The sequence below is a fragment of the Corallococcus sp. 4LFB genome, assembly GCF_046520365.1.
Classification (GTDB): Bacteria; Myxococcota; Myxococcia; order Myxococcales; family Myxococcaceae; genus Corallococcus; species Corallococcus caeni.
In genome coordinates this window covers 1-41,529 of record NZ_JBKGHJ010000015.1, presented here as the reverse complement: position 1 = coordinate 41,529, position 41,529 = coordinate 1, and the positions used below count along the sequence as shown (strand labels likewise).

General features: G+C 70.6%; 36 protein-coding genes. 15 read left to right on the top strand and 21 right to left on the bottom strand.

Annotation, left to right across the window (positions count from 1 at the left end; translation table 11 throughout):
• Nucleotides 1-509: FHA domain-containing protein (locus ACLEQD_RS03285; RefSeq protein WP_410381721.1), on the bottom strand; the 509-nt coding region annotated here is incomplete at its 3' end.
• Between the two features lie 108 nt (nt 510-617).
• Between ACLEQD_RS03285 and ACLEQD_RS03280 the strand changes: the two genes are divergently transcribed.
• Both ACLEQD_RS03280 and ACLEQD_RS03275 read left to right on the top strand, forming a co-directional pair.
• Nucleotides 618-1,112: a peroxiredoxin gene (locus ACLEQD_RS03280; protein ID WP_410381719.1), complete on the top strand. Its 495-nt coding sequence runs from the start codon at nt 618-620 to the stop codon at nt 1,110-1,112.
• 123 nt (nt 1,113-1,235) lie between these two features.
• Nucleotides 1,236-2,711: a hypothetical protein gene (locus ACLEQD_RS03275; RefSeq protein ID WP_410381717.1), complete on the top strand. Its 1,476-nt coding sequence runs from the start codon at nt 1,236-1,238 to the stop codon at nt 2,709-2,711.
• Here the strand turns inward: ACLEQD_RS03275 and ACLEQD_RS03270 are convergent, their stop codons facing one another.
• Nucleotides 2,712-3,056 (bottom strand): hypothetical protein, encoded by a 345-nt coding sequence (locus tag ACLEQD_RS03270; protein WP_410381715.1) that lies wholly within the window; start codon nt 3,054-3,056, stop codon nt 2,712-2,714.
• A 494-nt stretch (nt 3,057-3,550) separates the two neighbouring features.
• Between ACLEQD_RS03270 and ACLEQD_RS03265 the strand changes: the two genes are divergently transcribed.
• Nucleotides 3,551-3,892, top strand: a complete 342-nt coding sequence (locus ACLEQD_RS03265; protein WP_253895283.1) for a hypothetical protein — start codon at nt 3,551-3,553, stop codon at nt 3,890-3,892.
• Nucleotides 3,893-3,897: 5 nt separating this feature from the next.
• Nucleotides 3,898-4,374 carry an SMI1/KNR4 family protein gene (locus tag ACLEQD_RS03260; protein ID WP_410381713.1) on the top strand — a complete coding sequence of 159 codons (477 nt, stop codon included), beginning with the start codon at nt 3,898-3,900 and terminating at the stop codon, nt 4,372-4,374.
• A gap of 93 nt (nt 4,375-4,467) precedes the next feature.
• Here ACLEQD_RS03260 and ACLEQD_RS03255 read toward each other — a convergent pair whose 3' ends face one another.
• Entirely contained in the window at nt 4,468-6,768 is a 2,301-nt protein-coding gene (locus tag ACLEQD_RS03255; protein WP_410381711.1) for a S8 family serine peptidase, read from the bottom strand.
• Between the two features lie 336 nt (nt 6,769-7,104).
• Here ACLEQD_RS03255 and ACLEQD_RS03250 point away from each other — a divergent pair, with 336 nt between their 5' ends.
• Genes ACLEQD_RS03250 through ACLEQD_RS03240 form a run of 3 tightly spaced genes read left to right on the top strand, consistent with a single transcriptional unit; the run spans nt 7,105 to nt 10,123 of the window.
• A complete protein-coding gene (locus ACLEQD_RS03250; protein WP_410381709.1) occupies nt 7,105-7,917 on the top strand; it encodes an STM4013/SEN3800 family hydrolase in 813 nt (270 codons plus the stop codon).
• The gene (locus ACLEQD_RS03245) at nt 7,914-9,227 is read left to right on the top strand and encodes an STM4012 family radical SAM protein (RefSeq protein ID WP_410381707.1); all 1,314 of its coding nucleotides are present in this window, start codon (nt 7,914-7,916) and stop codon (nt 9,225-9,227) included. The genes ACLEQD_RS03250 and ACLEQD_RS03245 overlap by 4 nt, the downstream gene beginning before the upstream one ends.
• Nucleotides 9,224-10,123 (top strand): STM4011 family radical SAM protein, encoded by a 900-nt coding sequence (locus ACLEQD_RS03240; RefSeq protein WP_410381705.1) that lies wholly within the window; start codon nt 9,224-9,226, stop codon nt 10,121-10,123. Before ACLEQD_RS03245 ends, ACLEQD_RS03240 begins: the two co-directional genes overlap by 4 nt.
• Here the strand turns inward: ACLEQD_RS03240 and ACLEQD_RS03235 are convergent.
• From ACLEQD_RS03235 to ACLEQD_RS03225, 3 genes are read right to left on the bottom strand one after another with little or no spacing between them, the layout of a single operon-like run.
• Complete coding sequence (locus tag ACLEQD_RS03235; protein ID WP_410381703.1) at nt 10,090-11,235, bottom strand: STM4014 family protein; 1,146 nt, start codon at nt 11,233-11,235, stop codon at nt 10,090-10,092. The two genes, ACLEQD_RS03240 and ACLEQD_RS03235, sit on opposite strands and share 34 nt — an antisense overlap.
• Before the next feature lie 9 nt (nt 11,236-11,244).
• A complete protein-coding gene (locus tag ACLEQD_RS03230) occupies nt 11,245-12,600 on the bottom strand; it encodes a WGR domain-containing protein (protein ID WP_410381701.1) in 1,356 nt (451 codons plus the stop codon).
• The gene (locus ACLEQD_RS03225) at nt 12,528-14,012 is read right to left on the bottom strand and encodes an OmpA family protein (protein ID WP_410381723.1); all 1,485 of its coding nucleotides are present in this window, start codon (nt 14,010-14,012) and stop codon (nt 12,528-12,530) included. Before ACLEQD_RS03225 ends, ACLEQD_RS03230 begins: the two co-directional genes overlap by 73 nt.
• A 262-nt stretch (nt 14,013-14,274) precedes the next feature.
• On the opposite strand from ACLEQD_RS03225, the gene ACLEQD_RS03220 reads away from it, so the two are divergent.
• Nucleotides 14,275-14,937 carry a biotin/lipoyl-containing protein gene (locus ACLEQD_RS03220; protein ID WP_410381699.1) on the top strand — a complete coding sequence of 221 codons (663 nt, stop codon included), beginning with the start codon at nt 14,275-14,277 and terminating at the stop codon, nt 14,935-14,937.
• Between the two features lie 17 nt (nt 14,938-14,954).
• Here the strand turns inward: ACLEQD_RS03220 and ACLEQD_RS03215 are convergent, their stop codons facing one another.
• The gene (locus tag ACLEQD_RS03215) at nt 14,955-15,431 is read right to left on the bottom strand and encodes a hypothetical protein (protein WP_410381697.1); all 477 of its coding nucleotides are present in this window, start codon (nt 15,429-15,431) and stop codon (nt 14,955-14,957) included.
• A gap of 238 nt (nt 15,432-15,669) precedes the next feature.
• Here ACLEQD_RS03215 and ACLEQD_RS03210 point away from each other — a divergent pair, with 238 nt between their 5' ends.
• Both ACLEQD_RS03210 and ACLEQD_RS03205 read left to right on the top strand, forming a co-directional pair.
• Nucleotides 15,670-16,662, top strand: a complete 993-nt coding sequence (locus ACLEQD_RS03210) for a hypothetical protein (RefSeq protein WP_410381695.1) — start codon at nt 15,670-15,672, stop codon at nt 16,660-16,662.
• Entirely contained in the window at nt 16,659-17,063 is a 405-nt protein-coding gene (locus ACLEQD_RS03205) for a hypothetical protein (protein WP_410381693.1), read from the top strand. Before ACLEQD_RS03210 ends, ACLEQD_RS03205 begins: the two co-directional genes overlap by 4 nt.
• Here the strand turns inward: ACLEQD_RS03205 and ACLEQD_RS03200 are convergent, their stop codons facing one another.
• Together ACLEQD_RS03200 and ACLEQD_RS03195 are read right to left on the bottom strand one after the other, a co-directional pair.
• Nucleotides 17,064-18,668, bottom strand: a complete 1,605-nt coding sequence (locus tag ACLEQD_RS03200; RefSeq protein WP_410381691.1) for a ribonuclease H-like domain-containing protein — start codon at nt 18,666-18,668, stop codon at nt 17,064-17,066.
• A 16-nt stretch (nt 18,669-18,684) separates the two neighbouring features.
• Nucleotides 18,685-21,105: a DEAD/DEAH box helicase gene (locus ACLEQD_RS03195; RefSeq protein ID WP_410381689.1), complete on the bottom strand. Its 2,421-nt coding sequence runs from the start codon at nt 21,103-21,105 to the stop codon at nt 18,685-18,687.
• Between the two features lie 183 nt (nt 21,106-21,288).
• Between ACLEQD_RS03195 and ACLEQD_RS03190 the strand changes: the two genes are divergently transcribed.
• A complete protein-coding gene (locus tag ACLEQD_RS03190) occupies nt 21,289-22,536 on the top strand; it encodes an SLC13 family permease (protein ID WP_410381687.1) in 1,248 nt (415 codons plus the stop codon).
• 12 nt (nt 22,537-22,548) lie between these two features.
• Here the strand turns inward: ACLEQD_RS03190 and ACLEQD_RS03185 are convergent, their stop codons facing one another.
• Nucleotides 22,549-23,376: a hypothetical protein gene (locus ACLEQD_RS03185; RefSeq protein WP_410381685.1), complete on the bottom strand. Its 828-nt coding sequence runs from the start codon at nt 23,374-23,376 to the stop codon at nt 22,549-22,551.
• A gap of 91 nt (nt 23,377-23,467) precedes the next feature.
• Between ACLEQD_RS03185 and ACLEQD_RS03180 the strand changes: the two genes are divergently transcribed.
• The 4 genes from ACLEQD_RS03180 to ACLEQD_RS03165 are packed head-to-tail and all read left to right on the top strand — an operon-like array spanning nt 23,468 to nt 28,275.
• Entirely contained in the window at nt 23,468-24,223 is a 756-nt protein-coding gene (locus ACLEQD_RS03180; RefSeq protein WP_410381683.1) for a hypothetical protein, read from the top strand.
• Nucleotides 24,224-24,230: 7 nt separating this feature from the next.
• Nucleotides 24,231-26,156 (top strand): hypothetical protein, encoded by a 1,926-nt coding sequence (locus ACLEQD_RS03175; RefSeq protein ID WP_410381681.1) that lies wholly within the window; start codon nt 24,231-24,233, stop codon nt 26,154-26,156.
• A complete protein-coding gene (locus ACLEQD_RS03170) occupies nt 26,153-26,338 on the top strand; it encodes a hypothetical protein (protein ID WP_410381679.1) in 186 nt (61 codons plus the stop codon). The genes ACLEQD_RS03175 and ACLEQD_RS03170 overlap by 4 nt, the downstream gene beginning before the upstream one ends.
• Nucleotides 26,335-28,275 carry a hypothetical protein gene (locus tag ACLEQD_RS03165; RefSeq protein ID WP_410381677.1) on the top strand — a complete coding sequence of 647 codons (1,941 nt, stop codon included), beginning with the start codon at nt 26,335-26,337 and terminating at the stop codon, nt 28,273-28,275. Before ACLEQD_RS03170 ends, ACLEQD_RS03165 begins: the two co-directional genes overlap by 4 nt.
• A gap of 1 nt (nt 28,276) precedes the next feature.
• Here ACLEQD_RS03165 and ACLEQD_RS03160 read toward each other — a convergent pair whose 3' ends face one another.
• The 11 genes from ACLEQD_RS03160 to tssC form a co-directional block, all read right to left on the bottom strand.
• Nucleotides 28,277-28,792, bottom strand: coding sequence for a hypothetical protein (locus ACLEQD_RS03160; protein WP_410381676.1), 516 nt, complete (start codon nt 28,790-28,792; stop codon nt 28,277-28,279).
• On the bottom strand, nt 28,789-32,607 hold the full coding sequence (locus tag ACLEQD_RS03155) for a type VI secretion IcmF C-terminal domain-containing protein (RefSeq protein ID WP_410381674.1): 3,819 nt from the start codon (nt 32,605-32,607) through the stop codon (nt 28,789-28,791). Before ACLEQD_RS03155 ends, ACLEQD_RS03160 begins: the two co-directional genes overlap by 4 nt.
• A gap of 2 nt (nt 32,608-32,609) precedes the next feature.
• Nucleotides 32,610-32,927, bottom strand: coding sequence for a hypothetical protein (locus tag ACLEQD_RS03150; protein WP_410381672.1), 318 nt, complete (start codon nt 32,925-32,927; stop codon nt 32,610-32,612).
• Nucleotides 32,924-33,565: a DotU family type IV/VI secretion system protein gene (locus ACLEQD_RS03145; RefSeq protein ID WP_410381670.1), complete on the bottom strand. Its 642-nt coding sequence runs from the start codon at nt 33,563-33,565 to the stop codon at nt 32,924-32,926. The genes ACLEQD_RS03150 and ACLEQD_RS03145 overlap by 4 nt, the downstream gene beginning before the upstream one ends.
• A gap of 12 nt (nt 33,566-33,577) precedes the next feature.
• Complete coding sequence (locus ACLEQD_RS03140) at nt 33,578-34,951, bottom strand: type VI secretion system baseplate subunit TssF (protein WP_410381668.1); 1,374 nt, start codon at nt 34,949-34,951, stop codon at nt 33,578-33,580.
• 314 nt (nt 34,952-35,265) lie between these two features.
• Nucleotides 35,266-35,868, bottom strand: coding sequence for a hypothetical protein (locus ACLEQD_RS03135; RefSeq protein ID WP_410381666.1), 603 nt, complete (start codon nt 35,866-35,868; stop codon nt 35,266-35,268).
• Between the two features lie 16 nt (nt 35,869-35,884).
• Nucleotides 35,885-37,558, bottom strand: a complete 1,674-nt coding sequence (locus ACLEQD_RS03130; protein ID WP_410381664.1) for a hypothetical protein — start codon at nt 37,556-37,558, stop codon at nt 35,885-35,887.
• Complete coding sequence (locus ACLEQD_RS03125; RefSeq protein ID WP_410381662.1) at nt 37,558-37,947, bottom strand: GPW/gp25 family protein; 390 nt, start codon at nt 37,945-37,947, stop codon at nt 37,558-37,560. Before ACLEQD_RS03125 ends, ACLEQD_RS03130 begins: the two co-directional genes overlap by 1 nt.
• Nucleotides 37,948-37,952: 5 nt before the next feature.
• Nucleotides 37,953-39,203, bottom strand: a complete 1,251-nt coding sequence (gene tssK / locus ACLEQD_RS03120; RefSeq protein ID WP_410381660.1) for a type VI secretion system baseplate subunit TssK — start codon at nt 39,201-39,203, stop codon at nt 37,953-37,955.
• Nucleotides 39,204-39,289: 86 nt separating this feature from the next.
• Complete coding sequence (locus tag ACLEQD_RS03115; protein WP_410381658.1) at nt 39,290-39,874, bottom strand: hypothetical protein; 585 nt, start codon at nt 39,872-39,874, stop codon at nt 39,290-39,292.
• 55 nt (nt 39,875-39,929) lie between these two features.
• Entirely contained in the window at nt 39,930-41,417 is a 1,488-nt protein-coding gene (gene tssC, locus ACLEQD_RS03110; RefSeq protein WP_410381656.1) for a type VI secretion system contractile sheath large subunit, read from the bottom strand.
• Nucleotides 41,418-41,529 lie beyond the last annotated feature (112 nt).

Sequence of the window (41,529 nt, the reverse complement as noted above, 5' to 3'; positions counted from 1 at the left end):
ACCAGCTCCAGCGGCGGCACCCGCGCGGACTCCACCTCCAGCGCCAGCACGCTCACCGCCAGGCCGGAGCCGCGCACCCGGTCCAGCTCCTCGGAGAGCCGCGCCCGCAGCCCTTCGGCCTCCAGCGCCCGCCGCTCCGGCAGGGGCCGCTCGCCCCGGTGGAACACCAGCGTCACGTTGCCCAGCGTCACCACGTCGCCGCCGTCCAGCGGCCGGCTGCCCTGCACCCGCTCGCCGTTGACCCGCACGCCGTTGTGGCTGCCCAGGTCCGCGATGAACGCCTCGCCCTCCGCCACCCCCACCCGCGCGTGCTGGCGGCTCACCGACGCGTCCTCCACCAGGAGGTCCGACTCCGCCGCGCGGCCAATCACCACCGCCCCCTCCCGGGGCAGCGGCACCAGCGTGGAGGTGTTGCCCAGCAACAGCAGCAGGTACAGCCGGTCCGCCGGGGCGGCGCGGGAGGCCCCCTTGCGGGAGTCCTCGGTGTCCATCAGGTCGCGTGACGGCATTCCCTGAAAGAATGCCCAGGCCCATGAATTCCGGGCAACCCGGAAGCCCGATTGATTTGCGGGTCAGGCAGCGCGCGGTCCATGCTCCCCCGGGAGGAGAGGGACTTCATGGCCAAGATGCTGAAAGAAGGGGATTCGGTTCCGGACGTCACGCTGCGGGGGCCGGGCGACGTGCCGGTGCGCCTGCGCGACCTGCTGGGGGACAAGGCGATGGTCATCTACTTCTACCCTCGGGACGACTCTCCGGGATGTACCGTCCAGGCCTGCAGCCTGAGGGACCAGTACCAGGACTTCACCGACGCGGGCGCGGACGTGGTGGGCATCAGCAGCGACTCCGCCGAGTCCCACGAGAAGTTCATCGCGAAGCACCGGCTCCCCTTCCGCCTCCTCAGCGACCCGGATGGCGCGGCGCGCAAGGCCTTTGGCGTGGGCACCAACTTCCTGGGGCTCTTGCCCGGGCGGGTGACGTTCGTCGCCGACAAGGGCGGCACCATCCGCTACGCGTTCGACTCGCAGGTGCAGGTGAAGAAGCACGCCGAAGTGGCGCTGGAGGTCGTCCGGTCGCTCACGGGCCAGGGAACCGCTCCCACCCGTCCTGCCTGACACACGCGTTTGCCCCGCGTTTCCCGGTAGACTGATTCACGACGTCCTGGCGGTGGGAGCCGGGACGTCGCACCCCCGTCGCGAGCAACAATGGGACACATCGGGTGGGCCGGAGGTCATGTCATGCGGTTTCACTGGTTGCTGGGACTGTCGCTGTGCGTCGGCGGCTGCGCGAGCCTGACGAAGGACCTGCATGACGAGGGCCCGGGGGACGAGGAGGTGCCCACGGAGGAGACGGTGTACCTGGTGCCGCTGGACGAGGCGCTCTTCACCATGCGGCGCGTCTTCGAGGAGCAGCGCTACGACGTCTTCGAGCGCGCGGGCCACCACGAGCTCTACACCTCCGCGCACGAGCCCGGGATGAACCTGCCCGGCAACCGCACCTTCGAGCGCTACTTCGTGAAGGGCGCGGCGGTGGGCCCGCGCCAGTCCGTCATCCGCGTCTTCCGCCTGCGCTACCGCGAGCAGGACACCAACATCGAGGTGAAGCCCAAGTGGCTCAACGAGCGCATCCAGGACGAGGAGAAGTACCTCTCCCGGAAGACGTTCGAGCGCTTCACCTTCGATGGCGTGCCGGACATGGAGGGCTTCAAGATGGTGCGCGGCACGCGCGACCTGTCGCTGGAGCGCAAGCTGCTGACGAAGCTGGAGATGGTGCCGTCGCTGGAGCTGGTGGGCGGCAGGACGACCGCGCCCGTGCGCTCGGTGCAGGTGGAGGGCTGGGACGACGACACGGCCCGGCCGCCGCCCGTGAAGTGCGGCGAGCCGCTGGAGGGCGTGGAGCCGCTGCTGGCCGCCGGGCACACGGTGCTGGTGGGAGACCCGCTGGGCACGCGCGAGCTGCCGGAGGTGGCCACGCGGATGCTCTGCGACGCGGTGGAGAAGAAGCTGCCGGTGGCGCTGGCGCTGTCCATGCCGTCGGAGGACCAGGGCGCGCTGGATGACTACCTGGCCAGCGAGGGCCACGGCCCGGACCTGGAGCGGCTCTTGGTGGTCAGCTCCTTCTGGCGCCGCGTGTACCAGGACGGCCGCAGCAGCGGCGCGCTCCTGCGCCTCATCGAGCAGGCGCGCCGGCTGCGTGCGCAGGGCCACTCCGTGACGGTGCTGGCGTTCGACTCCAACAACGCCTCCGGCAACGCGCGCGAGGCGGAGATGGCGAAGAACCTCATCGCCTGGCGTCAGGCGAACCCGGACACGTGGCTCCTGGCGCTCGCGGGCGACGTGCACGTGCGCACGAAGCCGGTGAGCTGGAACAAGGACTTCGAGCCGCTGGGCTCGCGGCTGACGAAGGCCCTGCCCTCCTCGCCGGTGAAGGCGCTGGAGGTGGGCTTCGCGCGAGGCTCGCAGTTCTCCTGCCGCTTCAACGTCTGGGAGCAGGTGGACTGCAACGTGTTCGCGCTGAGCCCCACGCCGGAGCTGCGCCAGGAGCCGGGCACGCCGCGCAAGGTGGCGCTGTTCGACGCGCCCAGCGACAAGGGCTTCCACGGCCGGCTCTGGGTGGGGACGCTCAACGCCTCCCCGCCAGTCATCCAGCGCGCCGTCCCGCCCGTGGCCCAGCAGCAGCAGGGCGCCGCGAAGCCCGCGGACGCGGAGCACTGATCATCCGCTGCTGACAGGCAACCCCTCGAAGGCCTCCCATCCGCCGGGAGGCACCGGGACGCCCAGCGCATCCAGGCACTCGCGGGCCTGGGCGTTCCAGCCGGAGTCCATGAGGTGGCCGGAGGGCGCGGCTACCAGGGACTCCGCGAACGATTGCACCCTGGGAGATGCGGTCCGGAAGCGCTCCGCATCCGGGCTGCCCCACGCCTTCGCGCAGAAAGCCGAGAGCGCCGCCATGCGGGACTGGAGCACGGTGCGCAGCTCCTCGGCCGGGGCCTGGGTGCACCACCGTTCGAAGAGACGAGGTGAGGCCAGGACGGTCAGGAGGTTGAGCGCCTCCGCCACAAGAACTGCGTCTTGTGCCCACGAGTCCTCAGCCACAGATGGGCCCCAGGCGAGCGTTGAAGGCAGCAAGCTGCTGAAGTTTCCGTCTGCGCATGCGATGCCTCATGGCGGACCGCGCTCCACCCAGCCGGGCACGCCGCGCCGCCCCGACTTCACTTCCATCTTTCACCGTGTTTGCATGGATTGCGATGGCAGTCGCTCTCATGCTCATGATCCGCAGCCTCGCGAGCGCAGTCGTGCTCCTCGCCCTTGTCGGGTGTGGTTCGGCCACTGTCGGCGGAGGCGGCAGTCCGGCGCGCTCGAAGTGGGTCGGGTCGGTCGTCAGGACGCCGGACGGCGGGAAGCTCCGCACGACCATCTACTACGGGCCATGGCTGTGCAGCGCCGCATTCCTGTCCCGGTGCGAATCGAAGTGCGCAGCGCAGGGCTACCCGCTCATGGGCTGCATGTGGCTGGCCGACATCAAGGGGGACTGGCAGGGGCGCTACCTTTTCATGCCTGCGGAGGCTGGCGGCCGCCTCGCCATCACCCACTGCTGCTGCGACTACCCGAAGGTGTCGGACGGGAAGTGGCGCCGGGACACATGGAAGAACTCTCGCAACGCGTTCCGCGATGAGTGGGGCCGCGAGTTCGGCGGCTGGCCATCGACGGGGGGTGTCAACTGGCAGGGGCACCACATCTTCGACCTGGGGCACGGCGGGGCGCCGGTTGCCCGCGATAACGTCCTCCCGGTGCCCGACGACGTGCACGGTGTGCTCAACCGCGAGTATCCCGCCTGCTACGCGCCGGGTGGCCAGTGGCTGAAGCCAGGCCCCGCGCGGCCCTACGTGGATTGACGGCCATGCTCATGGACCAACTCCTGGCCGAAGTCTCCCGGCTCCACTTCCCCAACACGCCCGCGACGCCCGCGCAGTTGGCTGCCTTCGAGGCGCGCGTCGGGTGGGACTTGGACGAGGATCTGCGGGCCTTTTACCTCCACTGCGACGGGTGCACGCTCTTCGCGCCACGGGCCGATGCGCTCTACCGCGTCTTGCCTCTCGCTGAGATCCGTCGCGCCCGCCTAGCCATCCGCGCCAGCGACGAGGACCGGGATGGGGCGCCGTCCGTCTTCACGCTGGTGGACATGCAGGACTCCGATTACGTCGTCATGGACAGCGCCCAGCGCGAGGCGGGCCGATATCCGCTGTTCGACGCCTTCCATGAGACCTTCCCGGAGGAGATGGAGCGCATCGCATCCAGATTCGCGGAGTTCCTGGAGCGGGCGCTGCGCAGTGGCAACCGTGCATTCTGGTTGGGCAGCGAGCCACCGGGTCGCTGACCTGAGCCTGAAGTCATCGGTCGAACGGATTGAAGCCACGCGGGCCCCGGACCTCCCGGAGCCCGCGCGGGATGCGCCGGACGGAGAAAGCGCCTACGGCAACTTCGAGGTGAGCTGCACGCCGCTCACCACCAGGGCGTAGTCGGCGTCCACCGCCGTGGTCTCCGTGCGAGCGTCCTGGACCAGCTCGTCCGCCAGGACCTCCACCTTCCACGTGCCCGCGGCGGGGTTCGCGAGGAAGACGTTCTCCACGGTGTCGACCTTGTTGGACACGCCGCCGGCCGTGGACACGTTGCCCGCAGTCAGCCCGTTGTTGCCCCAGTACACGGTGCCGTTGGGCGCCGTCACGCGCAGGGACAAGTCATTGATGCGCGCCCGGGCCGCGCCCACGGTGCCCATGGGGTCCGTGTAGGCCATCGTGACGTTGAGCTCCGGCTCACCGCTGGCCACGGTGAAGGTGTACGTCTTGGTCGCGAGCGGCGTGAGGACGTCCGTCTCGTCGACGACGAACGTCTTCGCGGCGCGGTCGTACAGGCGCTTCAGGTCGGACGTCCCCCAGCCCTGCTTGTTGCGGTCAAGGTCCGCGTTGGCGCCGCCCGCCAGCCAGTTGTACCTGGCCGCGCCGTTGATCATCAGCGCCTTCGCGGTGGCCATCTGCGGGCGGCTGGTGAAGACGTCCGCCTTGCCGCCGTGGCCGGCCCACACGCCCTGGTGCCACATCTGGTGCAAGAGGCCGAAGTGGCCGGACGTCTGGGGCGTCGCGGAGCTGGTGCCGCTGAACTCCGTGTAGCTGCTGTCGGAGGAGCCGGACGCGCCCCGGATGCTGTCGTAGTAGAAGGCCAGGTCCGGCTTGATGCGGCCGTCCGCCGCCGGGCCGATGCTCGCGCCCGAGGACCAGCGGTCATCCGTGCGCGTCTGCGTGTTGTAGTGCCGGATGCCGCCCACGGAGACGATGTTCTTCGCCCACGCCTGCGGCCGCGAGTTGCGCGTGCCGCTGTTGCTCTGCGACTGCGTGCTCAAGAGCGGCGCCTTGAAGAGGTAGTCGTCCACCTCCGCGGAGATCGTCGTGTACGACGTCGTCAGCGCGCTGCCCACGCTGGAGGTCTGGAACACCGCGCGGTAGGGGCCGCTCGGGTTGATGAGCTCCTGGTTCGCCGTGTAGCGGGACCTGGTGCCGCCAAACTGCGTGGACTCCGAGTAGAGGAAGAAGATGCCCTGCCCGCCCGGCAGCAGGCCCCTGGCCAGCGGATCCACGCCCCGGGCGAAGTTGTGGCTGTAGCAGCTCGTGCCGTGCAGCGAACCGGAGGACGTGCCCACGCTGTGGATGATGGGCGCGGTGGGCCACTCGCGGTGGGTGGTGCGCAGCTCGGTGTCGAAGATCTCACCGCGCACGCCCTGCCCGTTCCAGCCCTTGAGCGTCTCGATGTAGTTGGCGCCGCCCGTCGCGCGCACGATGTCCATGTCCACCTCGCCGGGGCCCCCCCAGCGGTCGATGAACTGCACCTCGTTGGCGCGCACGAGCTGCGCCAGCTGCTCCTGGCTGAGCGTCGCCTCCACGCGCAGGCCGCCCGGCTCCACCAGGTCCACCTTGCCGCCCAGCCGCTCCACCAGCGCCGTCACGCGGGCCTGCCGCGCGGCGCCGCGCTCCCCCAGCATGATGGAGTAGCGCTGGGGCGCGAGCGCCGCCGAGCGCCCCAGCAGCGCGTCGCGCAGCACCGGCTCCAGGCGCCATTCCGGGTGGTAGTCCCCCACCCAGCGCACGGCGGGGAGCTGGGCCACGCGCGCGCGGACCTCCGCCGGCATCTCCACCAGGTACGTGTGGTCCGACAGGAAGCGCAGCACCTTGCCGCCCGCGTTCTCGAGGGTTTCCCGGTACTCCGGCAGCGGCGTGGCGTGGAACTGCACCAGCGCCAGCGTGTTGTCCCGGTCCGCCACCAGCGCGTTGCCCAGCAGCGGCGCGGTGCGCGCCAGCGGGTCGAACGCCGCCTCCGCCAGCCGGATGAGGTACTCCTCCTGCTGCACGCGGCCCAAGAGCTCCGTGCCGCCGCGCGTGTACGCGGAGAAGGCGCGCTCCGTGCCGTCCGCCTGCCGCTCACGCCAGACGTGCAGCTGCACGCCGGTGCCCTGCACCACGTCCAGCGTACGCAGGGCGCTGACCGGCCGCACCGTCTGGTGGAACACCAGCCCCGCTGGCGTCGCCAGCGAAGTGCCCCCCGCCTGGAGCGCCGTCGCCACCGCCGCCCCCGACGCCGCCGGAGCCCGGGTGGCCGCTGAAGGGGTGCGCTCCACCGCGAACGCCCCGGCCGGAACCGCGAGGGTGCAGCCCAGCACCAGCGCCGTCACCGGCCGCCAGCCACCACGAGACGTCGAGAACCGCTTCCGCATGTTCTGCATTTCGGGCACTCCCTTCAAAAGGAGAATAAGCTGTAATACGTATCAAGGCGGCATTTCAAGTCCTTGCCACTCAGTTGCAACAGGGTGTGCTTTTTGCGGCGTGGGCGTCCTTTCCGGGTAGGCCCAGGTGGTTGGGGAGGGGTGGGAGCGCTCAGGTTTCAGGCGCGTGAGTGCATCAGTCAGAGCGGAAACGAACCGCCGGAGTGGCTGGCGAACCCAGGAGCGGCGCGGCCCCGCCCCCCGGCCGAGACCGCGCCGAGGTCGTAGTCCCGCCGTCCCGGACGAGGTATGGGGACCTCCCGTCGATGAGGTCCCCTCCCCGCCCCGCCGGTCCGCATGCATGACCTGAACGCGTTGGTCGGCACGCACGACCTGCTCTTCCTCACGCTGGACACGCTCCGCTACGACGTGGCCCGCGAAGCGCTGGAGGCGGGCCGCACCCCCACCCTGGCCGCGCTCCTGCCCGGCGGCCGGTGGGAGGAGCGCCACAGCCCGGCGAGCTTCACCTACGCCGCGCACCAGGCCTTCTTCTCGGGCTTCCTCCCCACCCCCGTCACCCCGGGCCGCCACCCGCGCCCCTTCGCCCTGCGCTTCGAGGGCAGCGAGACGACCGGCCCCGGCACCTGCGTGCTGGACGCGCCGGACCTCGTCACCGGGCTGGCCGGGCGCGGCTATCACACGGTGTGCATTGGCGGGACGGGCTTCTTCAACCAGCGGAACCCCCTGGGCCGCGTGCTCCCGGGCCTCTTCTCGGAGGCGCACTGGGACCCCTCGCTGGGCGTCACCGCCCCCCGATCCACGGAAAATCAGGCATCACTCGCGGTGAAAATCCTGGGCGCCTTGCCCCGGGAGCAGCGGGTGTTCCTGTTCATCAACGTCTCCGCGCTGCACCAGCCCAACCGGCACTACGTGCCCGGGGCGACGGAGGACTCGAAGGCGACGCAGGCGGCGGCCCTGGCGTACGTGGACGGCCAGCTGGGGCCCCTGTTCCAGGCGCTGCGCCGGCGCGGCCCGGCCTTCTGCATCGTGTGTTCGGACCACGGGACGGCATACGGCGAGGACGGCTACACGGGGCACCGGCTGGGGCACCCGGTGGTGTGGACGGTGCCCTATGGCCAGTTCGTGCTGCCGGTAGACTCCGCGCCATGACGCGCCTGGAGTCGATGCTCGATGGGACGCCTTACGTGGCGTACCTCTACGGCTACCCGCACAAGACAGCCTACCGCCCGCTCACGCCCGCGCTGCCGCTGGAGGACGTCTGGGCGAAGGAGCGGCGGGACGCGCTGTTCCTCTACCTGCACGTGCCCTTCTGCGAGATGCGCTGCGGGTTCTGCAACCTCTTCACCGCCGCGGGCCCCAAGGAGGACGTCGTCGACGCGTGGCTCGCCGCGCTGAAGCGGGAGGCCCGCCGGGTGAAGGACGCGCTGGGGCCGGCCACGTTCGCGCGCGCCGCCATCGGTGGCGGCACCCCCACCCTGCTGGATGTCGCGGGGCTGGAGACGGTGTTCGACCTGGCGGCGGAGCTGGGCGTGGACCCGCGCGACGTGCCCATGTCCGTGGAGGTGTCGCCGGAGACGGTGGACGCGGACAAGGTCGCGCTCTTGAAGGCCCGGGGCGTGGACCGGGTGAGCATGGGCGTGCAGAGCTTCCTGGAGGCGGAGGTCGCCGCGGTGAAGCGGCCGCAGAAGACGGCGCAGGTGGAGGCCACGCTGGAGCTGCTGCGGAGCGCGGGCTTCCCCACGCTCAACCTGGACCTCATCTACGGCATCGAGGGCCAGACGGTGGAGACGTTCCAGCACTCGCTGGAGGCCGCGCTGCGGTACGCGCCGGAGGAGCTGTACCTCTACCCGCTCTACGTGCGGCCCCTCACCTTCCTGGGCAAGAAGTCGCGCGCGTGGGACGACCTGCGGCTGTCGCTCTACCGCACCGGCCGAGACTTCCTCCTGTCGCGCGGCTACACGCAGGTGTCCATGCGGATGTTCCGCGCGGCGCACGCCCCGGCCGCTCGCGGCGCGGTGTACCGCTGCCAGGAGGACGGCATGGTGGGCCTGGGCGTGGGGGCGCGCTCCTACGCGGGCGCGGTGCACTACTCGTCCGAGTACGCCGTGGCCTCGCGCGAGGTGCGCGGCATCATCCAGGCCTATGTCGAACGGGACGCGGCGTCGTTCGGCGAGGTGCGCTACGGCTTCGTGCTGGACGCGGCCGAGCAGCGCCACCGGCACCTGGTGCTGTCGCTGCTCGCGGAGGGCGTGGACCCGGGCGTGTACCGCCAGCGCTTCGGCACGGAGGCGAAGGCGGACTTCCCGATGCTCGCGGAGCTGGAGGCGCACGGGCTGGCGCGCGACGTGGACGGCGTGTTCCAGCTCACGGCCGCGGGCGTGGAGCGCTCGGACCTCATTGGCCCGTGGCTGGACTCCGAGGCCGTGCGTGCACGGATGCAGGAGTACGCCTGGCGATGAAGCTCACCGTGCTTTACCGGGGCCCGCTGTCCGGCTGCAACTACGGCTGCGAGTACTGCCCCTTCGGCAAGTGGAAGCAGAGCGAGGAGGAGCTCACGAAGGACCGCGCGGACCTGGAGCGGTTCCTCCAGTGGGTGGAGTCGCGCACGCAGGACACCGTGTCCGTGTTCTTCACGCCGTGGGGCGAGGCGCTCATCTGGCCCTGGTACCAGCAGGCCCTGGCGCGGCTGACGCACCTGCCCCACGTGGAGCGCGCGGCGGTGCAGACGAACCTCTCCTGCCGGCTGGACTGGCTCGCGGACTGCCGCACGGAGAAGCTGGGCATCTGGGCCACGTACCATCCGGAGTGGATGAAGCGCCCGCGCTTCCTGGCGCAGTGCGAGCGGCTGTCGGAGCACGGCGTGCGCCACAGCGCGGGCATGGTGGGCTTCCGGCGCTTCGCGGACGAGGCGGAGGCCCTGCGCCGCGAGCTGCCCGAGGACACGTACCTGTGGATCAACGCGGTGAAGGACGGCCTGGACGCGTACACGCCCGAGGACGTGGAGCGCTTCACGCGCATCGACCCGCTGTTCCCGGTGAACAACACCCGCCATCCCAGCCGGGGCCGCGCCTGCCGTGGCGGCGAGTCCGTGCTGTCCGTGGACGGTGACGGCACCGCGTACCGGTGCCACTTCATCAAGGAGCCGCTGGGCAACCTCTACGCGCCGGACTTCGACGCGGCGTTGAAGCCGCGCCCCTGCTCGAAGGACACGTGCGGCTGCCACATCGGCTACGTGCACCTGGAGTACCTGGAGCTGGATCGCGTGTTCGGCTCCGGGCTGCTGGAGCGCGTGCCGGCGACGCGGCTGTGGACGGGCGGGGCTCAGCGCAGCGCTTCGCGGAGCTCCCAGTCGTAGACGGACAGGCCGTCGCGCGTGAGGCCGGGGAGCAGGTCCCCGAAGGCGTTCGCCTCCAGCACGCGGTGGCCATGGAAGAAGTCCTCGAACATCAGGTCGATGCCCACGTGGAGGCAGTCGTGCGCGCGGGCCACGGCGCGGCAGCTCTCCATCGCGGCCTCCAGCTCGCGGGGGGGCACCGCCGCGTGGAGCGCGTCCAGGTCTCCCCGGTAGCCGCCCAGGTGCAGGTTGGTGATGGGCAGGCGGCTCTGGCGCACGACGGTGAAGGCGGGCTCGCCGCGCACGGTGAGGACGCGGCAGTCGAACACGTCCCCGCCCAGCCGCGCCTTGAGCCGGGACTCCTCCACCTGCGAGCCTTCCCGCAGGAGGAAGGCCAGCACCGCGTCCACCTCCCGCGCGTCCGTCACGCGGCGCACCTTGAGGGAGTTGAACCAGCCGGTGGCGCCCCGGTGCAGGCTGGTGAGCAGCGAGCCCGCTTCGCCTTCCCGCCGGCTCGGCCGGTACATGGCGAGGCACGACGCGGACGAACCGCAGGACAGCTTCACGAACGCCTCGCGGAAGCCGGCTTCGCGCAGGGCGTGGCGCAGGGCCTCCGGCGTGGTGCCCGGGGCCACGTCCAGGAACGGCGGCACGGGGATGCCCAGGCCCGCGTACCGGCGCGACGTGGTCCGCTTGTCGAACAGGTCCGCGATGGCGCCCGGCGCGGACAGCACGCGCCAGCGGGGACGCAGGGCGAACCGGGCGGACAGGTCCTCCAGCACGCGCAGGAAGCCCAGGTGGTGCTGCCGGGGACACAGCACGCGGCCATGTTCCTCCGGCAGCGCGTCCAGCGCCTCGGGCGTCACGGTGTCGCAGCCGGTGCCGAGCGCATCCGCGAAGCCGCGCTGGAGGAAGGCCCGCTCCACGGCCGCGTCCTCCCCCGCCGCGTCGATGCGGACGAGGCGCTCCGTGTCCGGCAGCTCCAGGAGGACGTCCGGGGCGCGGGCCACCTGCTCCCACGCCACCACGTGCGCGGCGGGAAGGCCCGCGCGGCCCAGGGCCTCCTGGAAGAGCGTGACGCGCCGGTTCCCGGGGTTGCCGATGATCAGGAACGGCGGCGCGGCGGACGGCATGGGGACGGGCTACTCCCCCACGGCGGCGTAGCGCGACTCCTCGTCGTACGGCGTGCGCTGGTTGCCGCTCGCCACGGCCTGGGCGACCTTCGCCACGGCCTTCTGCCCTTCCTTCGTGAGGAAGTTCTGGGTGACGTCCAGGGACTTGAGATGCGCGAAGGCCTTGGCGTTCTCCGCCAGCGTCTGTGCGCCCGCGTCACTCATCGTGCCCATGGACAGGTCCAGCTCCCCGAGCTGGGCCAGGAGCTTCGACTGGGGCAGCGCCGCGCACAGCTCGTCCGTGAACTCCGCGTTGCGCAGGCCCAGCTTGCGCAACGCCGGCACGCCCTCCGCGTCCAGCAGCGGCTTGAGGTCCTTCACCCCGCCGCCCGCGCCGTAGTTCTCCTGACCGAACCAGACCTCCAGCGCCTCCAGCTTCGGCCACTTCGCCTTCGCGATGTCCTTCACCGAGCCCTGATCGAGGCCCCCCGTCTCCACGGTGAAGGAGCGCAGCTCCGGCAGGTCGATCTTCCCCAGTCCGATTTCACCGCCGCGCACGCGCAGCTCCTGGAGCTGGGGATAGACCTTGTAGAGCGGCTTGAGGTCGCCCACCTGCGTCCAGGAGATCTCCGTCTCGTCCGGGAACTCGAAGTCGCCGATGAACAGCGAGCGCAGCGGCGGCGCGGGCTTCGCCTTCGCGAGCACCGCCAGCGTCTCGTCGTAATCGTTCTCGCCGTCGAAGCTGGCCATGCCGAGCGTCAAGCGGCTCAGGAAGCGCGCGGACGGATGGGCCAGCAGCTCGGCCAAGAGGTCCGGGATGTTCGCCGTGGAGTCGTAGTCCACCTGACCCAGCCGGGCCTCGCGGATGAAGCCCAGGTGCCATTCCAGCTTGAGGGTCTCGTCGGAGACCGCCTCCGCCAGCGACTCGCCCAGCAGCTCGTCCGCGTGGTCCTCGACGAACTTCGCGGCCTGCTTCCGCACGGCCGTGGCCCTGGCGGCGGGCGCGTCCAGCGCGGAGTGCTGGAGCAGGATGAGCTCGGCGCGCGGATCGCCCTCGCCCTCGAGCCACTCGGCGTATGTGAGATAGCCCTTCACGTCGTCGGGCTTCGCGAGGATGGCGGCCTCCAGGTCCGGGTTGACGGCGGACTCGGCGGTGGCCTCGCCCCCGTCGCCGTCCGCACTCCCGGCGAGCGTGTAGCCCTTGCGCTCCTTCTCGCGGACCTGCGCTTCGTATTCCTTCTTGGCCTCGGCCTTGGAGTCGAACGCCTCGACCTTCTCCTGGCCGTCGGTGCCGATGCGGCCCCAGCGCTTGGTCAGCGTGGTGCCCTCCAGGGTGATCTCCCAGAACTTGCTGGAGCTGCCTTCGGTGAACTCGTAGCGAGGCATCGCGCGGCCCTTTGGCGAAGAACGCCCGGGACGCTAGAGGAGCCCTCCAGCAACCTCAAGCCGCGCGAATCCGTATCAGGGCGCAGCAGCGTCAGCTCCACGCGGCGGTTGAGCTCACGGCCACGGGGGATGAGGTTGGGGGCCTTGGGGCTGCTGTCGCCCAGGCCCACGGCCTCCACGCGGGACGGGGCCACGCCGGCGCGGATCAGCAGGTCGGCCACGGCGCGGGCGCGGGCGTCGGAGAGGCTCTGACGCGCGGGCTCGGGGACCTCCTTCGAGTCGGTGTGGCCCCGATGCGCAGGCGGGCCTTCGGGTTGCGCACGAGCAGGTCCACCAGCAGGTCCAGGCCCGCGAGCGCGGCCTTGGTGGGCACGGGCTTCTTCTCGTCGAAGCTCAGGGGCTCGGGCAGCTCGATGCGGCCCTCCTTCACCGTGGCGGCCTTGGCGGCCTTGGGCGCGGGCACCAGCGCGAAGGCCAGCGACGCCTCGGCGCCCGCGCCCAGCTCCACCTGGCGCGTCTGCGCGAGGAACCCGTCGGCGATGAGGTCCACCGTGTACGCGCCCGCGGACAGCGGCACGTCCTGCGGCTTGCGGCCCTTCTTGGCCGCGGCGAGCGTGAGCTTCAGGGGCTCGCCCTTGCCGCGCACGAAGGCGGTGGCCTTGGTGGGCTTCCTGGACGTCACCTGGAGGCGCAGGCGGCTGGGGGCCACGGGCGTGCGCTCCACGGGCGGCGTCACGGAGACGACGGTCGTCGTGGGCTTCACGCCCGCGTCCGGCGCTGGCGTGGGCTGGGCGACCTTCACCGGGGCGCCGGCGTCCACCGGGGCCGGCTTCACGGGCGGGGGCGCGGTGGCGACGGTGGGCTCGTCCTTCAGCGGCTGGATCATCTCCGCGGTGACGGCGTGGGTGAGCTTGAGCTTGAGGCGCGGATCCGGCGCGTTGGGGACGACGGCCGGGGACGCCTTCACCACGACGCGCAGGCCGCGCTGGGTCTGGAAGCCGACGGACGCGGTGATCTTCCAGAGGAAGCCGTTGGTCTCGCTGAACAGGCTCCAGGAGCCGTTGGTGTACGTGACGCGCGAGACGAGGGTGTGCTCGCCGGGTTCGACCTTCAGGTTCGCGAGCCGGTGCACGCCGGGCGCGTTGAGCTCCTCCAGCGACGGGACGGCGAGCGGTTCGCCATCCAGGAGGAAGTCGGTCTCCACGAGCCGGTAGCCGTCCTCGGGCTTGAAGCCCGCGAAGAGCACCTGCACCTCGGAGGGGGATTCGGGGACCAGGTCGCGCAGCTGGCGCTCCAGCTCCGCGCGCGCCTGGTCCTCGCGCGTCGTTTCGGCCGCGAGCGCACCCGGGGCCAGGAGTCCGGCGAGGACCAGTGACCCGATCTTGAGGAAGGAGGAGTCCACGAGGCGCCACGCAGCATGGCACAAGGCGCCCCGGGACGATGCAGGGATACAGTCCTGTAGAGGGAGCAGGCGGGCGCGACGGACCTGTACCGGGGGGCAGGTTGAAGGCTTCGCGGTGAATTCCCTGTTCCAACCAGTCCTGGCGTGGGGAGGCGGGGATGGATCATCCTCGCTGGCGCATGGATCCGCGGCCTGCCTCCCCTCCGACGCCTGTCCCCTCCTCCCCCAAGGTGGCCTCCCGCTTTTCACGGCGGGCATGGGCCTGGAGCGCGGTGGGAGCGGTGGTGACGCTGGGGATGCTGGCGGGGATGGTGCGGGTGGAGCGCTCGGCGCGAGGGTCGGTGCTGCTCGAACTAGGCGAGTGGGTGGACGTCCCGGCGCCGGCCGCGGGGCGAGTGGTGTCGGTGGACGTGGGGCTGAGCGAGACGGTCCAGGCCGGGCAGGTGGTGGCGCGGCTGGAGACGGCGGCGGGGACTGCGGAGGCGGTGGCGCCGCTGTCGGCGATGGTGGGCCGGGTGACGGTGACGAAGGGGGCGGAAGTGGAGGCGGGGCAGCCGGTGGCGTCGTTGTTGAACCGGGAGGCCGTGCTGCCATCGCTCTATGTGGTGTTCCCGGGGGAGTACCGGCCGGAGCTGGCCCCGGGGATGACGCTGGAGTACCAGCTGCCGGGGATGCCGGTGCCATTCGAGACGGTCATCGAGAAGGTGGAGGGCCCGGAGGTATCGCTCCGGTACGCGAAGGCGCAGCTGCCGGGCCGCGACGTGTTCGGGCAAGGGGCGGTGCTGGTCCGGGCGCACGTGCCGTCCCGCAACTATGAGCGGGACGGCAAGAAGCGCGTCTACCAGGACGGCATGAAGGGCCGGGCCCGGGTGAAGCTGGGAACGCAGCGGCTCATCGTCGCGTGGTTCCCGGGCCTGCGTGATGCGCTGCCGTGAGGTGGGGCTGGTCAGTGTCACTGCTGGGGCTCGCTGCCGTCGGGTGTGCTCGCGCGTTCGTGGCGGGCAATGCCTCGGTGGAAGATGACCGCTCCATCCTCTTCCCCCAGTTCTTCGAACAGGCACCGCTTCATGTCGGTGCGGCGGACCGGCTTTTCGTCATCGATGGAGCCGTGCTCAGGGCCCTGACCCTGGCGGCCGATGACTTCCTGCCTCCGGAGCGACCCGACACGCCGTGCGCTGAACGACGCGCCTCTCATGTCTTCAGGGTCATCCAGCGCGACGACATCCTCTTCGTCCGCATCGATATGGACCCTGCGGCTTGCGGCGCAACACGGCCGGGACTCGATTCTGGGGTCCGGTACGCCATCAGCCGTGATGGCCGCATCCTCCGGCGTGTCCTGGATGGGATGGAGCCCTACGTCCCATCCTCGGATGGCGGTGTCCTGGAGAAGGCCGCTCCTGGAGTCTCGCCCTCCTTCGACCCGGAACACCCGCGCCCCCTGCCCTTCCTGGACTCCTCCCAGGATGCAGGATGCCCACTCGACGCTGGGATTCCTGACGCGTCAGCCCCCGCTCCAGGCGTGGTTCCCGGGCCTGCGTGATGCGCTGCCGTGAGGGCTGAGGCCCTGGGTAGACGGGCCCTCACCCGGACGAGGGATTGCGAGTGCTGTTCCGGACGCCGCAGCATGGCCTGAACTCGCAAGAGAGCCCCCACAGCAAGGAGCGTCGATGCCGCTTCCACTCATTCCTGTCGCGATCGGACTCGTCACCCTCCTCGGATACGGAGCGAAGAAGGGCTACGACGGTGTCGATGCCATGCGGGACGCCGAGGCGTTGGGAGAGGCCGCGGAGGCGAAGCATCGGAAGTGGATTGGCAAGCTCGACGAAGCACGGAGCGGTCTCCAGGGACAGCTCGCCGCTCTGGACGCGCAGCGGTCCCAGGTGGTGTCCACCACCTTCCGGCGCCTCTTCGACTTTCTCGAGCAGATGGAGCAGCAGGCCCGCCTCGCGGCCCTGGAGAGCCTGGGCACGTTGGGGGTGAATCGCGAGGAGGTGCGCCAGTTCGCCGTGCAGTATGTCGAAGCAGGAGGCACCGTCTCCGGCGCCGTCGCAGCGGCGATGACGGGAGCCGGAGCAAGCGCCATGACGACGGGGCTCGTCACCAGCTTCGCCACCGCTGGCACTGGTGTGGCCATGTCGGGCCTCTCAGGAGCTGCGGCGAACAGCGCGCTCCTCGCCTGGCTGGGGGGAGGCTCCCTCGCCGCGGGAGGCTTCGGCATGGCAGGGGGCGCGGTGGTCCTGGGCGGCATCGCGGTAGCGCCCGCCGTGGCGGTCGCTGGCTTCGTCATCGCTCGGGAGGGAGAAAAGGCGAAGACGAAGGCGGAGGCCTACTCCAGGAAGGTGAGACGGCAGGTGGCCAGGATCAAAGCCGCCATCGCACTGCTGGGCCGAGCGGAGCTTCGCGTTGGCGAGCTGAGCGGCGTCCTCGAGCAGCTCGACCAGCGGACAAAGGCCGCTATCGACGCGCTCTGGACGTTGTCGGGCGGCTTCGACACCGGCAATGAAGAGCACCTGTCACGTTTCGCGATGGCCATGCAGCTGGCCAAGGCAGAGAGCGAATTGATGCGTGTACCGCTGTTCACCGAAGGCGGCGACATCAACACCCAGGTCGACGCGTTGCTCGAGCAGGGGCGCCGCCTCGCGCTTCCGGAGGCGTCATGACCTCGAAAAAGATTTCCCTTCCGGCGGAGGTGTCGATCGATGGAGTCAGCAACGTCCTGCAGGGCATCCGGACCATCGCCGAGTGCGTGCGCGACATCGAAAAGTCGCGCACCGAGCAGACCCGGCTGAGAGAGAGCGCCCGGGTGGAGGTGGAGCAGATCCACGCCATGCGCGAGGTGCTCATGAACTACCTCGACCGCAGCTTCGATGAGCGCAAGGAGAACTTCCGGCGGCTCTTCGAGAGGCTCGACGGTGCCATCCAGGGCAACAACGTGCAGATGGCTTCGGCTGTCCTGGACTCCGTGGTGAAGCTCGCTGATGCCTCGCCCTTCAAAGCCCTGCGGGATGTGGCGGCAACGCGGGCCGCCCTCGGGCAGAAGGGCAAGGAGTGGCAGTTCTAGTCAGGCCCCCTGACGCGACAGCCGGCGCTCCAGGCGTTCCAGCCGGAGCTGGTGGTCGGCGGGCAGCTCCACGGGGGCGGCCAGCCTGGCGTGGTACAGGGCCCGGGGCAGGTCCTTGAGGGAGTGCTCGTAGAGCTTCGTCAGGGACAGGTGCAGCACCGCGCCCTGGCCGGGCTTCGCGAACGTGAGCGCCCGTTGCAGGTGCGCCACCGCCGTCTCGCAGTCTCCCGAGCGGCGGCAGAGGCGCGAGGCCACCACCAGCGCTTCGATTCCCACCGGGCCTCCGCTCTCCGCGGCGGCCTTCGCGAAGGTCAGCGCGCGCTCCGCGTCCCCTGCCCGCTCCGCCACCTGCGCGAAGCCGAGCAGGTCCCTCGGGTCCTGCCGCTCCGTGCCTTCCGACTGGAAGCGGCGCACCAGGTCGCCCAGCAGCGCCGCCAGGAGCAACAAGTCCTTCTGGTTGTGCTCCAGCACCGGCACCAGCTCCGAGCCGTCCGTGCCTCGCAGGAAGCGGAAGTACAGCTCCGGGATCAGTGAACCGTCCACGTCCCCCACCCGGTGATGCCCCAGCACCTTCGACTCCAGGTGCACGAGCCGCGCGCCTTCGCCCCGGTGCTTGAACACGCGCCGCGCGCAGTGCAGCAGGTCCAGGTGCGGCAGCTCCTTCGGCACCGGCACCCGGTTGAGCACGAAGCGCGTGCGCAACAACGGCCAGTCGAAGCTCTTGCCGTTGTACGTGACGAGGCAGGACGACGACGCCATGCGCTCGGCCAGCAGGCGCAGCATGGGCGCCTCTTCGCCCATGCGCCGCAGGAAGAGCTGCTGCACGCGCAGCGAGCGGTCCTCGAACCAGCCGAGGCCCACCAGGAACGGCACCGTGCCCGTGCCGCCCGCGAGCCCCGTCGTCTCCGTGTCCAGCAGCAGCATCCGCGTGAAGTCCACTGACTCCAGCTCCGGATGCAGCGCCAGCCCCGCCACCAGCCGCGACTCCACATCGAGCGCCGCCGCCACTGGAGCCGTGCCGTGCCGATGATCCGGCGGGTACACCTGCTCGGCCACGTGCACCGTGCCGTGCGGCGTCGACCGCGCCTCCACCGGCAACGCCCGGGGTTCAGGGAGCGGCTCCACCGCCTTCCGAGCAGACGCCGTGCCCTGACGCTCCGCCCAGAACGACAGCATCTGGCGCAGCGCTTCGACTCGTGGATCCGCAACACCGTCCGCCGCGCCGCCCCGCTTCGCCGCGAACCGCCGCCGCGCCTCCTCGCGCAGATCCACGAGCCCGTCCGCACGGGCCCGTGCCCCTTCTACCGCGAGCCCGGACTCGCGCGCCCGCGCATCCTGCGTCGCCTCTGCCCCGCTCTCCACGTCGAGAGAAGGCGCACCCTCCCCCTCCATCGACAGGCGCTTGCGCAGCGACTGCACCAGCACCTCCGCGAGGGTGGTCGTGCCCGCCTCTTCCACCGGAGGAACCCGCGCCACCACCTCATCCCGCGCGCGCGCCTCCACCGCCGGTGTCTCCACCACCGGAGCCACGGTGTTCACGGGCGCCCGGGCCTGACTGCCGGGGCCCGCGCTGCTGAGTCGGGACAGCTTGCGCTTCAGGTCCATGCCGAGCCCGTACTCCTCACTGCACCCCGGCGACGCCGAGCGCCGCCAGCAGGTCCAGCGCCAACCGCTTGCGCGGATGCGATCCCGACGGCGCGCTCCCCGGCTGGCCACCCGCCGCCGGTCCGATGCACGCCGGACACCCGTCCTCGCACGGACAGGACTCCAGCAGCTTGCGCCCTCGCAGCAGCAGCTCCTCGCGCTGATCGTACAGCCGCGCCGCCAGCCCCACGCCGCCGGGCACGTTGTCGTAGAGGAACAGCGTCGGCTCGAAGCCCACCCCGCCGTCCTTGCGCGGCGGACCGTCCGGCTCGTCCTTGCTGCCCAGCGTCCGGCCCAGGTCGCGCGGGTCGCTCATCAACCCCACGCACGCCACCGTGCGCAGCGCGGAACCCAGGCCCCGCAGCGCGTCGATGACCGAGGGCCTCGGGGCGTCCATCGCGCGCACCACCGCCTCCGGCACCGTCAGCCACAGCGCCGACGTGTGCATCTGCATCTCCGGCAGCCGCACGTCGCCGTAGCCCACGTTCTCATGCGTGTGGAACTTGATCTTCTTGTAGCCCACCACCTTCTCGATGACGGACACCTCGCCCAGCCCCGCGTGCAGCGACGGCCCCAGCGGCGCGCCCTGGTCCTCCTGGATGACGCTCACGCGCACGTTCGTCATCGCGTCCGTGAAGTAGTCCGGCGCCACCTTGCGCACGAAGGCCTTGTGGTTCTCCAGGTCCAGCTGCTCCACCTGGTACTGCTCGGAGTCGTGCTGGTAGATGGCCTGCTCGTGCAGCTGCGTGTGCGCGGAGCGGAAGTCCATCTCCGCCAGCGTCTTGTCCGTGCCTCGCTCGATGACCACCACGTTGTCCCAGCCCACGCTGCGCAAGGACACGTGGTGCGCCGGGTACGCGTCCGACGACCAGTGGAACATCCGCCGCCCGCCCTCCGGGGCCTGCGATGGGTGCACCACCTGGTGCTGCGTGAGGAAGTCCAGCGCCTCCGTGGTGTTCTCCACCGGCACGTCCCCGAACGAGTCCCCTTCCTCGAAGGGCAGCTCGAACGCCGCGCACTTCAGGTGCTGGACCAATATCTCCACGTTGTCCGGATCAATGCGCGCGTGCTCCACCGGAGCGCCCGTGAGCGCGCGCGGATCCGCCGCGAAGTATTGATCCAGCGGCGCGCTGGACGTCACCAGCAGCGCCAGGCTCCCCATGCCGCGCCGGCCCGCACGGCCGAAGCGCTGCGCCAGCGCCGCCACGGAGCCCGGGTAGCCCGCGCACACGACGGCATCCAGCGACCCGATGTCGATGCCCAACTCCAGCGCGTTGGTGGCCACCACGCAGCGCACCTCGCCCGCGCGCATCGCGGCCTCCGTGGCGCGCCGGGTGCCCGGCAGGTAGCCGCCGCGGTAGCCCTGGATGAGCGACGGATCCAGCTTCTCCTCCACGAACCGGTCGCGGAGGTACTTGAGCATCACCTCCACGTTGTTGCGCGACTGGCCGAACAGCAGCGTGGACACCCCCGCGCGCACCAGGTCCGAGGTGAGCCGCACCGCGCTCTTGAGATAGCTGGCGCGGATGCCCAGCTCCGCGTTCACCACGGGCGGGTTGTAGACCATCACCCGGCGCTCGCCGGACGGCGCCCCGCTCTCCGACACGAGCGCCACCTCGCGCCCCAGCATCCGCTCCGCGTGCGCCTTCGGGTTGCCGATGGTCGCCGACGCCAGGATGAACGTGGGCGAAGCGCCGTGGAACCGCGCCACCCGCTGCAACCGGCGCAGCACGTTCGCCAGGTGCGAGCCGAAGACGCCCCGGTACGTGTGCAGCTCGTCGATGACGACGTAGCGCAGATTCGCGAACAGCCGCGCCCAGTTCGCGTGGTGCGGCAGGATGCCCGTGTGCAGCATGTCCGGGTTGGTGAGCACCACGCCCGCGCGCTCCCGGGCCGCCCGGCGTGCGTCCCCCGGCGTGTCGCCGTCGAAGGTGATGGCGCCGTGGCCCAGGCCCGCCTCGCGCATGAAGGCGCGCAGGGACTCCTCCTGGTCGCGCGACAGCGCCTTCGTGGGGAACAGGTAGAGCGCGCGCGCATCCGGCTCACGCGCGAAGCGGTCCAGCAGCGGCAGGTTGTAACAGAGGCTCTTGCCGGACGCGGTCGGCGTGGCGATGACCAGGCTCTCCCCGTCGCGGGCCCGCTCGAAGGCCTCCGCCTGGTGGGAGAAGAGGTGCTCCACGCCCCGGCGCTTGAGCGCGTCCCGGACCTGGGGGGACAGGTCCTCCGGCAGCGGCGCGAACACGCCCGCGCGGGCCGGCGTCACGGCGTCGTGGACGATGTTCGGCCACACCTGCCGGTCCGTCCGCCAACCCTGGAGGACGGCATCCAGCCCGCGAGCCCCCGACCACGGCGTGCGGCGCGGGCCGGAGAAGGCCTCGGTTTCCTTCTCGGGCTTCATAGGGCCAGCCACTGTACAGACGTGTACCCGGAAGGACAACGCGCGTCAGACCCGCCACGGCGGTCGTTTGGGGGCCCATCACCCACATTCCCACCGGGCAGTAGCCGGCTCGATTCCCCGCTGGACAGGCGGCATCCGCGGACATCGACGGGCTTCCGGAGCGGCCCCTAGTGTCCCGCGCCCGTGGCGCTCGCGATCTTCCTCTTCACGTACCTCTTCATCGCCGGGGCGAGGCTGCCCTTCGTCAAGCTGGACCGTCCCGGAGGCGCGCTGCTGGGCGCCACGCTGATGGTCGTCGCCGGGGTCGTCACGCCCGCGGAGGTCTTCGGCCACAGCGCGGACCGGGGCCAGCAGGCCATCGACATGGACACGCTCGTCCTCTTGCTGGGGATGATGCTGCTGGCCGTGTACCTGTCGCAGGCGAAGTTCTTCCGCGCCACCGGGGCCAGGGCCCTCAAGGTCGCGCACACGCCCCGGCTGCTCCTGGTGGCCGTGACGTGCGTGAGCGCGTTCCTGTCCGCGTTCCTCGTGAACGACACCGTGTGCCTGTTCCTCACGCCGCTGGTGCTGGTGGTGGTGGAGGACGCGCGCCTGCCGCCCGTGCCGTACCTGCTGGCGGTGTGCATGGGCAGCAACAGCGGCTCCGTGGCCACCTTCACCGGCAACCCGCAGAACATGCTGATCCAAGGCGCGTCCGGCCTGGGCTACGCGCGGTTCGCCGCGTACATGGCCCTGCCCGCGGTGCTCTCCACCGCCATCGTCGCCGTGGCGCTGCTGTACCTCTTCCGCAAGGAGCTGCCGGCCGCGCGCTTCGACACGCACCCGCCCCCGCTGGAGGTGGACCGCCGGCTGCTCGCGCTGGGGCTGGGGAGCCTGCTGGGCGTGGTGGTGGCGTTCTTCGCGGGCCTGCCCATGAGCTGGAGCGCGCTCGCGGGCGGCGTGCTGGTGATGTCGCTGTCCGGCCACGACTCACGCGAGGCGCTGGAGCGCGTGGACTGGGTGCTGCTGCTCTTCTTCGCCAGCCTCTTCGTCGTCGTGCACGGGGTGAACAAGGCGGGCTGGGCGGAGGAGATCCGCCTGCTGTTCTCCCCGCTGATGGCCGGGCCGCCGTGGCGCGAGGCGCTGGGCTTCGCGGGGCTCACGCTCGTGGCCTCCAACCTCTTCAGCAACGTGCCCTTCGTGATGCTCGCGCGAGCGTGGGTGCCGGCCATGCAGGAGCCAGAGCTGGCGTGGCACGTGCTCGCGCTGGGCTCCACGCTGGCGGGCAACCTCACGCTGGTGGGCAGCGTGGCGAACCTCATCGTCTTCGAGGCCGCGCGCGGCAAGGTCCGGATGGGCTTCATGGACTACCTGCGCGTGGGCGTGCCCGTGACGCTGATCAGCTTCGCCGTGGGGCTGGGCGTGCTCCTGGCCGAGCACGCCCTCTTCTAGGCTTCACACCGCTCAGGCGTCCGGATCCGGCAGCTCGCCCGGGGGCAGCTGGCGCTCGGGCGGGGTGGGCTCGGGCGCGGGGGTGACGGCGGAGGGCACGGTGTCCGGCGCGGTGTTGCCCGTGGGGGCCGCGCCCTTGCGGTTCTGGGGCGTCATGTCCTTCACGAACATGTCCGCGACCTTGTCCAGGAGCTCCGTCATGGCCAGGCGGAACAGCTCCGGCTCCTTGCCGACCTTGAACGGATCCAGGTGCGGCGCCCCCTGCTCCACCGCGTCCAGGTCGAACGGGCGGCGCCACAGCTCCGAGCGCCCGTCCAGCCGGAACATGCGCCCGTAACCCTTGAGGTAGGCCCCCGCGTGGCCGTCCTCGCTGCGCATGCCGTAGTCCTGGATGACGAACTCCACGACGGTGTCCGCGCCCAGCGGGGCCATCAGGTCGTAGTCCGGCGCGTTGGCGGGCACCTCCTCCACCAGGAAGCTCTCCAGCGCGGAGGCCACGCGGGCCGGGTCCACCGTGTCCGTCCACGGGGCCTCCGCCGGCAGGCGCGACAGGGTGGTGACGCGCAGGCGCTCGGAGAGCTCGAAGCGCGTCACGGCCTGCTGCAGCTTCACGGTGAGCCGGCGGTCCGCCTCCTTGGGCTCCAGCTTCTTGAGCTTGCCCGAATAGGCGTCGTCCTCCTGGAACACCCGGCTCTTGGGTCCCGCGCCGTCCTCGATGCGGGAGATGAAGGCGGGCCGCTGGACCCGGTCCAGGTCCGCGCGGGACAGGCGCTGGGACGCGCAACCGGCGGTGAAGGCGACGAGGACTGCCGCGAAAAGGAGGCTTCGGCTTCGCACCATGGGCCCGACGCTATCCCATCCCCGCCCCCCTGGCCTGTTTGCGACCCACCGAAAGCCTGGGGGCGGCCCGGCGCTGCTATGCTGCCCGGCCGTGAATCCTCCCCCTTCTGTTCCCCCCGGCCCGGGCCCCAACCGCAAGCGGCGGCTGGGGGAGATCCTGATGGACGCCGGCCTGCTCACCGAAACCCAGCTCCGCAGCGCGCTCGCCGAGCAGCGCAAGTGGGGCGGCCGGCTGGGCCTCACGCTGGTGCAGATGGGCGTCGTGGACGAAAGCTCCATGGTGCACGCCCTGTCGCGGCAGCTGGCCATCCCCACGGTGGACCTGGACAAGCACCTCCCCGTCCCGTCCGCCCTCCAGGCGCTGCGCGTGGACATCGCCGAGCGCTACACCGTCTTCCCCGTCGCCTACGAGCCCGGCACCAAGACGCTCACCGTGGCCACGTCGGATCCCACCAACGTGGAGTCCCTCCAGGAGCTGGCCTTCCACTCCGGCCAGAAGCTCCAGGTGGTGGTGGCGACCGCGTCCTCCATCGAGCGCGCCATCCGGCACCACTACCACGGGGAGGTCACCTCCACGGCCGCCACGCCGCTGAGCTTCGGCATGGACGAGGCCACCTTCGAGCTGGCCCCGCCGCAGCCCGAGAGCGCCCCGCCCCCGCGCACCCCCACGCCGCCGCCCGTGGTGCGCGACGCGGAGCTGGCGTCGAAGGTGGAGGCGCTCACGCAGCAGGTGGCGGACCTGGAGCGCATGGTGGCGCAGCAGGCCCGCGTGATGCGCGCGATGATGGACGCGCTGGAGGCCCGGGGCGCGTTGACCCGCGAGGAGGTCCAGGCGAAGGCCCGGTAGGCACGGCATGGCGCTCCCCTTCTCCGAAAAGCTGTCGCTGGAGCTGACCGTCACCGCGGGCGAGCAGCCGTACGCCATCCCCGGCGGACAGGTGAAGGACTTCTCGCTGCGGATGACGCCCACGGGCTTCCGCTGCACGGTGACCTTCTGGACGGCGCTGGAGAAGGCGGACGCGGCGCTGTTCACCGCGTTCAGCAAGCCGGACCTGGTGCGCGTGCGGCTGGCGCTGTCCGGCGTGTACGACCCGCCGCCCGCCCCGCTGGTGGTGCAGGGCATCGTCACGGAGAAGCGCGTCAGCGGCACCGCGCACGGCCACAAGGACAACGTGGCGGTGGCCTTCCGCCAGTACACGGTGACCTTCGAGGACCCCGCGCGGGTGCTCTGGAAGCAGCACCGCCCGGTGGAGCTGCACACGGCGAAGAAGCTGTCGGAGCTGCTGGACGCGCACAAGCCCGGCGGCCTGCTGCTCACCTACGACTGGGACGCGCTGGAAGAGAAGCACGCGATGGTGTGCCTGGGCATCGGCGATGACCACGCGGCCGCCAGCTTCTACGACTTCGTCCTCTGGTTCGTGGACACGCGCGGCGGCGTGCTCACGTACGACAGCCCCAACGACACGTACACCTTCTCCGCGAAGAAGCCTGCGGTGGGCGCCGTCACCGGGCTCAGCCGCAAGCACGTGGCGCGCGTGGACGTGGAGCTGCCGCCGGTCATCCGCCACAGCGCCCGGGTGCTCAACGGCTTCGGGGCCGGCGCCACCACGGTGGCGCTGGAGCAGTCCCAGGCGGTGGCGGGCATCCAGCACGACGTGCTGGTGCGCACCCCCATCGCGGCGGAGGCGGAGCAGCGCCAGTCGCTGGAGAAGGAGCGCCTGCGCGTGCGCAAGCGGCGCCTGCGGCTGACGTTCCTCGACGTGCCGCCCATCGCGCTGCACCCGGGCGCGTTGCTCAAGCTGGACGGCGGGCGGTGGAGCCCGGGCCTCACGGGCCTGGGGGAAGACCTGCGCGTGGCGGAGCTGGCCTTCGACGGCGCGGGGCTCCAGGCTGGTCCGCACGACGGCCAGCAGGACGCGATGGAGGGCTACCAGGTCACCCTGTCCGTGCTGCTGGAGCAGAAGTCGGATCCGGTGCCGGAGCTGCCCGCGTACCGGCCGCCCCGCTACCCCATCTACGTCGAGGGCAAGGTGCACAGCCCCGGCGGCGAGGCCACGGACCGCATCTACCTCCAGGTGGATGATCAGAAGACGTCCGTGACGAACTACCGGGTGGCGATCCCGCTGTGGAACAAGACGGTGAGCGTGCCGGCGGAGCCCAACCAGTTCCCGGGGACGTTCTACTTCCCCCCGTACAAGAACGAGCGGGCGCTGGTGGCGCTGCACTTCGACCACGCGGAGCTGCACCGCTTCCTGGACTGGGGCGAAGGGGTGCGCATGCCCCAGGACAGCCAGGGCGATCAGATCCTCTTCGGCAAGAATGGCGCGAACCAGACGGCGCTGACGCACGACTTCCAGGACAACAAGCCGGTGTGGAACCTGGGGCGGGTGAACGCCAACGACACGGAGATCGTCCGCCTGTCGGAAGGCCACCTCCTCATCCAGACGAAGGAGAACCCCGGCGGCGCCCCCACCACGCCCACGTATGACGTGACGCCGCAGGTGGAGACGGCGAAGGGCGACCTCACCGCGGGCGTGGACGGCGCGGTGAGCGGCGCGACGGCGGCCTACAAGGAATCCATGGCGGAGGTGAACGCGAAGCTGAACGCGGCGACGGAGGAGACGGGCGCGGCCCTCGCCGCCGCGGAGGCCCAGGTGAAGGGCAAGGCCGCCGAGTCCCGCGCGAAGCTGACCGGCGCGCTCAACGGCCTGGATGGCCAGACGGGCGCCCTCTCCGGCGCCGCCGCGGATGCCAAGGCCGCGCTCGCGGGGCTGAAATGAACGAGCTGCGCGCGACGGTGGCGAAGCACAAGTCGACCGTGGAGGGCTTCGGCTCCGGCATCACGCCGCGCCTCTCCACCGCGAAGGGCGAGGTGGAGACCCTGGTCCAGGGCGTCGTGGAGCAGGTCGCCGCGCTGCGCCCGTCCATCTCCGGAGCGCTGGGGGGCTGCTCGCGCAGGTGAACGCGGCGAACGTGACGCTGGCGGACCCCTCCCCCCGCTTCGACGCGCTGGCCACGGAGGTCCAGGGCCACCAGCAGGCGCTGACCGCCTCCAGCACGACGGCGCGCACGCAGGCGGAGGCGCTGGGCCAGGAGGCGACGGCGAAGAGCCAGGGGCTGGAGGCGCAGGCGAAGTCCTCCGCCGAGTCCTCGCAGGGACAGCTCACCGCGCTCCAGCAGCAGGTGGCCCAGAGGTGCGACGCGGACAAGCAGTCCTTCGACGCGAAGCTCGCGAAGCGCCAGGGCTCCAGGGAGGAGACGGAGGCCCGCCGCGCGCAGGGGTACGCGCTGATCGAGCAGACCCGCTCGCAGCTCACGCAGGACCTCACGGGCGTGGGGTCGACGATCGCGGCGGCGCTGGCGGCGGTGCTGGTGCGGCTGGCCACCTCCCGCGACACGGCGACGGGCCGGAGCACGCAGCTCACCTCCACCCTGGACGGCGCGGTGAAGGACCCCGTGAGCGCGCTGACGGCGCTGCACCAGGAGATTCTCAACGCGGGCAAGACGACGAAGGACGCCCACCAGCAGCAGCAGTCCACGCTGGAGGGGCAGCGCAAGGCGCTGGTGGATCAGCTGATGGCCGCCGCCGCGGCGGCCGCCGCCATCGTGGACCCGCTGGACACCCAGGTGGCCCCGTCGCTGACGGCGGGCAAGACGCAGGCGGACGGGGCGCTGGACACGCTGGGCAAGACCATCGCCGGGCAGGTGGCCAGCGTCACGGCGCAGCTCACGGTGGTGGAGAAGCTCATCGACCAGGTGCAGCAGCAGGTGGAGGCCGCCATCACCACGGTGAGCGGCACCATCGACGGCCTGGTGCAGGGCGCGCTCACGGCGGTGGAGTCCGTCAAGGCGCCGCTGAAGGCGACGCTGGACGCGGCGTTCACCACGCTGGACACCCTGGTCGCCACGGTCAGCGCCCTCAAGCAGCAGGTGATGGCGCTGTTCGAGGTGCTGCCCCAGAAGCTGGAGCAGCTCCAGACCCTCTTCCAGCAGATCGTCGGCTCGCTGGAGTCGCTGCTGGAGCGCGCCATGGGCCTGCTGGACGCCATCCCGGCCGCGGACCTGCCCAAGCCGCTGGTGAGCCCCGCGGTGCAGGGCATCACGCAGGTGGTGACGCAGATCACCACGCAGCTGGGGACCCTCACCTCGCAGGTGGGCACGCAGCTCCAGTCAGTCCAGCAGACCATCGTCTCCCAGGTGGAGACGGTGCAGACCCAGGCGCAGACGCAGATCGACACGGCCACGACCCAGGCCGTGACGCAGATGGGCACGCTCACCGACTCCATCCTCCAGGGCATCGAGCAGGCCACCGCGCAGGTGGGGCAGATCATCGCCGCGGCCGTCACGCAGATCGGCACCGTGAAGGACCAGGGCGTGCAGCAGATTGAGGCCATGAAGCAGCAGGTGGCCGCCCGCGTGACGCCGCTGGACACGCAGGTGCCCCAGCGCCTGGAGGCCCTGGACGCGCAGGTGGGCTCCGGCATCGACGCGGCCGTGCAGGGCATGCGGACGGCGCGGGACTCGGCGGAGGGCCAGGTGACGTCCGCCAAGGGCCGGCTGGACTCGCACCTGGGCACCACGAACACGTCCGTGGCGGGCGGGCTGACGTCGCTGGAGCAGGCCCGCGCGAGCGCGGAGACGTCGCTCACCGGGCAGGTGGATCAGGCGCTCGCGGCCTTCACGCAGCGCGCGGAGGGCCTGAAGTCGGGCGCCCAGACGCAGGTGGACTCCGTCTCCACCCAGGCCACGGCGCAGAAGCCGCAGCTCCTCTCCCCGCTCGACGCGATTGGCGCCCAGCTCCAGGGCGGCGCCTTCGCGAAGCCGGTGACGGCGGCGAACGGCCGGGTGACCTCCGCGCTGAACGCGCTGGGCCCGAAGCTGGACGCGCTCGCGTCCTAGCCTACTTGGGCGAGGCCAGGGACACCGGCGGCTCGGGGGCCTTGGGCGCTTCGGGGGCCTTGGGCGGGGCGGCCGGCGAGGAGTCCTGGGGGGCCACGCTCTTGGGCAGGTCCGTGCGGATGCGGCTCTCCTGCAGCTCGATGTCCACCGACCTGGGCACCGGCACGTCCAGCAGCGCCTGCCAGGCGCCGTTGGGCGTGGTGAAGAGGAAGCTCACCGCCACGGCCTGCTCCGGCGGCAGGGGGATCTTCACCTGCTTCGTGCGGCTCGGGTAGATGACCACCGTCTGGAGCACGGACTCGTCCGGGCTGATGACCTTGGCCGCGACGTCCGCGTAGCCCTCCGTCATCGTCGTCTTCGACACCGTGCGGACCAGCATGTACAGCGGCCGGCCCTGGTTGGTGCCCGCCGGCGCCTTGACGTTCACCGTCAGGCTGGGCGCCGCGCAGCTGCCCACCACCACCGCCACCGCCGCCGTCACCAGCCCCGCCGCCAGCCTCACGCCGCTGCCCTTCATGGCACCACCCCACGGAATGGCGCCCAAGGCTCGCCGCGCAGCCCGAAGCTGATCTCCAGCACCTTCTCGTTCGCCGCCAGCCCGCGTCCGGGCAGCACCCACACCACGTTCGACTGATCCGTCAGCGTCGCGGACTCCAGCAGGCGGAAGCAGTTCCAGGACGACTCGGACATCTCCATGGAGCGGTAGCGCTTCCCGTCCCGCGACGGCGAGCGCAGCTCCACGCCAATGGACGACGGCTGCGGGCTCCACCAGCTCAGGGGGAACTCCCCCCACGCCGGCCGCTGGTTGAAGCCGAACGACGCCGCGCCGCCGCACTTCAGGTACGACAGCGTCACGAAGCTGTCCGGCGTGGGCGCCGTCGGCAGCGGCAGCGGACGCACCTGCATCGCGAGGGGCCGCGGCTTGCCCTCGTCGTCCCACAGGAGCTTCGACAGGCGGCCCAGCTGGCCCAGCGCGGAGAGCATGCGCGGCGGCAGGAGCAGCCGCGACTTCAGCGGGTAGCGGATCGACCAGTCCGACCCGCGCTCCTCCACCACCGGCGACAGCACCTGGGTGACGAACTGCCAGAAGGCCCCGTCCTTGCGGCGCAGCACCTCCAGCTCCACCGGATCCACCTCCTGCGACGCGCTGGGGTTGAACGGATAGCGCTTCACCAGCGGGTCCAGCGTGCGGCGGGCCTGGTACGTCCACTGCTCCGCGATGACGCGCTCCAGCTCCGCGCGGCCCCGGTTGCGCACGACGACGAAGGGCTGGCGGAACGGCAGCCGGAACTCGCCCACCAGGCCGTGCTGATCCAACCACGCGTCCACCCGGCGCAGGTAGGAGTCCTCCTCCTCCAGCAGCATGCTCAGCGCCACCCGCCCCACCGGCGACAGCATCTCCGCCAGCTGCGAGCCCGCCGACGACGCCGTGGCGCCCGCCGGCGCCGCGGGGTCCTTGGGCGCCGCGGGCTTCACCGGCGCGGGCTTCACCCCGGACAGCTCCTGCTGAAGCTGCGACACCAGCGTGGTGTAGGCCGCCAGCTCCGCGAGCGCGCCGGCCTTGTCCGGCGTCATCAGCTGCACCACCGGCTTGAAGGGCGCCACCGCCTCGCGCATCGGCGCGTAGTACTCGCTGTCCAGCGGACCCACGCCCGCGCGGACCGCCACGTCGCGCAGCATCGCCTCCAGCGGGGAGGACGGCTGCAGCAGCACGGACAGGTCGCTGGCCAGGGAGCCGCGCGGCGTGGTGCGGAAGCGGTAGCCCCGGTAGGTCGCGTAGAGGTCCTGGCCGTAGCGCTTCGCGAACGTCTCCACCTTGTTCTGCACGAAGGCGGCGCGCTCCACGGCCTCCTCGCGCGACAGGCTGGACTTGGCCAGCCGCTCGGTGAACTCGTCCACCAGGGGGCTCAGCTGCGCGTCGAAGGCGGCCTTGCCCAGCACGCGGCCCACCACCGGGGCCTGCCCGCTGGCGAACTCCGTGTCGTCGTCCCCCACTCCCTCGGAGGCGACCTCGGACGTCGTCTCACCCGTGCGCGAGTTGAGCGCGCTGCCGTCGAACGGCGTGCGGCCCGTCTCCTTCAGCGTGCGCAGCACCTTGTCCAGCAGCTGCCGCGACACGTCCATCGGGCGGAACTCGTAGTCGCGCCGGAGCACCTCCACCGAGTAGCGCGCGTCGCCGTCGCTGGGGGCGAAGAGGCCGTCCGCGCGGGTGAGCAGCTCCGCGGGCGTCATGCGGGCGGCGGCGCGCAGGGCGGCGTCCGCTTCGTCCTCCATGCGCAGGATGGCCTCCAGCGTCTGGCGGTTCTGGCGCAGCCAGTCCAGCGAGTCCAGCAGGCTGCCCACGCCCTTGAGCTGGCTGGCGTCCGGCTCCGCGTCCGACGCGTTGATGAGGTCCATCACCCTGCGGGCGGAGCTGTACGGCGCCGTCTCCTCCAGCGAGGCGCGAAGCCGCTCGCGATCGTCGCCGAGCGCGCGCCACCGGGCCAGGTCCAGCTCCTTCGCGTCCAGCGCGTCCCGCAGCTGCGTGAAGTGATCGCGCCACGGGCCCAGCAGGCCGTCCAACGTCAGGTAGGAGAAGGGCCAGCGCGTCCAGGGGACGTTCTCGTCGAAGGGCTTGTCGCTGGCGATGACGTAGTTGGCGATCATCGGCTCCGCGAGGCCCATCGCATCCAGCCAGTTGGGCTCCGGGTCCGCCCCCGCCAGGCTCAGCCCGAAGGCCTCCGCCGTCCACTCCAGCTGCTTCTTGTGCGCGCCGTGCACGCTGCGCAGCACGAACTGGCCCAGGTCCTCGTTGCGCGAGGCGTAGAGCACGCCCAGGGTGTAGAGCACCTGCTCCGGCCGGCAGAGCGTCTCCTGGTGGCAGCCGTCATCCACGCGGGGCGACGGGGGCAGCGGCGTGGCGCGCGTGCTCCGGCTGGCGAACGCGGGCGCGGGCTGGCAGCCGGGAATCTCGCTCGCGCAGCGCCGGCACTGGTCCTGGCACCTCTCCAGCATCGGCTTCAGGTAGGACATCCGGATGCTGCGCGCGAGCCGGGCCCGCAGCTCCTCCCACTCGTCGGTGAAGCTGTGGGCCAGGGGCGGCCAGTAGCGCGTGGCGCCCCAGAGGTCCTCCATCGCCCGGACCGCTTCGTTCGTCTGGGACTCCACCACGGAGCCGGACACGCTCTGGTTGCGCTCCTCCAGCCGCTGCACCGTCACCTGGAACGCGTCCAGCTTGTCCTGCGCGCGCAGGAGCAGCTGGTAGAAGTGCGCGTAGGCCAGTAGCACCGGCAGGCAGCCCACCGCGAGGATGGCCGCGCACCGGCGCAGGTGCGTCCAGCGGTAGTCCCGGACCAGCTGCTCCACCGGTTGATCCGCCTGCACCGCCAGCGCCCCGGTCGGCGGGACGTCCTTCCCCTTCGACGCCAGGTAGACGCGCTGGAGCCTCAGCGGGTACGCCAGCGAGCCGCCCTCCAGCAGCGTGGACACGAAGCGCCCCAGCACCGCGAAGGCCTCGCCGCCGAGCGCGTAGAAGGACGCCAGCCGCTCGAACGCGTCCGGCGCCAGCGAGGTGAGCCCCAGCGCCAGGTACTTCTCCATGGGCTGGAGCGCGTTCGCCAGCTCCCCTTCCCTGCCGGCCGGCGGCACCGCCAGCTGCAGCGGCACGCCGTTCGCGCGCAGCAGCTGCGCGAAGTCCGCGTAGCCGTCCAGCGTGTCCATGTGCGTGAGGACCAGCCGCGTCTCCACGGGCGCCTGGCACACCTCCGCCAGGAGATTGACCTTGCCGCGCAGGAGCTGCGTGACGCGCTTCACCTCGTCCGGAGAGGTCTCCAGCAGCCAGTTCACCTTCAGGACGATGACGACCCGGCCCACGTGCTTGCGCCCGAAGGTGGCCCTCCACAGCCGGCGCAGCGCGCGCCGCGCGTGGTGCGAGTCGTCCTCCAGCACGGGCGCGGCCAGCTCCTGCACCACGACCTCCGGCCCCAGGAAGATCTTGAGGAGCGGGTCGTCCGTGTAGCTGGGCATGAACTGGCGCTTCTGCCGCTCCCAGTCCACCTCCGCTTCAATCAGGTCCGACTTGCCGCTGCCCGCGGGGCCCAGCACCACCAGCGTGGGGAAGTCCCGCACGGACGCGCGGAAGCGCCACGGCAGCTTCGCCAGGAACTGCCTGCGGATGGCCAGCAGCTGTCCCGACGCCAGCGGCTTCTGCTCGCCCGCGAGGGACGGCCCGCGCCGCCGCTTGCGCCACCAGAGCGTCACGCCCACGCCAATGGCCGCGAGCACCACCACGATGCCCAACACGAGCACCCAGTGGGCCTTCAGTGCGGCCAGGATGGACTGGAGCGCGCCCACGGTCAGCCGCCGCTCCTTCCGGCCGGCGTCACCGCGAGCTGGAGCGCTTCCATCACGTCCTCCGCCTCCTCCAGCGTCGCGGTGAGCTTCGCGCGCAGCTTCTCCTGCTCCAGGGGCGACGGCAGCGTCCCGTCTCCGGGCGGATCCAGCGCCACCAGCCCCTCACGCACGGAGTCCAGCAGGGGCTGCACGCCCTCGCGCAAGGTGCCCAGCTGGACGCCCACCTGCTGCTCCAGCGCGTCCAGCAGCGCGAGCGCCTTGGGCGGGGCCTTGGGGGCCGGCGCGGGAGGACGGCCGTCGCGGGTCGGGAAGGGCCTCAATTGGAGACCCACCACAGGAAGACCGGCAGGCCCAGGACGATGGCGGCCGTCACGGCGTAGTAGCGCACCGGGAAGTCATAGACGGCGGGCACCGCGGGCTGCACCACCGGCGCGGGCGGCGCCATGGCGGCCGGCTGCGGGATGCGCTGGGAGATGCGGTCCTTCAGGTCGCGGATGCGCTCCGGCTGCCCCACGAGGCGGCCGGTGAAGCCCGCGGCCAGGCAGAAGCGGATCATTTCGAAGACGATGGAGGGGGTGTCGTTGCGGCGCAACTTCTCTTCCACGAAGTCGTAGAAGAGGTCTCCGCCCGAGTCGACCTGGAACAGGTTCTGCTGCAGGAGCGGCCAGAGATGTTGCTCCGCGTCCGACAGCCGCCGCAGCACCCACTCATCCAGGAAGAAGACGAAGGGGCGGATCAGATCCTCCACCTCGTCCGGGCTCATGTCCGCGCCGAACGCGGCGCGCAGGCGCTCCAGCTCCACCATGAGCGCCTGCTCCAGGTGGCCCAGGGCCTCCTGCCCCACCCTGCCCTGCGGCCGGCGCGCACCCGGGGCGGGCTCGGCGGGCAGGGCCCGGTCGAGGAGCTGGCGCACGCGACGCTGCGTGGCCAGGAGAGTGTTCCAATGCTCCAGTTTCATGCGTGTGTTTGTCTATGTTGGAAGCTGTAGCGGCCCCAGCCCCGCCACCGAGGCCTTGAGCTCGACGGTCGCCTCGTTGTTCCAAGCATCAAGCAGGTCCCTCAACTGCTCAAGAAAGCAGATGACGACAGGCTCGAAGCTCTGGTCGAAGGGCTCCATCACGGCCTCGTAGGCGTGGCGGAGCCCCGACCCCTTGAGCGCGCTGTCGGGCACGACACTGAACTTCAACTCCTTGAGCCACGGAAGGACGCGGCGGAACGGGCTCTCCGCGGGCGTCCCCAGGTGACCCAGCAGGGCGACCACCTCGTCCCGCCCCAGCGTGGGCTTCGCCTTCCATGCGAGGAATTGCGTCAACGCCTCCACGTCATCCCGTAGCACGCTGTCGCGGTGGGGCAGGAGGCCGCCCACGGTCTGGAACTTCAGGCCCTCGATGTGGCGGCCCGGCACGGACACCTCCACCCTGCCCGCCGCCTGCGCGGAGAACTGCGGCTGGTGCCACAGCGCCTCCAGGACAATCTTGCGCGGGGCGGTGAACGCCTCCGGCATGCGCACGATGAGGCTCTGCCGGGACGTGAGCTTCTCGTCGAAGGTCTCGTCCACCTCGTAGCTGGGCCCCTTGCCGGGCAGGAACGCGGGCCGCAGCGGGGACAGGCCCGCCTTGGTCATCTCGAAGACGCCCGTCACCGAGTGCAGGCTGAACTCGCGCCCCGCGCTCATGCTGAGGATGGGGTGCTCCGCTCGCGTGCCGTCCGCCACCACCACCTGCGCGGGCTCCGCCTTGAGGTTCACCACCGGCACGCTGAAGAGCTGGAAGAAGTCCGGGTGCAGCGACCGGCCCACCGTCCAGTCCTTGTCCAGGTCCAGGCAGAGGCAGAAGCGCATCCAGGAGCTGCCGCGCGGCGGCGGCACCTTCACGTGCACGAAGAGCTGCTGCTCCGGGAACTGGAAGAACGCGCGCAGGCGCTGGAACGGGTGCGCGTAGAGGCCGCTGTCGTCCGGCGCGGGCGGGTCCCGGTTGAAGGACACCTCGCAGGGGCTGCCCACGGAGTGCTCGTCCGCCTGCTCGTCGTAGACGACGCTCACCTGCTTCAGGTGCTTGCGCAGCGCGTGGAACACCGCCAGCGACGAGCGGTACTCGTCCAGGTGCCGCACGTGCAGGCTGAGCACGTCGATGGCGTCCTTGCGCGCGAAGCGGGACTCGAAGCGCAGGATGAGCCGGTGGCCGCTCCTCACCTGCGGCACCACGTCCGTGCCCTTGAGGAAGATGGGCAGCACGCGCAGGTCGCGCTGGAGGCGGAAGGAGCCCGCCACGCCCTCCGCGGGCGTCAGGCGCAGCTCCGTGCCCCGGGTGAGGAGCACCGGCTCCACCATCTTCTCCGTGGGCACGGCCTGCGCCATGCGCGGCGGGCACGGGCTCCAGCAGGAAGTCGAAGAAGCCCGCGAACAGCCGGCGCCAGGTGGAGCGCAGGTTGTGCAGCGTGGCGTGCCGCGTCTGCACGGAGAAGAACGCCATCGCCTCGATGAGGCGGCGCACGTCCGGGTCCTCGCGGTCCAGCGGAGCCGCCGGGTGCCGCTCCTGGAAGCGCTGCCGGAAGCGCTCCAGCCCGTCCAGCTCCGACAGGAAGTCCAGGTAGATCTTCTCCGAGAAGTCCTTCACCGCCCGCTCTCCCGCCGTCCGTCGAGTGTTGCCATGTCTTCCGTCAGCCCAGCTTCACCAGCGAGCCGCCCACGCTGGTGATGGAGCCCTTCAGGTTCGCCATGCCGGAGCTCTCCAGGTCCAGCTTGCCGGTGCCGGACACCTTGGTCATCGCGCCGGACAGCTCCGCCTGGGACTTGCCGGCGAGCTTCAGCGTCACGCCGTCCACCTTCGCCTCGCCGCCGGAGGTCACCATCTCCGCGCCCATGTTGCCCTTCATGGCCAGCTTGGACGTGGCCTCGATGTTCACGTTGGCGCTGGAGGACAGCTTCGCGTCGCCGGTGGCCGTCTGGGTGAGCTTGGCGCTCGTCTTGAGCGTCATGTCCTTGGTGCTCTCCACCGTGAACGTGTCCTGGCTGGTCCACTTGGAGACGCCCTTGGACTTCATCGTGATGGTGTCGGTGTCGAAGGTGAGGTCCTTCACCGTGACGACGATGCTGTCCTGCTTCTGCACGATGGTGCTCGTCTCCTGCTGGCCCTTCACCGTGATGGTGATGCTGGTGCCGTCCATGACGAGGGTCTGGGTGATTTGATCATCCGCGTTGTCGACCTGGACGGTGATGCCCTTCTCCTTGTCCAGCTCGATCTTGCAAACCAGCGTGCCCATCGGGTCCCTCCCGCCTTTACGCGGACTCTTCCTTCACCAGGATGAGCAGGTTGCCTTCCTTGAGCTCGATCTTCTCCGTGTCGCTCTCGTTGGTGCGCATGAGCCGGAACAGCGGCTTGTTGTCCTCGTAGAAATGCCTCATGGAGGTGCCGCTCGTCGTGGTCTTGCCGACGAGCAGGTGCACGCCCTGCCCGTCCGAGGGCAGCCGCGCGCCCGCCCGCCAGTCCAGGTGGCGCTTGAGCCACGCGCGCAGGAAGTCCAGCGCCACCAGCACCCGGGCGCCCTTGTAGGCCGGGAAGTAGAAGTGCCCCGGCTGGAGGTTCGCGTTGAAGGGCACCTGGACGATCTGGTTCGCGAAGAGCGGCAGCTTGACCTTGTAGCTGTCGAGCGAGGTGGCCTCGTCCGTGTACGCCTGCCAGGTCTCGTCCTTCTGCTCGCCCACCTCGCTGACGATGAGCCCCTCCACGAAGCGCGGGTACACCGGCGCGATGAAGGGCGGCAGGTCCACGTGCTTCTCGTCCTTCTTCTCCAGCCGCGTGGTGAAGGAGAGGAGGTAGCGGCTCTCCGGCTTGGGCCGCCGCGCGCCGCCCTCCCCTTCCCCGTCCGCGCCCGGCTCGTCGCCCTCCGGGGGCAGCGGCTCCGCGCGCAGGCTCATCCGGCGCACCCGGAAGTCTTGCGTGGACGGCACGCCCGCCGCCGTCCAGCCGGCCGTGTCCGGCAGCTTCACCAGCGCGCCCGGGGCGAAGGCCACCGCCGGGAAGCGGTTCCAGTCCAGCTCCACCTCCAGGCCGCGCACCTTGAGGCGCGCGGTCTCCAGCGTCACGCGGGCCTGCACGTCGTCCGCGATGTCCGTGCGCAGCAGCACGTCCTGGCGGATGCCGGTGACGGCCTGGGCGTTGGTGATGGCCTGGTTCTTGGGGCTCTCCGCGGCGGCGTTGAGGATGGCCACGTCGTGGCGCGCCACCTCCGGGAACACCACCGCCACGCTGTCCACGTCCGCCGCGCGCAGCGTGAGCGGCGTGCCGGTGGCGTCCTTCGCCGCGCGCAGCTGGTAGCCCTGCGCCGTGTAGTCGTACGCCAGCACGCCGTCGCGCGTGTGCGTGAACCAGACGACGAAGTCGTAGAAGCTGGCGCCGGCCTCCGGCGTCAGGCCCAGGAAGATGAGCGGCAGCGTGGCGTCCAGCTGCGCGGCCCAGTCGTTGGCCAGGGAGATCTTGTCGCCCTTGTGCGCGTCCAGCACGTCCTGCAGCGTCTTCTGCGTGTAGAGCACGCACGGGTGGTGTTGCGACCAGAGCAGCCGCGCGGGGTCCACGAAGCGCACGGTGTAGTGCCGGTAGGTGATGCCCGCGCCCTTCACCTGGGCGACGCCCTCCTCCGTGAGGGCCTTGTCCAGCCCCAGCCCCTTCACCTTGAGCGACGTGAAGGTGGGCTTCGTCGCCGTGTCGGAGTGCACGGCCTTGAGCTCCAGCGCCACCTCCACCAGGTCCGGCTTGAGGAAGTCCGCCAGCAGCGCGTCCTGCTTCTGGCCGCCGTGCGCCGTCTCGTCGAGGACGCGGAACTCCACCCGCCCCTCGTGCCCCCAGCCGTGCAGGTCCAGCTCGAACGCGAGCACGTCCGACGAGGGGATGGCGTGCGCCGTCCCGCCGATGGTGAGCGTGAGGCCCAGGTCCAGGCGGTCGGCGAAGGCCATCAGGTGTCCTCCGCCTGCACGCGCACCCGGCCGGTGGTGGAGTGGAACATCAGCGTCAGGTGGCACGGCTGTTCGTCGAACGTGCCCTTGCAGTCGAAGTACAGCCACAGCGCGCTGTCGCGGCCGCGCAGCTTCACCTCCGGCTCCGCCAGCCGGGGCTCGTGCTGGGTGATCTCCTGCTGGATTTCAGCGGTGAGCGCCTCCACCAGCTCGCGCGTGCCCAGCTTCTCCGTGTACCCGCCCAGCCCGAAGTCGTGCATGAAGAAGCCGTAGCCCTTCTTCGTGTTGAGCACGGCTTCGATGTTGCGCATCACGTGCTCCAGGCTGTCGCGCACGTTGGCGTGCTGCCTGCGGCCCGCGAACTTGTCCAGGAACGGTGCGCGCGCCATGGCGTCTAGCTCCTCCGCCAGAACAGCGACGTCTGGGCACCCCGGAGCGCGGGCGTCACGTAGAAGGCCAGGCCGTCCTCGCGCAGCGCGTGCTGCCACTCCTCGCCGTTGCTCAGCAGGTACCAGTCAATCTCCGGCCCCAGCGCGTGCGGGAACGACGGATACGGCACGTGCTTGAAGGGCACGCCCTTCAGGGCCTGCCGGCGCACCAGCGGCAGCCGCGAGGGGCTGGCCAGCTTCACGCCGTCCAGCGGCGTGCGCTCCCCGGGCTGGGTGCGCTGCACCAGCAGGTACGCCTCGCTGGCGGAGCGGATCTCCGGCGGCAGCGGCGTGAGCTGGAACTGCCCCTCCTTCGCCTGGAAGGCCTTGTGCGTGGAGCGCGTGGCCTCCGGCTGGAAGCTGCGCTGGAGCAGGCGGATCCACCCGCCCAGGGACTCGTTCAGCCCCTCGTGCTGGTACACGGGCATCTGGTCGTCCGGGAGCATCTCCAGGTAGCAGCACGCCTCGAAGTACAGCCGGCGCAAGGCGTCGAACAGGTGGTACGGGTGCACGTACACCTGCCGGAACATGTCCCGGCGCAGCGCGATGAGCCGCTGCACCTCGAACAGGGCCCGGCGCGCGTTGGTGAGCCGGTCCGTGCGCAGGTACGTGTCGGAGATGTTCGTGAGCAGCTGCTGGCGCACCTGATCCAGCAGGTCGTCCAGCGTGCCGAGCAGCTTCTCCAGGAAGGGGTTGGGCCCCACCAGCAGCAGCGCGGGCACCCAGTCCGTGGACGTGTGCCAGGCGCCGTCCTCGTCCTGGGACACGGCGGCCAGCCCCAGGGACGCGACGGTGCCGTCCAGCACCGGCTCCGTGGACAGCTGCAGCTTGTGCAGCACGCGCTGGAGCACCGGCGGATCATCCGCGTACAGGCGGATGCCCTCCGCGCTGACGGTCTCCTTCATCACGTGCAGGTAGACGATGAACTCCGTCCTGCCGACGGCCTCCAGCGACAGCGGCGCGATGACGGCGTTGCCCGGGACGTCCAGCAGGTCCCCGGTCTTGGTGACGACGGTGAGCGCGGAGATGGACAGGCTGCCGCTCTGGAGGAGCGACTCGTTCCAGGCCATGTTCGCGACGCCGTAGGACGGCAGGCCGGACAGCGTGGCGTGGAGGCGGATCTCCGCGTCCAGCGCGTCCTCCTGCGCGACGAAATGCTCCGGCAGAAGCGTCTGGCCTACGTGCCAGCGGACCCGTGCGAGCTTGTACCGCTGCATGCGCCGTTCTTTCCTTCCACCCGCCTGACCCAGGCCGGGAGCGAGTCCTGCTCCCAGCCCGGTTTAGACGCAGACCGCGGCCGACGCTACTTGGCGGCCGCTTCGGTGATGCCCCACTTCTTGGCGATCTTCTTCGTCGACGAGGTCGCCAGGTTCAGCGACTGCTCGGACGCCTGCGGCTTGATGCCGATCTGGAACGTGAAGTTCTTGGGCGACTGGACCTCACGCGACTCGTTGTCCGCGATGGACATGTTCAGGTCGTCGCCGTTCTTCTCCAGCAGGCCCTTCATCTCCGCGTCCAGGAAGTTGGACTTGAAGTACTTCTTCCCGATGGGGTCGTACTCGTAGATGACGTACTTGAAGTTCACTTCGATGTTGCTGAAGTTGCCCAGCAGCATCTCCGCGATCTTCTGCTTGTTCGCCACCGACACCTGGCCGGAGAAGTACATGGCGTCCGTCACGCCCGTGTCCCACAGGTAGTGGTTGAGCACGGCGACGACCTTGTCCGCGATGGCCGCGTCCGGGTTCTCAGGATCCTTGATGGTCTCCTGGTCCGGCGCCAGCGCCTCGCCGCCGATGGTGATGGCGGTGATGTAGCCGACGGGGCTCTGCTTGTCCTTCTTGAAGTTGAAGCCCTGATACACGTCCAGGTTCCGCGAAAACTGGGGCATCTGTCACTCCAGGGTAAGCGGGGCAGGCTCTCACCTGCCCCAAGTGGGATGCGGCCTAACCGAGCCGCGACTCGAGCATCAGCTCCACGTTGAGGCCTTCGAACTGGATGTGCGGGAGCACGGCCAGCTTGCAGTCGTACCAGCCGATCTCACCGGGGCGCGGGAAGACGGTCACGCTGCTGGCCTTGAACGGGAAGCGGCGCACGGTGAGGTCGTCCGGGTTGGCCACGGTCGTCACGTAGTTGGACAGCCACGAGTCCAGCTGGCGCTGGATGTAGGGCGCGTCCGCCGTGTTGCCGATGTTGTCGCGCATGATGCACTTCACGTAGTGCGCCAGCCGAGTGATGGAGAACGTGTAGGCCAGGTTGGTGACGAGCTGCGAGTTCTCCGAGTCCTTGGGGTCCTTGAACGTCTTGGCGACCTTGGCGGACTGGGTGCTGAAGAACGTCGCGTCGCTGGAGCCCTTGCGGTACACGAGCGGGATGAAGCCGCTGCGCGCGAACTCGTACTCGCGGTAGTCCGGGATGGCGATCTCCACCGGGGCCTTGATCTCCTCCTGGCCGCGCAGGGAGAAGGTGTCCACGGGCAGGCCGGTGATGAGGCCGCCGCCCTTGGGGCCGCGGATGGACTGGCACCAGCCGCTAATCTCGAACGCCTTCACCATGTTGCGCGCGAGCAGGATGGCGGAGTTGCCCCACAGGTACTTGTCGGAGTCGCCGCGCGCCGTCTCGGTGAAGTTGAGGACGTCGCAGGGGTTCTTGTCCGGGTGCCAGGGCAGGCGCAGCACGTAGCGCGGGAAGGTCAGGCCCACGTACGCGGCCTCCTCCGTGTCGCGGAACGCGTTCCAGCGGCCGAACCGCGGGTGGGCCAGCACGCCCTCCAGGTTCTTGATGGCCTCCATCTCCTCGATGGTCTCGCAGCCGAAGAACTTGTGGTTCACGGCGGAGATGAACGGCGCGTGCGCGGCGTTGGACACCTTGGCCATGCGCTGCAGCCAGGTGAGGTCCGCGGGCGTGGAGGAGAAGTCGTACAGGCCGACGATGGCGCCGAAGGGGCGGCCGCCGTACTGGTCGTACTCCTGGATGTAGACCTTGTCGAACAGCGCTCCGGCGAAGATGTTGCTGGAGTTGTTCTCGAAGTCCTCCGCCAGCTCATCCTTGGCGACGTCCAGGATGTCGATGGCGATGTTGGCCTTGAAGTTGGTGTGGCTGACCAGGTCGTCCAGGCCGCGCCACGTGGACTCCAGCTGCTGGAAGGTCTCGTTGTGGAGGATCTCGTTCATCTGCGCGTCGATCATGCGATCGATGCGGCTGATGACGTCCAGCACCTGGCCCTTGTCGAAGCGGGCGGTGTTGTCCGGGCCCTCCACGGGGGCCACGTTCTGCAGCAGCGCGGCGACGCTGGAGAGGAAGCGGCTCTCCAGGGTGACCTGCTGCTCGTCGGCGGCGGGCGCGAAGTTGGTGGTGATCATCGGCGCCGATTCCTGGGGCGGATCGAGCCGGACGCTGCTGAACAGGCGCTTCAGGTAGGTGGTCTCAGCCATGGCGGAGTCCTTTTAAGTTCGCGAAGGGAGGAAGGAAGGCGGATCAGGACGCGGCGGGCGGCTTGGCCCCGGCGGCGACGGTGGCGGCGACCGCGGCCGTGGCGGCGGCGGC

Excerpts from the sequence above, each read along its gene's own strand:
- ACLEQD_RS03280 (WP_410381719.1), top strand. The coding sequence starts at position 618 with ATGGCCAAGATGCTGAAAGAAGGGGATTCGGTTCCGGACGTCACGCTG.
- ACLEQD_RS03275 (WP_410381717.1), top strand. The coding sequence starts at position 1,236 with ATGCGGTTTCACTGGTTGCTGGGACTGTCGCTGTGCGTCGGCGGCTGC.
- ACLEQD_RS03265 (WP_253895283.1), top strand. The coding sequence starts at position 3,551 with ATGCCTGCGGAGGCTGGCGGCCGCCTCGCCATCACCCACTGCTGCTGC.
- ACLEQD_RS03260 (WP_410381713.1), top strand. The coding sequence starts at position 3,898 with ATGCTCATGGACCAACTCCTGGCCGAAGTCTCCCGGCTCCACTTCCCC.
- ACLEQD_RS03255 (WP_410381711.1), bottom strand. The coding sequence starts at position 6,768 with ATGCAGAACATGCGGAAGCGGTTCTCGACGTCTCGTGGTGGCTGGCGG.
- ACLEQD_RS03250 (WP_410381709.1), top strand. The coding sequence starts at position 7,105 with ATGCATGACCTGAACGCGTTGGTCGGCACGCACGACCTGCTCTTCCTC.
- ACLEQD_RS03245 (WP_410381707.1), top strand. The coding sequence starts at position 7,914 with ATGACGCGCCTGGAGTCGATGCTCGATGGGACGCCTTACGTGGCGTAC.
- ACLEQD_RS03240 (WP_410381705.1), top strand. The coding sequence starts at position 9,224 with ATGAAGCTCACCGTGCTTTACCGGGGCCCGCTGTCCGGCTGCAACTAC.
- ACLEQD_RS03235 (WP_410381703.1), bottom strand. The coding sequence starts at position 11,235 with ATGCCGTCCGCCGCGCCGCCGTTCCTGATCATCGGCAACCCCGGGAAC.
- ACLEQD_RS03230 (WP_410381701.1), bottom strand. The coding sequence starts at position 12,600 with ATGCCTCGCTACGAGTTCACCGAAGGCAGCTCCAGCAAGTTCTGGGAG.
- ACLEQD_RS03210 (WP_410381695.1), top strand. The coding sequence starts at position 15,670 with ATGCCGCTTCCACTCATTCCTGTCGCGATCGGACTCGTCACCCTCCTC.
- ACLEQD_RS03205 (WP_410381693.1), top strand. The coding sequence starts at position 16,659 with ATGACCTCGAAAAAGATTTCCCTTCCGGCGGAGGTGTCGATCGATGGA.
- ACLEQD_RS03200 (WP_410381691.1), bottom strand. The coding sequence starts at position 18,668 with ATGGACCTGAAGCGCAAGCTGTCCCGACTCAGCAGCGCGGGCCCCGGC.
- ACLEQD_RS03195 (WP_410381689.1), bottom strand. The coding sequence starts at position 21,105 with ATGAAGCCCGAGAAGGAAACCGAGGCCTTCTCCGGCCCGCGCCGCACG.
- ACLEQD_RS03185 (WP_410381685.1), bottom strand. The coding sequence starts at position 23,376 with ATGGTGCGAAGCCGAAGCCTCCTTTTCGCGGCAGTCCTCGTCGCCTTC.
- ACLEQD_RS03175 (WP_410381681.1), top strand. The coding sequence starts at position 24,231 with ATGGCGCTCCCCTTCTCCGAAAAGCTGTCGCTGGAGCTGACCGTCACC.
- ACLEQD_RS03170 (WP_410381679.1), top strand. The coding sequence starts at position 26,153 with ATGAACGAGCTGCGCGCGACGGTGGCGAAGCACAAGTCGACCGTGGAG.
- ACLEQD_RS03160 (WP_410381676.1), bottom strand. The coding sequence starts at position 28,792 with ATGAAGGGCAGCGGCGTGAGGCTGGCGGCGGGGCTGGTGACGGCGGCG.
- ACLEQD_RS03145 (WP_410381670.1), bottom strand. The coding sequence starts at position 33,565 with ATGAAACTGGAGCATTGGAACACTCTCCTGGCCACGCAGCGTCGCGTG.
- ACLEQD_RS03135 (WP_410381666.1), bottom strand. The coding sequence starts at position 35,868 with ATGGGCACGCTGGTTTGCAAGATCGAGCTGGACAAGGAGAAGGGCATC.
- ACLEQD_RS03130 (WP_410381664.1), bottom strand. The coding sequence starts at position 37,558 with ATGGCCTTCGCCGACCGCCTGGACCTGGGCCTCACGCTCACCATCGGC.
- ACLEQD_RS03125 (WP_410381662.1), bottom strand. The coding sequence starts at position 37,947 with ATGGCGCGCGCACCGTTCCTGGACAAGTTCGCGGGCCGCAGGCAGCAC.
- tssK (WP_410381660.1), bottom strand. The coding sequence starts at position 39,203 with ATGCAGCGGTACAAGCTCGCACGGGTCCGCTGGCACGTAGGCCAGACG.
- ACLEQD_RS03115 (WP_410381658.1), bottom strand. The coding sequence starts at position 39,874 with ATGCCCCAGTTTTCGCGGAACCTGGACGTGTATCAGGGCTTCAACTTC.
- tssC (WP_410381656.1), bottom strand. The coding sequence starts at position 41,417 with ATGGCTGAGACCACCTACCTGAAGCGCCTGTTCAGCAGCGTCCGGCTC.